The sequence below is a fragment of the Neptunicella sp. genome, from assembly GCF_048268085.1.
In the GTDB taxonomy this organism is placed as follows: Bacteria; Pseudomonadota; Gammaproteobacteria; order Enterobacterales; family Alteromonadaceae; genus Neptunicella.
On record NZ_JBLWWF010000022.1, the window covers coordinates 1 to 57,671 of the forward strand.

The following is a 57,671-nucleotide window of genomic DNA, read 5'->3' on the forward strand; positions in this document are numbered from 1 at the left end:
TGCAATGGTCACTTTATGCAGTATGCGACTACCGGCAAACACCCCAATAAAGGCCGAAATACTGGCACAACTAACCAATTGCCAATCGATCTGCTCCCAACTAGTGTGATGCCAGCCATACACGCCTATTCGAGCTACATCTACTAATATGGCCAACATCACACCGGTCGCAATAAATTGCTGCTTAGTTAAACCGGATTTTAATAAAAACATACTTCTGAAAGCCCCTTGATGTCCAGATAGTCCACCAAAAAAACCACTCAAGGCACCACCAACAGGCAAATAGCGAGAAGGCATTTGGATAGCATTAAAACGTGGAGACAATTCCAGTAGCACAAAGCCAATAATCAAAATACCCACCAATGCTTTTATCGCAACGATCTGCACGGTAGCATCAGCCAATGAATACTCAAACAAAGGGGGCGCGGTGGATAAATATTCCAGAATAAAGGCACCGATAAAGGCAAATAACACTGCTGGGAGGCCAAAAGTGAAAAACACTGTCCAATGAGTCTGGCGGGCAAATAACGCCCCCTTGAATACATTATTGGCCAAATGCACCATAGCAGTGATCGCGATGGCAATATCCAGCGGAAAAAACAGTGCCACAACCGGCATTAGCAAGGTGCCCAAACCAAATCCGGAAAACAGCGTCAATCCAGCAGCACATAATGCAGCAATGGACACAATCAAAATATCCAGACAACGCCTCCAATAGCCAATCTGCCAATATCGTTAATGGCGCGGATACTAAAACGTATGAGTTACATTATGATGACAATCCGGTCAGTGGTTGCTTTTCCGGGATTGTTTTTTGTCATACATTAACTTATCAGCTTCATCCAGCATGGACTGAATAGAGGTATCAGCCTCGGCAGCACAATTGACCAATCCGGACGTGCAGGATAGCTCATATTGATGAGCTGTATTGGCATTATAATCTGCCAATGCCTGATTTAATCTGACTAAGGTTTCTTCAGCTAATGATTGCGACGTATTCACGAGTAACACCACAAATTCATCACCACCGATGCGGCCATAAACATCTGAGTCTCTAAATGTTTCTCGCATGATATGGGCAAATGCTTTTAAGGCTTTATCGCCTTCGGCATGGCCAAACTGGTCATTCACTTGCTTAAAGTTATCCAAATCAAAATAAATTAACGAGACCGACTGCTTTTCACGAATGCACATTTTCAGAGTTTGTTCAGCGAGATTAATAAAGCCTCTGCGATTGGAAATACCGGTTAATTCATCCATGGTCGCAAGCTGAACTGCCATCAATTCCTGCTCGGCCATCGCGGCCAAATCTTCCAGGGCAATAATATCATCGCGACTTAGTATTCGGGGCCGATCATCAATCAGGCACAGCGTACCTAATTTACTACCATCACTATGTTTGAGTGGACAGCCTGCATAGAAACGAATGTAGGGAGGGCCTGTAACCAGAGGATTGTCGGCAAATCGCCCGTCTTGTGATGCATCGTTAATCACAAATACACCGTGGCCTAAAATGGCATGACCACAAAAGGAAATATCCCGCGCTGTTTGATTCACATCCAACCCCACGCAAGACTTAAACCATTGTCGATCTCTATCCACCAGACTAACCAGTGCAATGGGCACATCAAACATGCGTTTAGCCAAGCGAGTCAGGCGATCAAAACGTTCTTCGGGAGGCGTATCCAGTACATTCAGTTCATTTAAACTGTGTAATCTTGCCTCTTCATCTTCGGGTATTTCCGGTGGCTGCATACTGAACATTCCTGCCTTTTAATGGTTTAATCAGTAACTAACTGGTTTCGTCCTTGAGCTTTAGCTTGATATAACAGTTTATCGGCACGCAATAACATATCATCAATACTACCCGTATACTGATCGGTTAAGCCAATACTTATAGTGCATTGTAGCAACTTATTAGCGAAAGGAATGCTCAGTTGTTCAACCTTTTGGCGCAATTTTTCAATAAACAAACTCGCCTCGACAAGTGCCAGATCAGGCATAAAAATGCAAAATTCTTCACCGCCCAACCGAGCAATCTGATATTGCTGACAGTGCTTCAAAAGGGTTTGTGCCAAGGCCTTAAGCACTTCATCTCCCGCATCATGGCCATAACTGTCGTTAATTTTTTTAAAATAATCAATATCCAGTAAAGCGCAAGACATCTCCACAGGGGGAGATTGCAAGATGCTATTCACCTTACTAAAAAAATAACGTCGATTGGGTAAACCGGTTAAATAATCGGTATTGGCTGCGCGCTGAATGGCATCAATATTTTCGATATATTCTACATTCTGAATTACTCGACAGAAAAACTCTTCATGGCAGTAAGGGCGGGTAAGATAGTCGTTTGCACCGCTTTTAATAAATCCGGCAGAGAGACCTGGGCGCCCCTGGTAAGATATGCCAATTATTGCTAAATCTTCTTTGCTATAAGTCTGACGTAAGGTTTCGGCCATTTTAATGCCGCTCATATCGGGCAAGTCATCGTCGGTTATAACCAACTTGATTTGTTTATGCTGCTTGATTTGCGCCAAACCATCTTGAACATTACTGGCGGCATAGGTAACAAAGTTATGCCGCTGCAATAAGGCAATAGTGGCGTTGCGTTCAGCTCTGGAATCTTCAACCACCAAAATACCAATCTGCTTATTGCGCTCCAAACGTGTTAATAAACGACTCAGATACTCATAAAACTGACTGTTACCCTTGGTAAAATAATCCACAATACGTTTGGCAATGATAACACTGCGCGTTTCTTCATCTTCGCGACCCGTGACGACAATGGTAGGAATGTAAGCCTCGATGGTGAAATCAATGGATTCCCCGTTGGGGGCATCGGGCAAATGAAAATCAACAATCGCACACAGAAATTCTTCCGGCATGCTTTGATCAAAAAGATGTTTAGCCTGAAACAAACTACTAGCACAAACCGCGTTATAGCCAGCCTTTTGGATGACTTTTTGCAACACTTTCGTGCTCGTCAAACTATCTTCAATCACCAGAACTTTTTGGGGCATAAGTATCTAATTTTAATAGATTAATTAAATAAGTGTAGTGCAGTCAGATTAAATTGAACTTAAGCGCGCATAGGCAACCACTAACCATTTACTCCCGACACTATCAAAATTTACCTGAACCCGGGCATGCTCGCCACTTCCTTCGTAACTTAAAATGGTGCCTTCATCAAACTTGGGGTGCAATACCCGCTGCCCTAACTGAAAACCGGTCGATTCGAAAGCTGAGTGTGATGTAGCAGGTTGAAAACGGTTTTGCATGGGTCTGCTAACGGTTGTGCGCAACCGGACTTCTTCAATACATTCGGACGGGATTTCTTTCACAAATCGAGACACGGTATGGTATTTATCTTGCCCGTATAAACGACGGCTTTCGGCATAACTAATTGTCAGCTTTTGCATGGCGCGAGTCATACCCACATAACAAAGGCGTCGCTCCTCTTCCATCCGGCCCGGTTCATCATTGGTCATCTGGCTGGGAAACATCCCTTCTTCCACACCGGCCAAAAAGACCTGTGGAAATTCCAGTCCTTTGGCGGTATGAATCGTCATCATTTGCACCGCATCTTGGTGGCTATCGGCTTGATTATCTCCGGCTTCCAAAGAGGCATGTGCTAAAAATGCCGCTAGTGGCGTCATATTTTCCGCTTCTTCGGGCATTTCAAACTGCTGACAGGCGGTGACGAGCTGATCCAGGTTTTCAATGCGGCTTTGGGCTTTTTCGCCTTTTTCAGCCTGGTACATGGCACGTAAACCGGAATACTTGATGGCATGGTCCGCAATCTGTTCCAAATTCATTTCCGCCACATCAGCCTGCATTTTATGTACAAGATCAATAAAACTTTGTAAAGCATTGGCAGCCCGACCGGACAACCGTTTTTCCTGTAATAACTGTATCGAGGTTTGCCATAAGGTTTGGTCGGCGTCGCGCGCCTGTTGGCGAATTTGCAATAAGGTTTTCTCTCCCATTCCCCGGGTTGGCGTGTTGATCACTCGTTCAAATGCGGCATCATCCAGCGGCTGACTGATCATGCGTAAATAGCCTAGCGCATCTTTAACTTCCTGCCGCTCGAAAAATCGGGTGCCGCCATAAATTCGGTACGCCAGAGCTTCGTGGATCAGTGATTCTTCCAGTACTCGTGACTGGGCATTGTTACGATATAAAATGGCACAGTCACTTAACGCACCGCCTTTATCACTCCATTGTTTTATTTGCGCGACAATAAAGCGCGCTTCATCCAGCTCATTAAAACCGGCATACAATGAAATCAACTCACCGTCATTTCCATCAGTCCATAACTCTTTGCCCAGGCGCCCCTGATTATTATCGATCACGGTATTAGCGGCCTTGAGAATCGTACCGGTGGAACGATAATTCTGTTCCAGCCTAACTGTACTGGCGCCTTTAAAATCCCGTAAAAAATGCTGAATATTTTCTACATTGGCACCGCGCCAGCCATAAATAGATTGATCATCATCACCGACAATCATCATATTGTGATTGTCACTGGCCAGCAGCCGTAGCCACGCATATTGAATGTTATTGGTATCCTGAAACTCATCCACCAAAATGGCGCGAAAGCGTTGCTGATAATGCTGTAATACATGAGGGTTATTGACCCATAATTCGTATGCACGTAGCAGCAATTCGGCAAAGTCCACCAAACCGGAGCGATCACAGGTTTGCTGGTAAGCTTGATAAATATCACGCATTTTGGCTTGCTGATAATCACCATGAGTTTCAATATTTTGCGGGCGTAATCCTTCGTCTTTATTGCCGTTGATATACCATTGTACATGCTTGGGTGCCCAATTCTTTTCATCCAGATTAAGGGCTTTTAATACCCGCCTGATCAGGCGATATTGGTCATCGGAATCGAGAATTTGAAAACTCTCAGGTAAATTCACTTCTTGATGATGACGGCGTAATAATTGATGCGCAATCCCATGAAAAGTCCCCATCCACAGTCCTTGTAAACGAGTCCCCATCAAGCTTTCAATACGACCCCGCATTTCACGGGCGGCTTTGTTGGTAAAGGTGACCGCCAAAATACCAAACGGTGATATACCTTCGACTTCCATCAACCACGCAATACGATGTACCAGCACACGGGTTTTACCACTACCGGCACCGGCCAATACCAGCATATCACTGGCGGGCGCCCCCACTGCCGCTCGTTGCTTTTCGTTTAGTTGATCAAGTAAAGCCGATACATCCATCCCACTACCCAATTTTTTTAGGGAAAAATAATAGCGGCAGTATACCAATAATACTGGTTATATCTACAGGGAAGTAGCGTGTGCCGAGCAGCGTCGGCAACAATAAACACGAATTAATCTGAAGCGGGGATAATCTGTCGTTCAATAAACACCTGTTTGGCAACAAACATTCCATTTAAAGCGGCTGGAAATCCGGCATAAACCGCCATCTGTATTATGACTTCGATAATCTCTGATGGCTGACAACCGACATTTAAAGCACCATTGATGTGCACGTTAAGTTGAGGTTGGCAATGACCTAATGCCGTCAGCGCCGCTACAGTGACTAGCTCACGACTTTTCAAATCCAGTCCCGGCCGTTGATAAATATCCCCGAACGGAAACTCTATGGTGTATTTTGCCAAATCAGGGGCAATGCTGGCCAGACTTTCAATAACCTGCTCACCTGCCTTACCATCGATTTCGCGTAATTTGTTCAAACCAGATTGAAAACGTTGATTACTCATTGTTACTCCTGTTGTCGTGGGATATAAAAACATCACTCTACAACCTCGAGTAAACTCTAAGTCAACACCCCATGCTAATCGGTGGTTTGTTGCTTGTAATAGTCAATTTTGTCTTGCAGTTTTTGCAAATGTGCCACATCGGTGGCGATCCGTGCTTGCAAGTTTTTGGTATGTTGCTCCAGCAATTCAAGTCTGGAAAAGTGAGTCGCATCGCCTTGTTCACGCAGATCGGCGTAGGTTTTAATATCTTGCAGTGGCATGCCAGTGTCTTTAAGGCGTTTAATAAATGCGATCCAGTCAAGATCAGCCTGGCTAAAACTGCGATGACCACTGCTATTTCGATGAATATGCTTTAACAAGCCTATTTTCTCGTAATATCTGAGGGTATAAACCGATACCTTACTCAATTGGGAAAAGCGCTGAATATTCATCTACATTGATTCATCCGTATTAGTCATACCTGAAGGACAGAGCTAAAACCCATAATATGGGTTGATATAAAACAAAGTTAAACACCCAATAATGGTAAATGCTTAACCTTATGATATTGAAGCGATAATTGAATACAATGCTGTAACGGTGCGGTGGGGATATGATCATCCAGCCTAAAAATAATGGCTCGGTTCCCCTGATAATTAAACAACTCGCCATAACGCTGTTTAAATGTCTCTACCAATGAACTATTGCAGTTAAAATAAAGGGCGTATTGATCCGGTTGCTTTGCCTTCCAGTCAATCCGGATGGTGCTACCATGTTGAGCAATATAGCTTGGCTCACCCCATTTTAAGGTCTCAACTATTTCGCCTATTTCAAGCTCATTAGCGACAGTGAGAATAAGCTCGCGAAGATTCAACATCAGTGGCCGAATATGCGCAGGATAAGTGGCAAACTTGGTTTTAACCTGCTCATTCATACTCTGGTGCTGACACTTGCTTATCAAGTTAATTCCGATACAACGTTTTAATCAGATGAAAACCAAATTGTGTTTTAATTGGCCCATGTACTTGTAATATGGGCTTTTTAAACACCACATTATCGAACGCTTTTACCATCTTGCCTGGGCCAAATTCACCTAAATCCCCACCCTTTTTACCGGAAGGACAAAGTGAATGTTTTTTAGCTAAATCGTGAAAATTACCGCCTTTATCCAATAGGCTTTTAATTTTCTCCGCTTCTTGTCTGGTTTTAACCAATATATGACAGGCACAGGCTTTCATCGCTATTTCTCTTTTAAATTCAATCTGGCTTGTTTAGCTTATCGCGATCGGGGGCATCTTTGTTTTCATATTCCCCTTCAATAATATCGCCATCCTGCTGTGACGGTGGGGGCGACTGAAAATCAGCATGAAACTGCCCACCAAAACCCGATTGTTGCTGACGGTTAATATTATTCACCATTTGTACTTGCATACGTTGCATGATAGCCCGAGCAATAAATGGACGGGTGACAGGCAGACATAACAAAAAACCGACGGTGTCAGTAATGAAACCGGGCGTCACCAACATCACACCGGCAATGACCAGCAACAATCCTTCAGCCATTTCCTGACCCGGCATCTGACCACTTTGCATTTTAGTTTGAGCCTGAAACAGCGTTGCCAAACCTTGCTGACGTACCAGATATGAACCAATGGCAGCGGTAATAATGACAATAGCCACGGTATTCCAACCGCCTATTTGCTCACCCACATTCACGAGTAAGGCAATTTCTGCGATAGGTAGTATCGCGAATAAAATAAACAATTTTCCCAAAATTGGTTTCCTGCTTTAAAGGTGTATTTAAACGTTATGGCACTAAATAACCCAATACCAAGCCCGCAAATCGTTACAAAATGTTGATCAGTTTCTCAATCCCCGCGGGAATCGCCCGCTGGCTAATATGACCAAAGCCTAACACTAACAGTTTGTGATTATAGTTACCTGTACTAAATTCCTTGGCACTATGCAGTTTGATCCCTACCTGTTTGGCGCGTATCACTATTTCCTTACTGGACCATTGACTCTCTACCGCCACTGCCACATGCACGCCGGCCAAAATAGGCAATGGCCGGGCTTTGCGGTCAGCCAATGCGTTTAGACTAGTCACAATGGCCTCGTAACGCTGTCGATAAACCCGCCGCATTTTGCGAATATGCCGCAACAGCTCACCCTGCACGATAAATTGGGCCAAGGCTTCTTGTGTCACCACCGGATTGTGCCAGTCAGTTTGCTGTTTAGCGGTGGTTAATGCCGATATGGCCCAGTCTGGTGCGACAACAAAACCACAGCGTATATCTGGCAACATACATTTGGAAAAAGTTCCAACATAAAACACGCTGGCATGTCGATCATGAGTTTGCAAAGCATCAATCGGTGGGCCGGTAAGACGAAATTCACTGTCATAATCATCTTCGATAATCACCATATTGTGCTGCGCAGCTAAGGCCAGTAATTGAGCTCGACGCGCAGCAGACATGGCGACACCGGTTGGAAACTGATGCGAAGGTGTGACATAGACAATATTAACCGATGCGGGAATGTCCGACACCACGATCCCTTCATCATCCACCGGAATATGGATTATCTGTGCACCGGCTGCCGAGAAAGCCATGCGTGCCATTGGATAACCGGGATCTTCCATGGCAATGCGAGTATGACCACTTTTAACCAAAATACGTGCAATTAGATCAAAGGCTTGCTGGGCCCCCGTGGTAACCAGTACTTGCCCAACATGGCACGCAACAGCTCGGGAATGGGAGACAAAACCAGCGATAGCCTGACGTAAATTAGCCTGACCTTGTGGATCAGGAGCCGCTAACAGGCCTTTTGACTGCAATCGAATTTGGCGATTAATGTACCGTTGCCAAACACTAAACGGAAATTCACTCAAGTCCGGACTACCGACGGAGAAGTCCCATTGAGATTGTACTCCTGACTCGACATCGAATCTGACAGGGTGGTTCCAATAATCATTAATGCGAGGGTCAATTGACTGAACCGGAGTTGAGCTGACTGCGGGTAGGGAAACATCCGCCACAAAAGTTCCGGCTCCAAGTTGACTGTATAAATAGCCTTCACTAACCAGCATATCGTAAACACCAATCACGGTATTACGGGAAACAGCTAAACTCTGAGCTAATTTGCGAGTTGCCGGCATACGCAAACCCGCTTTTAAACGTCCGTCCATAATGGCAGTCGATAATTGTCGATGCAGTGAATCCAGCAACTCACCACGCTTGAGTTCGGCTAGATTTAATTCCAACTCTAAAATTGGTTCCATACATTTATCTATAATTGGCACTTTTACCAAACCAATTTAACCTGCAGACTATTATTTAGCAACTAACTAGACTATCTGACAATCCGTTATTTAGTGCCATACTGGCCTTTTATAACGGTCGGTGAGGCTTATTATGAAACATGTATTCTTTTCTTTCTTGCTGGTTGTATTGTTCACACCTGCACAGGCCAGCGAATTTGACATTCAACAAGCTCAGATCAGGTTAATGGACGCCAGTCCGCAAACGCTGGCGGATTATGCAGATGGCAAACCACTGTACTTAAAGTTTTGGGCCAGTTGGTGTCAGCCTTGTATGCAGCAGATGCCCCATTTTCAGCATGTGCAGGAACAATATGGCGATCAAATACAGGTCGTTGCAGTCGATATTGATATTAATGAAACTCGTAACGATATACAGCATGTGGTTAAACAATTTGGTTTAACCATGCCTATCGCTCTGGATAGCGATCATTCGCTGGCTCAATCATTAAATTTTGTCGGTACGCCTTATCATATATTGATTAATAAACAAGGTCGGGTAGTGCATAGTGGTCACGAGGCTGATGCTAAGCTGGATCGAAAAATTCAACTACTGGCGGCCGGTTCAGCTAGCCAGTTACCCCCTATCTTACTGACCGATAAAGACGGCCATAACAGCACTATTTCGCTTGATAGTGAACAACCAACACTATTATTTTTTAGCGCTACCTGGTGTGACTGGTATCTGCAAAAAACTCGTCCCGCAATGTCACAAGCGTGTATTGTTGGCCAGCAAAATATTAATCAATTATTTGCCGAGTACCCCAAGTTAAACTTGCGAGGCGTGGTCAACAATATCTGGACCGAAACCAAGGATCTAAACAACTACATCGACAAGTATCATATTCAGCATCCCATTTCGCTGGATGATTCGGGCGATCTGTTTTTCTCTTTTGGTATCACCCAAATACCACAATTAATTGTGATTAAACAAGGTAAGGAACTGTTACGTATCAAAGAGTTAACTGACTTACAGCACGTTAAACAGCAATTGGCAGCCTATTTACCCTAGCGCCTGTTTTTAACCCTAATATGGCGTTAATGGTTATAAAAATGCTACAACGGTGAAATGAATCACTTATGGAGCAGGTCAATGAAGGCGGAGTTTTGTATTGCGCTATGTACATGTCCAGATAAAACCATTGCCACACAAATTGCCCATACCGCTGTTAATCAACGATTAGCAGCTTGTGTGAATATAATTGACAAGGTTGAATCGGTTTATTTATGGCAAAATGAAACTCAACAGGACAATGAGATCCAGCTGGTTTTCAAGACCCGACATCAACTGATAGATGACTTATTTAAGTTAGTCATCAGATTACATCCTTATGATGTCCCGGAATGGCTAATACTGGATGTGGCCAACGGCAGTAATGCTTACCTGGACTGGATCCGTGATTCATTAAAATAATTAGATTAAGAGACTATTTCCGATATGACCTTGTTACGCCTGTTTATTACTAGTTTACTCTTTACCTGTTGCGTTAGTCTGGCTCAGACAAGTGATCCGTTACAGGATATGTTCAGTGAAGAGCCCCAGTTTTTGCCAGTCGATCAGGCATTCCAGTTTGATTTTACTCAACAGGGCGATCAACTTACCCTGAGCTGGCAGATTGCCGATGGCTATTATCTGTATAAAAAACAGTTTAAAACCGTAGTGAAAGACGCCCAACTCGGTGATCCTGTATTTCCTGCCGGGATTAAGCACGAAGACGAATTTTTTGGCGAATCAGAAGTATTTTATCAGCAAGTGGATATTCACTATCCAGTCATTGAGTCCGTACAGGATGGAGTGGTTAAAATACGCTATCAAGGTTGTGCAGATGCTGGCCTGTGTTATCCACCAACAACCAAAGTAGTGTATTTACAAGCGGTGACACCCAGCAAGGGTGACGTAACCACAACCAACACATCAACCACCTCCGCGAATCAATCACAGCAATTTGATTTAGCGGAACAACTCACCCGTGGCGATAATCTGGCTTACACATTATTACTGTTTTTAGGTTTGGGAATATTGTTGGCCTTTACACCTTGTGTGTTTCCAATGTATCCAATTTTATCAGCTATCGTACTGGGGCAAGGTAAACAGATCAGTTCAGCGAAAGCCTTTAGTTTAAGTTTTATTTATGTACAAGGCATGGCCGTAACGTACTCCATATTAGGCCTTATTGTGGCCTCCGCTGGCGTACAGTTCCAAGCCGCTCTGCAACATCCGGCCATTTTAATTGTTCTCATTGTCATTTTTGTCTTACTGGCATTAGTCATGTTCGGTACGTGGGAATTACAGTTACCTTCAAAATGGCAGGAAAAACTGAATAACCTCAGTAATCAGCAAACCGCTGGCAGCATAGTCGGTGTATTTATCATGGGTGCCATTTCCGGTCTGGTTGCTTCCCCCTGTACCACTGCCCCACTCACGGGAATTTTGCTGTTTGTCGCGCAAAGTGGTGATCTCGTGCTCGGCTTTACCGCGCTGTATGTATTGAGTCTAGGCATGGGTATTCCATTGATATTATTCGCATTAACCAGTGGAAAATTACTCCCCAAAGCGGGTAGCTGGATGAATGTGGTGAAAGTCACTTTTGGCTTTATGATGCTATCGGTAGCGATACTTTTTGTTGAGCGAATGGTTAGTAATATCTGGACCGATTTGGCTTGGTCATTATTAGGTCTAGCCCTGTTTAGTTATTGGCAAGTAATGAATCAATCCAGCCAACAAACGTTAATGAAAGGCGTACGAACGTTAGTGATATTTCTGGGATTGTTTGCCAGCGCCCTATACGGCTATCAACGTTTGTTTCCTACAACAATAGCCACCTCAGCCGACACGGCATCGGCTGTTCAGCATGATGTCAGTTTTATGCGGGTCAAAAATTTGCAGGATTTCCAAGCCAAGCTGGCGGCGGCCAATGCAGAAGGAAAATCGGTGATGGTGGATTTATATGCTGACTGGTGTGTGGCCTGTAAGGAATTTGAAAAATATACCTTTCCCAAACCAGTGGTTAAACAAGCCTTGGCGAATACGGTGCTGATGCAAATTGACCTAACCGATAACACGCCTACCAATTTGGGTTTTCAGGAGCATTTTAACGTATTGGGCTTACCGACCATTCTGTTTTTTGACACCAAAGGGAATGAAATCAGCAGCGGGCGCATCACCGGTTTTATGCAAGCCGAACCGTTTGCCAAGCATATCAATAGCATTTTGGCGCCTTAGGGCGCCTCTGCGGTTTTACCTATCTAAGTTAACCGTCCGCAAGGCGCTGGGTGGATTCCCTTACCACCAATTGAGGCTGGAAGTGTTGATGGGCAATTTTGCCAGTGATTCCTTTACCCGTTCGCTGGGCAATAATATGCGCGATTAGCGATGATGAGGCTTTACGTGCGATCACACTGATAGGCTGGGCCGCGGTGGTCAGTTTTGGCCATGTCTGACGAGAGAATGGGCTATCCTCAAAGCCAGCGATGGACAATTGCTCAGGTACCGATACCCCCATTAAACGGCTGGCAAATAACGCACCAGCCGCGATTTCATCGTTACAGGAGAAAATCGCCGTCGGTGGATCATCTAATCCTAGTAAATATTGCGCCCCTTCCACACCGGTTTTAAAAGAATACTGACCGGCGAAAATATATTCTGGATGCGTTTCAATTTGGTGTTTTTGTAATGCGGCAATGTAACCATTTTGTCGTTCGTCGGTAGAACGGTGACCTTTATCCCCGCTAATAAACGCAATCTTTTTATGCCCCAAACTAATAAGATGTTCGGTAATATCCAGCGCTGCTTCATGGTCGTGAATAAAAACACAAGGGGAGGTTTCTTGTTCTTCACAGGAGCCCGATACAACCCGAACAAAATTAACGTCCATCTGCTCCAGCGCTTCCAGCACTTCTGGCATCTCCGACAAAGGCGGAGAAATAATCAGCCCGGCCAATTGCGAACGGATCACCATCATCCGAATTTCATCCACAATAGTTTCGCTGGCCGCATTGCAAGGGTGGATTATTAGCTCATAACCTTTGTCTCGGCATTCACTCAAAATACCGTTTTGCATGTCAATAACGTAATACGCATTGGGATTATCGTAAACATAACCTAGCGCATAAGAACGAGTTCCCGCTAAATTTCGCGCCGCATGATTAGGCTGATAATTCAATGATGCGATCGCTTCGGAGACTTTTTTTAGTGTGTCGGCACGCACTGAACCTTCTTGGTTTATCACGCGTGACACGGTTTTTATCGAGACTCCGGCGAGTTCGGCAACGTCTTTAATGGTTGATTTCATTTTAGTCTTTCCAAATTCAATAGCGCATTGTTAACACAGAGACGCATTTGATTACCAGCAAGAATTATTTGATAGCTGCAAGATCAACAAACCCATATGTTATTTTTTTGTAATTATTATTTGCGTTCTGAAAAACCCTGTTGTAAATTTAACCACAAATGACAACGCTGTCATGTTTTATTTTTTATAAAACAGGCAAGTGGTTGTCATTTTTAAAGACGCCAAATGACAGCGCTGTCAATATAATAAAAGAGGACACTACAGTGAACATGACCCATTCAAGACTGAACAAAGTATCGCAGAGTATTAAACTCGCTCTGTGTATCGGAACCGCCAGTACTGCCGCTTTATTTCCTGCCGCAGTTAACGCACAAGAAGAACAAGCCGCCAAAGCGAGTGATGTAGAAGTCATTCAAGTTAGTGGTATTCGCGCATCACAACGTGAAAACCTTAATAATAAACGATTCTCGGACAGTATTGTTGATTCAATTACCGCCGAAGATATTGGCAAATTTCCAGATAAAAACGTTGCCGAATCTTTATCTCGTGTCACGGGTGTTGCCGTGAGTCGTGAGTTTGGTGAAGGTGAAAAGGTAAGTATCAGAGGTGCCGGCCCTTCCTTAAACCGCACGTTATTAAACGGTCAATCGGTCGCATCTGCGGACTGGTTTATCCTAGATCCTTCAACTCGTTCTTTTAACTATACGCTGTTACCCTCTTCTTTGGTTCGCAGCTTGGACGTATATAAATCTCCACAAGCGAGCATTGATGAAGGCTCAATCGGTGGTACTGTTATTTTGCGTACTCGCCGACCTCTGGAAATGGATGCCAACACCTTATCGCTAAGTATTGAAGGACAGTATTCAGATGCATCTGGAAAAACCGATCCACAATTGTCTGGTACTTATTCTTGGAAAAATGAAAATGAAACCTTTGGAGCATTGATTTCACTGGTTTCTCAAGATCGTACTTTAGAACGTCAGGGATTAGAAATTTTAGGCTGGCGCAAAAATACGGCTGCCAACGGTGACGAGTTCCGCTTGCCAAGTCATATTGGTATTCCTACTTTTGATCAAAAACGTGAACGTCGGACTGGGTTTGTTTCATTACAATATGCGCCTACTGCTGATCTCGATATGACTTTAAATATATTGAAATCTAAGATGGACTCTGACAATAAAAACTCAAACTTGCTGGTCCGTCCTAATGATATGGCTCAAGAAATTTATGATAATGCCACCAGCAAGCCTAACGGCAATATCTTAGCGTCCAGTGCCGAAGATGGCTGGTTGGGTTATAACTTTATCAACCGAGTTTCCCAAACACAGACCCAATCTGTTGATTTAGACGTAAATTACAGCACAGAGACCTATAAAGTTCATGGTCAAATTGGTACTACTAAAGCTGATGGCGGCACACTACGTGAAACATCATGGGAATACACAGCCGTTTCAGACTTTGATTATGATTTAACAGGCACACCAACAATCAATACGGCAGTTGACGGCAGCGATCCAAGTAAATTTGCTGCGGGCTGGATTTGGGGGGGACGTCGCCCAACAGAAGATCAAGAAAGTTATGGCCAATTAGATTTGGAAGTCCCAATTGATGCAGGACCTTTCCAAACCTTTAAAACAGGCGCTAAATATCGTCAATCAGAAAACTCCATCACTAACCGCACAGTTAATAGTTGGCACGGTCCGGACACGATGATTGGTAACGAAGACTTAGCTGCTAACTATTTGAGCTATATTTTTGCGCAATGCCCTACATTGGCAGATTGTGGTCTTACTGATGGTGCCCGCGATGTAGATGTCCTGGCTGACGGGACGCTAGCAAATCAAGTTGTACAAAACCGTGACACAATGGAGAGCATCGCCTTTGATGGCTTAAATAATGTTCCGGCTGATTATGCATATCATCTAGCACTCGCAGAACAGTTTAAAATCAAAGAGAATATACTAGCTCTGTATGCTCAAGGTGATTTCAGTGGTGATAATTACCGTGGTAATATAGGCCTACGTTATGTATCAACTAAACAAACCTCTGGTGGTTGGGAGTTCTCCAACGATAGCAGTGGCTTGCTTACTCTGAACAAAGATTGGTTAACGCCGTCATCCCTTGAATGGGCCGAAGTTGATAACGACTATAACGAATTCCTACCTAGCTTAAACGTTGCCTTCAATCTAGATGAAGATACCATCCTGCGCGTGGGCGCCGCTCGTGTTATGGCTCGTCAAAACTGGCAAGATATTTCTGCTTCAGAAACCTATGGTTCTTTGAATCAAGCTGAACCGACGGGGGTTCGTAATAACCCTATGCTTAAACCGGTTATTGCCAACCAGTTCGATATTTCATACGAATGGTATTATAGCGATTCATCATTATTATCAGCGACTTATTTCTTTAAGGACATAATGTCTCTACGTACATCGTCTATCTTTGTTGAACCTCGTTTTAACCAAGAAACGAACGAATATGTAGACGTAGAATTCACTCAACCGGGTGACGGTTTGGGTGGTTCAATCAATGGTATCGAGCTTAATTGGCAGCATGATTTTGGCGGTTACGGTGTTCAAGCAAACTACACCTATACTGACGCACAAAGCGATCAGTTACGTGATGAAAATGTTGCCGGTTCCGCCTTGTTTGATGGCACCTCCAGAAATATGATGAACTTAACGGGATTTTATGAAGATGACACGTTCAGCGCTCGTCTAATGTATAACTACCGTAGTGAGTGGTATAAAGGGCTTCATTTTAATGGTGACGAACTTTGGAACGATGCCTACGGTCAGTGGGATGCCAGCGCAACCATTAACTTAACTGAAACAATCTCGGTTAATTTGGAAGCGGTCAATATCACTGATGAAGAAGTGCGTGAATACAACACCGATAAAGATCGATTAATGTCATTGTATGACAATGGTCGACGTTTCGTTGTTGGGGTACATTTAAACTTCTAAAAGCAGGTATTCATCTGACAAAAAAGCCGGACAATTGTCCGGCTTTTTACCTTAACTCACCGGCTAACTTAGGTTAAGGTTTATCTTCGCTATTGGAGTCCGTCTAATCGTAGCAAAGTTAATTTATCGAACACAGTAAAGAACACGGAATACAAAGGTTTAATTAAGCCCATTCCCTAACCAGAGAATTACCACTATGGCAGCAAATATTGTCCCCTTAGACAAAAATAGACACAAAAACTTTCGCATCAGGAAAAATACCGATTTCGCCCACGTTGCCAACGACAATATGGTTCCTATCGTTGCCAACGAGTTTATGCATGCAGGCAACAATTTCCCCATTGTATTTGTAAAAGAAGCCGGCACCGCAAAATTTAAATGTGTCGCGTTAATGGGTTTCGAGTCAGGCGAAAATTTGGTTTTTAATCAAGGGCGGGTTCATAGCTCATACATTCCACGCAATATCGCTCGCACTCCTTATTTCGTCGGTGGTGCCAATATTGAGGATCAACATGCCAGTATTTGTATCGATGAAAACAGCCCTTTGGTTTATCAAGGTGGTGATGATAGCGATGGCTACCCTTTGTTTGATGAAAATGGGCAACCTTCTGCGCAACTTAACGAAGCCTCGGAATTTTTATCCGATCTGATAACCAAAGAAATAGCGACTAACCAGTTTGTGCAGTTTTTGGTGGATAATGAATTATTGCAAGAAGCAACCCTAACTCTCAACCTAGGAGATGCTGGTAAGAAAAAGCTCGGTGGAGTGTATAAGGTTAATGAAGAAAAGCTCAATAACCTTGACGATGATGTCGCACTTTCGCTGTATAAAAAGCGTTATTTCGCCGCCATTTATAGTCATCTCAATTCTTTAGGACAGATTCAACGTCTAGTCCGGTTAAAGGCCAAACAAGGTTAATCTCAAATGCACCCAGTCAAGCAATGGCACAATGTCGATAGCACACTGTTTAAAAATGAGATAGTACCCGCACAGCAACCCGTCATTTTAAAAGGACTAATTGCCGACTGGCCGACAGTGAAACTTGCTGGCGCGGGTGATCCACAATTATTGGGCTACCTGAGCAACTGCCATGCCGGGGGGAAGTTGAACATGCTCCGCTTGCCCGCCAGTGAAAATGGCTATTTTGATTACAATAAATCCTACAGCGGATTTAACTTTGAACGTAAAGTGGTCGAGCTTCCTTATTTTCTGGAACATTTGCAGAACAGTTGTCACAATCCTGATTATGCCACTCATGCATTGCAAAGCGCTTATATCGACGAGCATTTTCCTTCATTTACTGAAAATCACAAAATGTCGCTGTTTCCCAAACAGACCCGCCCTCGTATATGGTTGGGTAACGCATCTATTGTTGGGACTCATTGTGACGACAGTGAAAACATTGCCTGCGTAGTTGCCGGTAAGCGTCGTTTTACCCTGTTTCCACCAGAACAGATCAGTAATTTGTATATTGGCCCACTGGAATTAACCCCGGCAGGCGCTCCAATGAGCATGGTAAGACTGAGTGATCCAGACTACCGGCGCTTCCCCAAGTTTAAACAAGCACTGGCACAGGCCATGGTTGCTGAACTGGAGCCTGGGGATGCTATCTACATTCCCACTCTTTGGTGGCACCATGTTGAGGCTTTATCTCCTATTAATATGTTGGTCAACTATTGGCATGGTGGTGCAATAGGCGGAGACGCCAAACCGGTCGGGTTCGATATTCTTCTTTTTGCTTTGTTGACCCTGTCGCAAATGCCGGAAGGGGCTAAAAAAGCCTGGCGTTCATCCATTAATTATTATTTGTGCTCTGACAAATCCGCTTTTGATCATATACCTGAACATCTTAAAGGTATGCTGGGAGATATTTCCCCACAACAACGCAGCTCAATATTAACGTGGTTAAAGCAACAGTTGGAACAACATACTGAACAGAATTAGACAACCATGTCATTCATTTTGTCACGATTAGGTTATGTACCAAATTAGGAAAAAACATGCGCATAAAAATCTCTACGCTACTCGTTAGCCTCGGTGTAACCGGCTGCATCACCTTTAGCAGCTTGGCTGACACTGTTACATTGCAAGCTAAGCCTTTTATCGCTGATGAATTATTTACCAAAGGTATTGAAGGTCCTGCGGTCGATCGTGACGGTAATTTATATGCGGTTAATTTTGCCAAACAAGGCACCATTGGCATTATCGATACTCAAGGGCAGCCCCGCCATTTTATCGATTTACCCGAAGGCAGTACGGGTAACGGGATCCGGTTTGATCAGCAAGGTAATATGTTTGTGGCTGATTACAGCGGCCATAATATCCTGCGCATCGATACGGGCACCAAAGCCATTAAAGTTTATGCCCATGACGATCGTTTGAATCAACCCAATGATATTGCCATCACGGCCAGCGGCGTAATTTATGCCAGTGATCCTAATTGGCAAGACAACACGGGTCAGCTTTGGATGGTAAAGCCGGATCGAAAATTGGTTCGCTTGGAAGCCGAAATGGGCACGACCAACGGCATTGAAGTCAGCACAGACGAAAAACACTTATATGTGAATGAAAGTGCTCAACGCAAAATCTGGATCTACGATATTTTAGCCGACAACCAACTGGCCAATAAACGTCTGTTTTATCAATTTGACGACTTCGGCTTGGACGGCATGCGTTGCGATCTCGACGGCAATCTGTATGTAGCTCGCTATGGTGCCGGACTAATTGCGGTATTCTCCCCTCAGGGCGAGTTGATTAAACAAATTACCTTAAGCGGGCAATTTCCCACTAATGTTGCCTTTGGTGGCGACACTGGTACTACCTTGTTTATCACCTTACAACAAAAACGGTCTATTGATAGCGTAAACGTTCCTGTTGCGGGACGCAGCTGGGCGTTATCAGGCGCAAACAATCAGCCCGAAAAATAGACATAGTGAACAAAAATGTTGCAATTGGGTAAACAGTTGATAACATAAATGACAGCGCTGTCATTTATGCTCAACCTAAATCAAGAAATCAGCATTGGCCTCGCTCATTAATCTTTGCCTAAGATTCACACGCTCAACCTATATAGAGAGACTGTTAAATGAAATCATTGTTGCTAGTTACCCTAAGCTTAAGCTGTCTGTTAGCGGGATGTCAGCAAGCCGAATCAACGACAGAGTCAACCAAGCTAAGCCAGGCCCAACTCAATGATTTAGCAGATAATCTGGTACTTACCGTCGATTTAAAAAGTAATGTGGATGTGGCTAATTGCCCAAGCGGCAATCAAGGCGACTGTTATGTGGCCCAGTTTAACCTGACTTTCCCGGTCGATATAAACAACGACGACTGGACGATTTATTTTAGCCAAACCTCTCCTATCCAGTGGGACGGTAGTGATCAATTTAATATTGAACATATTAATGGGGATCTGCATACCATCACGCCGATCAGTCAACATTATACTGCCGGTCAAACTTATACTATCCCATTTAAGGGGCCAAACTGGCGTACCGCTGAATCTGACTTTACCCCTAATTACTTTATCGTTGCTGAAGGTCTGGAGCCTCGCACTATCCGTTCCACCATGGAAATAAAAGAAGACGATCGTCAGTTAGCCAGAATGCAACATGTCTTGCCATTTACCTCTGCAGAACAAACTCAACGGGGCTCAAAGGACAATACGCCTCTTGCCACGCCAGAATATTTGTACGATGAACATGCCAAAATCAATAGCATGGCGAGCGTCGCACCCGATACCATCCGGGTCATCCCTAAATTACAGCAAGCTAACTGGCAACAACAAAGTGTCAGTCTACAAGATGGTTTACATATCACAGTGGCGGATCAACACCGATTTGCGCCGGCTATCGAGTTACTTAAAGCCCAAGGCATCAAGCTTTCAGATAACGGATTGAGCGTCAATCTGACTCAAGTTCAATCTTCAGAATTAGGCGCACAGGGTTATCAGTTAGTTATTCAACCAGAACAAATTAACATCAGCGCGAATGGCGATGCCGGATTATTTTATGCTTTGGTGTCATTAGCCCAATTAGTTCAAGAACAACAAAGTGACTCAGAGCTGCAATTAACCCTTGGTGATGTGGTTGATGTTCCCCGCTATGACTTCCGGGGTCTACATTTGGATATTTCACGTAATTTTCACAGCAAAGCACTGATTTTAAAATTGCTGGGAGAAATGGCCACCTACAAAATCAATAAATTGCATTTGCATATGGCCGATGATGAAGGGTGGCGTTTGGAAATTCCGGGGCTTCCGGAGTTAACGGAAATTGGCGCCTATCGCTGTTTTGACTTAACCGAACAACACTGTTTGCTGCCTCAATTAGGCAGTGGTCCGAACAAAGACACATCAGTTAACGGCTATCTGACTACCGATGACTATATCGATATCCTAAAGTATGCCCATGCCCGTCACATTGAAGTTATTCCAGCCATCGACATGCCAGGTCACTCTCGTGCAGCAGTTAAAGCCATGCAGGCTCGTTACAATAAGTTCAAGCAAAGTGAACAAACGGATAAAGCCGAGCAGTATCTGCTTTCAGATATCGATGACAAGAGTGAGTACAGCTCAATCCAGCACTACAATGACAACACATTAAACCCGTGTATTCCTTCAACATACCGCTTTATTGAAAAAGTGATTGATGAAGTTGCCAATATGCACCAAAAGGCTGGTGTGCCAATGCGTCGTTATCATATTGGGGCCGACGAAACGGCTGGCGCCTGGAATGATTCTCCGGCATGCCAGAAGTTGATTGCCGAAAATGACGACTTAGATTCTGCTGAACAGTTAACTCCGTATTTTATCGCCAAAGTATCGCAGATTGTCACAGAAAAAGGGTTGATTGCTGGTGCCTGGAGCGACGGTCTTGCTCATGTAAAACAAGATAAACTGCCCGCTAAAATGCAGGCCAATATTTGGGATGCACTTTTTTGGCAAGGCCACAATCGGGCTCAGGAGTTTGCCAATCGTGACTGGGATACGGTTTTATCCCTGCCCGACATGCTGTACTTTGATTTCCCCTATCAGAAAGATCCAAAGGAACCTGGTTATTATTGGGGTTCTCGATATACCGACAGCTTTCAGGTGTTCCAGTTTATGCCAGATAATTTGCCGGCACATGCTGAAATATGGACCGATAGTATGGGACACCCTTATACCGCAAAAGATACCACGCCCCGTGATAACGGCAAATCTTTTACCGGTATGCAAGCGCAATTCTGGAGTGAGACTGTCAGAGCCGATAGCGCAGTTGAATATATGCTGTTTCCACGCTTAATTGCTTTTGCCGAACGCGCCTGGCATAAAGCCGATTGGGCTCTGCCTTATCAGGCAGGACAAACCTACTCCAGTCAAACCCATCATATTGATGAGCAAAGCAAAGCGGCACAATTGCAAGATTGGGCCGGGTTTAGCCAGACAATGGTTAACTATGTTATGCCGGAATTAGCCCGAAATGATGTGCTGTTCCGACTGCCCACGCCGGGTGTGAAGAAAGTCGATGGTATGCTGCACGCCAACAGTTACTTTAACGGTTTAACCATTCAGTACCGACATGCTGATGGTCAATGGCAAAATTACCTCGAACCTATTGCCGCCGATGGCGAGTTAGAGTTTAGAACTGCCTTGCCAGAACTAAAATATTACAGTCGCTATATAAGAATAAATTAGTCTTAAATAAAACAATAATAGTAATAAATAATTTAATGACAGCGCTGTCATTATGCTGTTAAACTAACCAAATAAGAAATGTGCTGGCTCGTTAAAAGCCTACAACACAATAATTGCGGGAGTAACAAGGTGAGTTCGCAAGAACAATATTATATTGGCATTGACGGAGGTGGCACCAAATGCAAGGCCATTCTGCAAAATAGTCAGGGTGAGACACTTGGAGAAGCCACCGCTGGCCCAGCAAATCCGCTACGTGGCATTAGTCTGGCAGAAAACTCCATTATAGAGGCCGCACAACAAGCATTAAGTAATGCGAATTTGCCTATATCATTAGCGCAATTATATGCAGGTATCGGCTTGGCTGGTGTTAACTTGCCCAGTTTTAATGCCAAAATGCAACAATGGCGACATCCGTTTAAGGCCATGCATTTAACCACCGATTTACACATTGCCTGTCTTGGCGCCCACAATGGACAAGATGGCGCGATCATGATTGCCGGCACCGGCTCTTCTGGTGTTTCTGTAGTCAATCAACAATATTTTGAAATTGGCGGCCACGGTTTTAGCGTAGGTGATAAAGGCAGTGGTGCATGGCTAGGTTTAACCGCCATCAGCCAATCATTAGAAGCCTTAGATGGCATTGGTCATCGTCATTCGCTGGTGGATCAAGTACTCGAGTTTTTAAAGGTCAACTCCGCCCATGAATTAGTCGAGCTATTAGTGGGTAAAAACCCGGCGTTTTTCGCAAAACTTTCGCCTATCGTTATTCAAGCCGCCAAGGCGCATGATCCAATGGCGTTAGCCATTGTACAGGATGGAGCCGCCTATTTAAGTAATATGGCAAGACGCCTATTAGCGAATCAGCCACCGCGTTTATCGATGATTGGTGGCTTGGCTAAATATATTGCAGAATGGCTAGATGAAGATGTTAAACAACATTTACAGCCGCCTGTTCATTCACCCGAAATCGGTGCGATATTACTCGCCCGGACATTAACCTCAACAGTGAGAGAAGCATAAAATGTCAACCAGTATTATGGCTAAAGAGGCAGCCGAAGCCCCCTCTATTATCGCTAACCAGTTAGTCGGGAATCTTGATTTGTGCATGGCACTGGGTCAACAAATTCGTGATTTTGATCCGGCTTATGTCTATATGGTGGGTCGTGGTTCTTCCGATCACGCTGGCGTTTTTGCTAAATACCTGATCGAAATAGAAGCGAATTTACCGGTATGTGCTGCTGCACCTTCAGTAAACAGTATTTATGGCCAAACGCTGAACCTCAACAAAGCCCTGGTCATTGCGATTTCACAATCTGGGCGCAGCCCGGATATTCTGGCGCAAACCAAAGCAGCAAAAGACTCTGGTGCTTTTTGTGTGGCATTGGTTAACGATCAAAGCTCCCCTCTGGCTGAATTAGTGGATTTCGTATTACCTATCCGTGCCAATGAAGAAAAAGCGGTTGCCGCAACCAAAAGTTATTTAGCCACCTTAAGCGCTATTTTACAAATGGTAGCCTGCTGGAAACAGGACGATAAACTGTTAACCGCACTTAATGATTTGCCAGCACAAATGCAACAAGCCGCTGAAGACGCCCCTCAGTTGACTCAAGCCTTTGTAGAACCACTGAAACATTGTGTGGTACTGGGTCGTGGTTTTGGTTATGCCATTTCCCGTGAAATAGCCTTAAAACTCAAAGAAGTGTGCAGTGTGCATGCCGAAGCATTTAGTAGTGCAGAGTTTTTACATGGGCCGGTCACCTTGGTTGAGAAAAAACTGGCGATTATTGATATTTCTGTTGAAGATGAATCTTATCCTTCACACCTTGAGCAGATAGAAGAAGTAAAACGTCGTGGCGCCGTGGTCGCTCGTTTAACTCACAACGACAAATCCATTCATCCACGTATTGCTGCGTTGACGATTTTACAGCGCTTCTATTTAGACATTGAGAAAATCGCTGTCGATATGGGGTTGGATCCTGATAGTCCAGCCGGTCTAAAAAAAGTGACTCAAACGGTTTAGGAATAACGCATGTCCACCACCTACTTAGCCGAAACATTATTTAACGGCAACGAAATACTCAACAATGTCAGTATGACTGTTGAAAATGGCATCATTACTGCAATTGAAACCGGAAATAAGGCAACTGACGGAGTGAAGTTAACCGGTTTGGTTAGCCCTGGTTTTGTTGATGTACAAGTCAATGGTGGTGGTGGTGTATTGTTTAATCAGGATCCGTCACTCCAGGCTTTACAAACCATGGTTCAAGGCCATGCGATATATGGCACCACTGCAATGTTGCCAACCTTAATTACCGATGAATTACCGGTCATTGAGCGGGCTGCCGACGCGATGGCCGAAGCCATTAGCCAAGGTACAGCCGGGATCATCGGTATCCATTTTGAAGGCCCACACTTAAGTGAGCCGAAGCGTGGTATTCATTCATCCAGTTTTATTCGCCCCATCAGTGATAAAGAATTAGCTCAATATTGCCGTCAGGATTTAGGCAAAGTCATTGTTACGGTCGCACCGGAAAATGTCCCCGCCGATATTATTGCCGAACTGGTAAAACAGGGTGTACACGTGTGTTTAGGTCATTCCAATGCCACCGCTGATGTAGTTGAAAAAGCCCTTCAGGCGGGTGCCACCGGCTTTACTCATTTATATAACGCCATGTCCCCCCTTACCAGCCGCGAGCCCGGAATGGTGGGCGTCGCCTTAAACGATAACAACAGTTATTGTGGATTAATTGTTGATCATCATCATGTACACGCCACCAGTTGCCAACTGGCGATTAAAGCTAAAGGCTGGCAACGTATTATGTTAGTCACCGATGCGATGGCGCATGTTGGTTCAGATATTACCTCGCTACCTTATTTAGATACCGAAATTATTCGTGAAGGTGATAAGCTCGCTTTGCCCAACGGCACATTAGCGGGCTCGGCACTGGATATGGCAACTGCGGTACGCAATACCCATCGAGATTTAGGGTTGCCCTTAATCGATAGCTTAAATATGGCATCAGCTACCCCAGCGACATTCCTTGGCCTTGAACAACAGTTAGGTAAGCTAGCTGTGGGTTACTCGGCTGACTTTGTCGTATTGGATAAAAGCCAACAGGTTCAATCTACCTGGATAAGTGGTAATAAGGTATTTGATGCTCACCAATAAACCCAATTCCAATAACAACAATTAAGGAATTAATTTATGCAAGCAAGCTCTGTTCAGCCAAATCAAACCAGCCATAGTTTTGTGCCTATAGCCTTGATTGGATTACTGTTTTTTATTTTTGGTTTTATCACTTGGCTTAATGGTGCATTAATTCCATTTTTACAAATAGTCTGTGATTTAAGCCAAACCCAAGCATTACTGATTGCCAGTTCGTTCTATATTGCCTACACCGTTATGGCGCTGCCAATGGCCGCTATATTGGAACGTACCGGGTATAAGAACTCCATATCAATTGGCCTGGTGATGGTGGCCGCTGGCTTCTTGTTATTTATTCCAGCTGCAGAAACCCACTCCTTTGTATTATTCTTGCTTGCCCAGTTTGTGGTAGGCACCAGCCTGACATTACTACAAACCGCGGCTAATCCCTATATTGTTAAGATTGGGCCACAAGAAACCGCCGCCGTCCGTATTTTCATTATGGGTTTGTTGAACAAAGGCGCGGGCGTATTGGCCCCATTATTTTTTGCGGCACTTGTGGTTGGTGATTTACAGCATGTCACTATGGCTTCAGTTAACGCACTACCGGAAGCAGAAAAGCTGGCGCAAATTGATGAGTTGGCTAACGGATTAATCCTGCCATATATCTGCGGAGCAGTAGTTTGGTTGCTTGCTGCGGCGTTTATCAAAAAGTCCAATCTGCCCGAATTAGAGCTGGAACATGAAGTCTCAGAAGACACCGGCACCGAATTAGCCGCAGATAAAACCTCGGTCTTGCAGTTTCCGCATCTGATTTTAGGCGCGATAACGATATTCTTATATGTAGGCGCCGAAGTGATAGCGGGGGATACCATTGGCTTATTCGGCTCGCAATTAGGCGTCCCTAATGCCACTACCCTAACCTCCTTTACCATGGGCTTTATGCTGTTTGGTTATGCATTAGGCTTGGTATTAATTCCCCGCTTATTAAGCCAACAAACCGCTTTACTTTGGTCCGCCGCGTTAGGTGTCGTAATTTCGTTATTAATTGTGACGTCGGATCCAACTTCCACTGTCGTATCGGAAGTATTATGGGGCTGGTCAAGCATACAAATATTGCCTGATTTAGTTACCTATGTCGCGATGTTTGGTTTTGCCAATGCCGTAGTATGGCCTGCAGTATGGCCCTTAGCGCTGGATGGTTTAGGCAAACTGACCCCTAAAGGCTCTGCGCTGTTGATTATGGGTATTTCTGGTGGAGCACTTTTACCACTATTGTTTGGCGTATTGTCCGATCACTTCGGTGGCCAACATGGTTATCTCATGATGATCCCACTGTATCTGTTTATTCTGTTTTATGCTGCTAAAGGCCACAAAATCAAGACGTGGCGTTAAGCCTTTAAACTGATCAAAACCATATCAAATAATCAGGGTAACAATCACCATTGTTGCCCTTTTTTATTGGCCAAATAAAAAATCCATATTTCTCTGGCAACTCGATGTTTTTCTAGGTAATTTAATCATCTAAATAACTATTTTATAAGATTGATCAATGTCATTTGCTGTTCGCTCACACATTATTATTAAACTCTGGCTACTCAATGTATGCAGCCAGATGATGTTGTGATCTGAACACAATCTGGTTGCGGAGTTCCGTGACCAGTGTCTATGAGCTCCGCAAATATTCCCCATTAAGTTGGGTTTGCCAAGGAGCACAATATGTCTGCTGAAAAACAATATTCGTTTGTATCCGGATTATTACTGGCCTTAGCCGGTACATTTCTGTTTTCGATGAAACCGATCCTGATCAAGCAGGTTTATTTACTCGGTGTGGACAGCAGCCAATTGATTGCCCTGCGCATGTTGTTTGCTGCACCGTTTTATTTCCTAGTTGGCCTATTTTTATGGCGCAAACAACTCCACTTGAGACCGGTCTATCGTTCCAGTTTGGTCAACATATTAGGATTGGGCGTACTCGGCTATTACGTTGCCAGTTATCTGGATTTAATGGCGTTACAATATATCAGTGCCCAATTAGAACGGGTGGTACTGTTCTGTTTTCCGACTATTGTGGTGTTGCTGTCCCGCTGGGTATTTAAAACTCCGATGCCACGCAATATCTGGTGGATACTGGGATTATCCTATGCCGGTATTTTACTGATTTTTGGCCACGATATGGCCACCATGGGTGAAGACGTGTTACTCGGCACAATACTGGTGTTTATTGGTGCCATCAGCTTTGCCGTCTATACCCTGTGGAGTAAGCCATTAATTGGCAAAGTGGGTAGTCTGATGTTTACCTGCATCGCCATGTTATCGGCCAGTGTTGTCATTTTTATCCATTTCAGTTTGACTCATCCAATGGACGCATTGTTGGTGCAGCCCCACGCCTTGGTTTTAACCGCTACCATCGCCATTTTTTGTACCGTTATTCCTTCCTTTTTGGTGGCTGAAGCCATCAATCGCATGGGACCGGAACGTACCAGTGTCGTCGGTACCTGTGGGCCGGTCATTACGTCGATAGTGGCAGTATTCTGGTTGGGTGAAGCCTTTACCCTCTTTCACTTTGCCGGATTATCTATGGTAATGCTGGCCGTATGGTTGATGATTAAAAACCGCTAAAACACAGGGAAGTAAAAAGGCGTTGAACAAGAATCTGTGGTTATTGTGGCAAGGTCAGCTTGTTAGCCAATTGGGCATGCAAGCCTATACCATGGCGATGATGTTCTGGTTAATGGATAATATCGGCTCATCAGCATGGATGAGTATTATTATGGCTTTATCCATGCTGCCCGGTTTGATATTGAGCCCTTTGGCTGGCGTTTTGGCTGATAGTTGTAATCGTAAAACCATCATTATCATGGCGGATTTACTACGTGGTGGCGCGGTTTTATTGCTTACTATCTGCGTATTTTTCTATGCAGATAATCATTTACTTGTTGTCAGTGCGTTCGCTGTAACAGGGGTGATTAACAGTAGTTGCAAAGCCTTTTTCCAACCCGCTATCAATGCGTTGATCCCTGATCTAGCGCATAAAATTCAACTAGCCAAAAGCATGGCATTCTTCGAGTCGTCCAATCAGGCCACATTAGTAGTCGGTCAGGTGTTAGGCGGGATACTCTATCACTTGTTAGGTGCGCCACTATTACTGTTAATTGACGCGATCAGTTATTTTTTGTCGGCTCTTAGTCAAAGTTTTATTGCGATTAGGTTTCAACCTCAAACAAAGCGCTCAGGGCAATTAAAACAACGTTATCACCAATTTTTGCAGCAACTGATAGAAGGGTATCAATATATCCAGTCTCAAACTGGCATGTGGCCAACATTAGTCTTTAGCGCCTCGGTGAACTTTTTTATTGCACCAGTGATGCTGATGCTACCATTTTATGTAAAAAATCAGCTTCATCAACAGGCCCAGTGGTATGGAATGTTATTAGCTGCGATGGCCATAGGCAGCATAATAGGTTATGGGTGTGCCGCCCATTTTCCCGTCAAAGCAAAGCACCGTCCTTGGCTGATGTTATTCGCTATTATCGGGTTTGCTTTGATGACCCTACTACTCAGTTCGAGTCATTACGCGTTATTTTCTGCCACCGCATTATTAATCGGTGGTGTCGGGTTAGGTTTGTTTAATCTGAACAGTATGACTCTTTTCCAACTACAAACACCGGCTAAACTGCGGGGACGAGTGATGAGTTTATTGATGACCGCATCCAGTGCCTTCTTGCCGTTGGGATTATTAGTTGGAGGCGGGTTAGGAAAGGCACTCAACAATGATCCCCAACCTATATACGCCTTTTGTGGCATCGGTATTATTTTGACCACTTTAACGGTGATGTTGTGTCGCTCCGCGAGACAATTCATGGCTGGTAAACACTGACAAGTCTATATGGGCCGGAGCCGATATGGTCACCATTGAAAACTATAAGCATGAAAATGATGTAACTTATCTATGGTTACAGGATATTGATAGCGGCAAACCAGTGTCTGAAGTTAAAGCAACCAAGGTATTAAGCAACTTTAACGTCAACGCACAAATCTACGATAGTCAATGTGCCAAAGGTACAGTTTAGTTTGAGAGCCTAAAAGAACCCGCATTTAATTAAGGAATGTTGGTTCTTTATTCTTTAATATGTGCTGCACCTGTTCGCGAATATCGGCATATCTGGCTTTTTCACATAAACCATATCCGGCTAATTGACGTACTTTATAGCGGGTAAAAAACGGTACGCTAATCCCCGCCAGAAAGCGGCAATATAATTCAATGGAGATAGGTTGCCCGGTTTTGCTGGCAACCTGTTTTTGAAACTCGTTAAGTGCCTCACCGATAACCGATTGTTCCGGCCACTGGAAGTGTTGCGAGGTAGATAATTTTGCAATTTGACCACGGCAGACTGAACAATGACCACAATTTTCGGGACTGCGCTGATCATCGAAATACAGCGAGAGGTTGTGGCTTAAACAGCGATCCAGTTCGAAAAAACGCACTAGTGCTGCAATCCGTTTAATTTCCTTTTGTTCTTTTTCAATAAAGTGCTGATAAAGTTTTTCGGTTAAATTCGTTATCGCTAATTGTTCCTCATTAACCTGATAGACATCGGTAATACGTTTGGTTTCCAGCACAATCAAATTTTTTTCCTGTAAATAATCCAGCGCCGCGACCACCCGTTTACGTTCAAACTGATACTGCTCGATTAAACTATCGAAATTAAGCGTTCCCCAGACTTTTTTAAATTGGGTATGGGCAAAAATACAGCTTAAAAAGTCCTGACGATCCTGATCAAATAACGCCAGAATATCCGCCTGCGGTTGTAAAAATTTATATTTAAAATCGGCAAAGTAAGAATATAGTGGTTGAATAACACCGATTATTTCCAATTGCACGAGCAAGGTTTTCAACGGCAATTGGCGTACATTAGTGGTGTTGGATAATCCAACTAATTGGCATTCCCATTGGTTATTTTGGACGGTCTGTTTAATATCACTAATCACCGCAGCAATCCCCTCTTTTTCCGGGGTATCACCGTAAACGAAATTTTCTAATGTGGTTAATCCATCCAGATTTGCCAGTGTGATACAGTTTGATGCCTGACCATCCCGACCTGCCCGACCAATTTCCTGACTGTAATTTTCAATCGACTTGGGTAAGTCATAATGGATCACAAAACGAATATCGGCCTTATCAATCCCCATGCCAAACGCAATCGTCGCCACTACAATCTGACTGCGGCCTTGCATAAAGTCTGCCTGGATCTGCTGTCGCGTAGGATCGTCTAAACCAGCATGATAAGCCACTGCGTTAATGTTGTGCTGTTGTAGATAACGCGCCACTTGTTCAGCAGTTTGTTGCAAAGTGACATACACAATACCACTGCCAGTCTGCTGACTAACTTGTGTTAATAATTGCGTATTCTTCTGACTTGATGGCACAGCAATGACCGACAAATCCAGATTACGACGATAAAATCCGGTTTGTACGATATGTTCTTCAGCAATATCAAACCGTTGTGCCATATCACGCTTGACCATTTTGGTGGCGGTGGCGGTCAGCAATAATACCAGCGGAATGTTTAACGCTTGACGGTAGGCTGGCAACTTTAAATAATCAGGTCGGAAGTTATGCCCCCACTCCGAAATACAATGAGCTTCATCCACGACCAACATGGATACCGGAACGGATTGAATAAATTGTCGAAAACGTTCATTCTTAAATCTTTCCACCGAGACCATCAGCACCTTGAGACTGCCATTACGCACATCTGCCATGATCTGTTGGCTCTGTTCCAAGCTCAAGGTCGAATCGATACTCGCGGCTTTAATGCCTTTTTCAGCCAAAAAACCAAGCTGATCTTGCATCAAGGCCAGTAACGGTGACACCACCAGAGTTAAGTGAGGCAGATGAACCGCTGGAAGCTGATAGCATAAGGATTTTCCTGAGCCAGTGGGAAAAATAGCCAAACAAGAATTATTATTCATTAATTGCTGAATCGTTTGTTCTTGCCCCTCTCGAAACTGCTCAAAGCCAAAATGTTGCTGCAAAGAATTACGCAAATTAAGCGACATAACCGACATCCCTTTCTGTGGCATTATTAATAATGACAGTAACTCATTGTAGACGCCGGAGAGATAAATGGATCGACAAGTTCAGACGGTTCCGGCTTTTGCCGGAACCTAAATACGGCAGGAAATGATTTATTGCTTAAAGCGTAAGTTAAAGGTGACTGGAACCGTTAGCGTGATACTATCCAGACCAGCTAAGGATTTAAGTTTTTCAACACCTTCAGTCAAACCAAAATCGGCACTGCTAATCAATACGGGTTTAATACTAGTCACTTGAATCCCGCCATCAGCGAGGCCAGTAACGGTCACTGGTAATTTAAGGGATTGTTTCATCCCATGTAAATCCAAATCAGCATCCAGGCTGGTCACTTGAGTTTCTCCTGCTGCTAAAGCCAGTAACTCTGCGCTGACGTTAGCTTTTACCGTCGCCATCGGAAATTTATCCGCCGCAAATAAAAATTTAATCATCCGCTGATTACGAATATCAATGCCGGTATCGACCGAACTTAAATCTAACTCAACCACTGCATTACCCGCATCATCCAACTTGCCGGAAAGTGTTTTAATTTGGTGAATCTCTGTCACCTGAGCTTTTTTGGTGGATAAAAAATTCAAGGTGGATTGAGCCGGATCGAGCTGCCAGTCGGCTAATGTAGACGTTGAAACTAATAATGCTGAAACAAGACTAATAATTCTCATAATTCCTTACTCATAATATTGAACAATAGTATTCCAATCCACTTGCTGGTCACCCAGCACAAGAAAATTGGGGTTGGTCAGTACGCTACGCTGATTATAGGTTAACGGATTAAAATCTACCGCGACGATATTACCACCTGCTTCAGTGACGATACATTGTGAAGCCCCGGTATCCCACTCACCTGTGACACCTAAACGCATAAAAATATCCGCTTTTCCTTCGGCAATAAAACAGGCTTTTAATGAGCAACTACCTAACGGTAAAGTATGAAATACGCGTTGGTCGGTCAATCTGGACAATACGTTTTCGCGGGATTGACGGCGACTGATGGCAATAGTCACGACATCATTTTGTGGATCCTCGAATTGTCGAACATGGATCGGACCACTTTCACTCGGACTTTCCTTGTGAGCACCATGCCCTTTGCTGGCAAAATACAAGGCATTCCCAGCCGGCCAATAAATCACTCCGATAATCGGTTGATTGTCTTCAATAAGCGCAATATTAACGGCAAAATCTCCGCTACGGGCAACAAACTCCTGAGTTCCATCAATAGGATCGATCAACCAGTAACGCTGCCAGTGCTTTCGCTCTGATAGTGGCGCATTGGTCTGCTCTTCAGACATGATTGGAATATTAGGAGTCAGCTCACGCAGCATCGAGTCAATGATATCGTGGGCTTTATAATCAGCAGATGTCACCGGAGAGTCATCGGTTTTACTAAAACTCTCATAGTCGCCACTATCATAAATGGCCCATACGGCGGCGCCAGCTTGCAGAGCTGCCTGTTTGGCAATCTCTAATAGTTGTTGTGTTTCAGCATCCGGCATTTATTGATCCCTTAACCAGCGTTCCATCAGCAACAGGGCTGATACGCTGCGTGCTTCGGTAAAGTCTTCCTGAGTCAACAATGAATCAATTTGATCAATCTTCCAGGGAACAATCTCTAATGGTTCAGGCTCATCACCTTGTAACCGTTCTGCAAAAAGATCCTGAGCAATCAATATTGTCATGCTGGCATTAAAAAAGGTTGGTGCCATTTGCACCCGATGTAAGAATTGCAAACGCTTGGCACCGTAGCCCACTTCTTCTTTGAGCTCTCGGTTAGCCGCTTGCTCTGGTGTTTCACCGGGATCAATTAATCCTTTAGGGAACCCCAGTTGATAGGAATGCGTACCGGCAGCATATTCACGAACCAACAAGAATGTTTGTTCATCAATAAATGGCACCATCATCACCGCTCCACGACCACTGCCAGCCATTCTTTCGTATTGGCGATTCACCCCATTACTAAATTCCAACTCCAAACTTTCAATATGGAATATTTTGCTACTCGCCACCGGTTTACGATGATGAATAATTGGAAGAACTTGTTGGGTGACTGTTTTACTCATTAACCTTACACGTTAAAATGGCTCGCCTTGCTACTATAACTTTTCTTATTTCAAATGCCTATGCTCTGTTGGAACCAAATTGACACTGTTTTACTGGATATGGATGGCACTCTGCTCGATTTGCATTTTGATAACCATTTCTGGATGGAGCATATTCCGCAAAAATACGCGCACAATAATAATATTAGCCTGGCTGAAGCCCGCGCTAGACTCGATGTGGAGTTTGTTAAAGTCGCTGGAACACTGGATTGGTACTGTCTGGATTACTGGGCAGATATTTTAAAACTGGATATTGTCGCGGCGAAACGAGAAATTCAGCATCTCATTCGCATGCGTGACGACACCATTCCCTTTTTGGACGCATTAAAGAATAGCGGACGGGAAGTGATAATTGTTACCAACGCGCACCCCAATAGTTTGTCATTAAAAGTGGAACAGACCCAACTTGATCATCATATTGATCATATGATTTCCACTCATCAATTTGGGGTGAGCAAAGAATCACAATTATTGTGGCAGCAGTTACACCATCAACTTAACTTTAATCCCCAACGAACCTTGTTTGTGGATGACAGCTTACCTATATTGGGCGCAGCCAAACAATTTGGAATCGCCCATTTGTTAGCGGTTAGCAATCCCGACAGCAAAATGCCCAGCAGGCAAGTTGATGAATTTGTCGCAACTGACGATTTTCGCGAACTGCTTGTTGATATACAGGCTTCAAGCCAGAACTGAATTTAATCAGCTCGGCTCATTACCTGCTTTCCATTTGATATTGCATCCCATCGAGGGCAACTGTTGAACACTAATGGGCTGATTGGCAAGTAACTGATCGAGTGCCCGTTGCAAGTCTTCACCGGTAGCCTGATTTTTAGAAGAATCATAATTTCCGGATGAAATACGATGGGGGCGGCTACTGTCAAACTGGCCGCGATATACTAACTTCTGATCACGATCAAATAAATACAGATCCGGTGTACAAGCAGCAGAATAAGCTTGTGCGACTTGTTGAGTTTCATCCAATAAGTATGGGAATGAATATTCTCTATTCTGTTTTTCCAGCACCATATTGTGCATATTATCAGCCGGGTATGCTTCAGTGTCATTACTGTTAATTGCAACAAAAGCAATGCCTTTTTGTTGGTACTCTTTCGCCAGTTCAGCCAGCCGAGGTGCAATATGGATAACGTAGGGACAGTGATTACAAATAAATGCCACAACCAATCCTTTGGCTTGTTTAAAGTCATTCAGACTAACCTGTTGTCCTTGCGTAGAGGGCAAGCGAAAATCCGGAGCCGGCGTACCCAGCTGCAACATAGTGGAAGGTGTCATTGACATAATTAACTCTGCTCTTTTCGGTTCAGTTTACTAATCGTTACCTATCTTAACCCGAAGACATTACCATTCCGAACTACAATGCCTTATTGTGGATGTTTAATGCATTTATCCTACAACAAAAACGAATAATGGAGACAATAATGAAATCAACACCTCTTGCCTGCCTGCTCACCGGTGCTCTTGTGCTGGCAAGCTGTTCACAACCGCCGTCAACAGATTCGACGGACCGCCTCAAAACGGACGCAGAACAACCGACGGTCGAATACAGCGCCAAACAGATAGCCAACGAAAGTGACAAAGCCAACGCTTTTTTTGAGCAAGTTTTTAATCAACAAGTCAGTCGCTCACCAGAGTATCAAACCTATCTGGGTATGAAATCGGACAACGATAAATGGGATGATAATTCCGATGAGAATGCCAAACGTGAACTGGAGTTTACCCGCCAGGATCTGGAAACCCTGCAAAATACCATTAATTATGATGCACTGGATGCCCAAACCCAACTCAGCTACGACTTGTTTGTTGAGCAAGCTGAACGTCAAATTCGCGACTTTAAATGGCGCTTTCACAATTACCCGGTTAACCAGATGTTTGGCATGCAATCCGGCACACCGTCATTCTTGATTAACTTTCATCGAGTTGACAGTGTAGAGGATGCCAAAGGCTATATTACTAGACTTGTTAAGGTTGAGCCACGGTTTGATAATCTGCTCACTGGCTTAAAAGTGCGCGAGGATATGAACATTATTCCGCCAAAATTTGTATTCGAGCATGTGATACGCGACTCGAACAACATTATTGAAGACACCACCATCATAGACGACTTCCGTAAAAAAGTAGACGACTTGACCGATGTGGATGATAGCCAGCGTGACGAATTAGTCAGTCAGGCGCAAACAGCAATCAATGAGCATGTGGTGCCTGCTTATCAAAAGCTGGTCGCCTATCTGGTAGAGCTGGAGAAAAAAGCCGATGATCGTGATGGAGCCTGGAAATTTCGTGATGGAGCGGCTTTTTATAATAATGCGCTTAAAAACTACACCACTACCGATCTAACCGCGCAACAAATTCATCAAATTGGGCTGGATGAAGTCGCGAGAATTCACAACGAAATGCGCGAAATTATGCAGCAAGTCGGATTTGAAGGTGACTTACAGGCGTTCTTCCAGTTTATGCGCGAAGACGAGCAATTCTACTACCCCAATACCGATGAAGGGCGCCAGCAATATCTGGATGAGGCCAAGGCCTTGATCGATGTGGTTAAAGGCCGTCTGGATGAGCTTTTTCTGACCTTGCCCAAAGCTGATATGATTGTGAAGCGGGTAGAACCTTTCCGCGAGAAATCAGCCGGTAAAGCTTTTTACAACAGACCTGCACCTGACGGTTCCCGTCCGGGAATCTACTACGCTAACCTCTACAATATGCAGGATATGCCTACCTATCAAATGCGCGCTCTGGCCTACCATGAAGGCATCCCGGGCCATCATATGCAGTTGGCTATATCCCAGGAGCTGGAGGGTATTCCCAAATTCCGCAAATATGGAAGCTACACAGCCTATACCGAAGGCTGGGGGCTATATTCCGAATTCACCCCCAAAGAAATGGGCCTGTACGATAACCCCTATGACGATTTTGGCCGGCTGGCGATGGAATTATGGCGCGCCTGTCGATTAGTGGTGGATACCGGTATCCATTATAAACAGTGGACTCGTCAGCAAGGCATTGATTATTACGTACAAAACACTCCTAACCCGCTGGGTGATGCAGTCAAAATGGTAGAGCGCCATATTGTCATGCCCGGCCAGGCAACGGCATACAAAATCGGCATGCTGAAAATTCTGCAATTACGTGAGAAAGCCAAAAAAGCCTTGGGTGATCAATTTGATATTCGCGAGTATCACGATGTGGTACTTAAAAACGGGCCATTACCGCTAAGTGTACTGGAAGCTCAAGTGGATAAATGGATTGCCTCTAAACAGGCTTGATATCAACTCGATTAAACATGCAAACAAAAAGCACGGAGCCGTGGAAAAAAGCAAACAATGCTTTTCTACAACTCCGTGCTTTGCTGTAACAAGGTACGTTGATGTACCACCGCTATATTTTATAGTTACAAGAATATTAATTCTTTATTTTAAATGAGCTTTTGTTTATACAAGTCTACTGCAATGTTAGCGGCTCGGGCGCTCAGCGCCATATAAGTCAGTGACGGGTTAACGTGACCTGAAGATGACATACAAGCCCCGTCAGTGATAAACAGATTCGGAATATCATGGCATTGGTTGTTGCCGTTTAAGACCGAGGTATTTGGATCCCGTCCCATTCTGGCGGTTCCCATTTCATGAATGGCTAATCCTGGCGGCGCATCGCTGATACGTCTTTTAATGTTTTTGGCGCCGATGGCCTCAAGCATTTCAACACAATCGTCAGCCATTTTTTCCATCATCAGCTTGTCGTTCTCGCCCCATTTACAATCAATCAGCAGTTGCGGCATGCCCCACTTATCCACTTTCTCTGTATGCAAAGTCACCTTGTTATCATATTGGGGTAACATCTCACCCGAGCCGCTCCAGCCAAAATGCCAAGGCCCCGGTTGCTGCATTTTTTGTTTCAGACTGGCACCAAATTCATCACTACCCATTGCGTGGAATACACCAGAGCGTGATGCACCTCCCCGTAAAAAGTAGCCGCGTGAGAATTTATCGGTTTGTTTTTGCAAGTTGTTGAAGCGCGGAATAATCGGCCCGGTAGGACGGCGCCCTTTATAATAATCGTCGTCAAAACCTTCTATTTCACCGCTGGCGCTGGGGTTGTATATATGATCCATCAGATAGCGTCCCAGTACACCTGATGAGTTAGCAATACCGGTAGGAAAATGCTCAGAAGTTGAGTTCAACATGATCTGTGCAGTGCCAATGGTTGAAGCGCACATAAATACCATATTGGCATGATATTCACGGGTTTCCATTGTCTGTTCATCTATAACATTAACACCCGTTACCCGATTCGTTTTGTCGTCATAAATTAAACTATGCACCACACTATTACAGGCAATATTCAGATTATTAGTTTTGATTGCGGCAGGTAAGGTAGAACTCAAGGTCGAAAAATAAGCACCAAAGGAACAACCGCGCTGACATTCGTTGCGTGCCATACATTTATAGCGCCCTTGATCGAGGAAAAACTGGGTCGGTTCACTTAAATGTGCACAACGCCCCTGAATCATTTTACGATCAGAGTATTTTTTCTCGATTTGCTGTTTGGCATATTTTTCCACTGCATTAAGCTCGAACGGTGGCAAAAATTCGCTGTCAGGCAAGGTGGCGATGTTCTCAACGCTACCGGAAATCCCCACAAACTTTTCCACATGAGAATACCAGGGCGCCAGATCCTGATAACGAATCGGCCAGTCAGTACCATGCCCGTCACGCAGATTTTCTTCGAAATCGATTTCACTCCAGCGAAATGACTGACGATGCCATAAAAGCGAGCGTCCTCCCAACTGGTTAGCGCGGATCCAGTCAAAATGGGTACCTTCGGCAGTTTGGTAGGGATAGTCACGGTCATTACCGAAAAACTGTTTGGTCATATCGTTAAACGCATAACATTTACGTTGAACATGAAACTGATCTTCAATCAAATTATGTTCGACAAATCCGTCATGAGGCATTTCCCAGGAGGCTTTCCCTTCACCGATATAATCTTTCTGATGGTGAACGGCTCGCCCCCGCTCAACCATCAATACTTTTAAGCCTTTCTCGCACAGCTCTTTTGCTACCCAGCCACCAGAGATCCCGGAACCCACCACGATAGCGTCATATTTTTTATTGGTTTTTGTTACTAAAAAAGGGTCAATCATTACTACCTACCAAAAAGTTATCGAGATGATTAATTGGAATAAAAGGCTGCGGAGAACGCTTTACCGTTATTGTCGGAAACTTTGAAGTCGGCCCGATAGCCACCGGGTACAGGATCGTAAACCAGCTCCTGACTGGCCCCCACCTCTGACAGGTAATAGCCCATAACGGTGAGCGCTTTTAGTTGATGGAACCAGCCAATATGCGCTGGCGAAAAGGGTTTTGCACCCTTGGCCAAGGCCGTCATCGCCGCGATTTTTTCACTATTAGGTAAAAGCCCAAAATCCTTGCCCCAATGGGTTTTAACTAACGGAGCAAACTTGTCCAATCCGGCAATAAACTCCTTACCTTCCTGTGGATCGCGACAATGCGCCAACTGGTCATCAATAAAACCGTGGGTATCAGTACCCGCCGCTCCTAGCGTATCGGTAGCGGGAATAATCACCTCAACCAACTCGCGCAATAATTGCATTTGTCGCTTAGTTAGAATCTGCCCTGAACGAATAGGCCCTCCCGCCAGGCGCTGAGTGCCGCTTTGGCTTAACGCCAATACATCATTGGCTAATAATCCCAGACATAAAAAACTGGCACTACGTAACAAATCTCGACGAGATAATTCAGGCAGGTTGGACATAAAACCTCAGCAGCTTGCAAATAACAGTGCCTTTTATGCCTGTATATAAAATATGTTTCAAGTGTTAACGGCTTGTTGCGCTTTTAATGTGATAAGAATCGCTGATTGTCTGATAAAGGTAACGATATGAACGGGGCATTTCTAAAATAGTCTTACACCGACCTATGCGGCTATTGCTTAATTAATTCACCCTTACCTATACTCCATCACACTATTATTTGACATCAAAGTGATGTGTTCGCCATGCTATATTTTATATCCCCAGCAGCCAGCGTTTTTTCTGGTTCGGCAATAAACTGACGGACTAGGTCCGCATTCCCTCTAGCGATCGTTGTTGTAACACCAATGCTTTTATTTCGACCCTGATTTTTGGCGCTGTATAGCGCACTATCGGCCAGTTGTAAGGTTGTATGTAAATCCACAGCTTCCGGCTCACCGGGCGCAAACGGGAACGCACAAAAACCGATTGAACAGGTTTTGCGCAGGCGTACATCGTCAGAAATATGAAAGACATGATTACTTATTAGGGTGCGAATTTTCTCGGCTAATAACATGCCGTCTTGACGATCCGACAATCTGGCAACAAGTAAAAACTCCTCACCTCCCCAGCGCACACAATAATCGGCCGTTCGTAAACATTGTTTGAGCAATAACGCGACCTGCTTGAGTACTTTGTCTCCTGCTACATGACCGTACTGATCATTTACCTGTTTGAAATAATCAATATCTAATAGCATAAAGATCAGATCTGATTGAGGTGGTACCTGACTACTATTATGGTAACGACGCAGCACCAGTTCTATATCCGCCTCAATACTTTGTTCGAAAAATCGTCTGTTATGCAGACCGGTCAGGGGATCAGTCAAACTCGCTTGTTCAATGCGCTGATAAGCCTGTTGTAAATCAGCTGTGCGTTGCTCGACCAGCCTTTCCAATTGAATACTGCGCTGTTTCACCCGTCTAACTTGCCAACGATAAAATTCAACAATCAGTAATATAACCAGCACCACCGTTAGTGCCTGAAAATACCAGGTCTGATAAAAAGCGGGCATGACTGAAATAGTCAATTGCCATTGTTTAGGACTCCATTGCCCTACTCGATTTGTTCCTTGTATATATAACTGATAGTTTCCCGGCGGTATATGTTGGTAACTTGCCAGTCGATGGGTAGCATCAGCTGAAATCCAATCAGTATCATAGGGTGATAAACGATAACGATATTGCAGTTTTTCTGGGGCACTGAATGCCAGAGAGGTAAATTCAACTTGTAAACTATTTTGATCGGATGGAATTTTTAGCGCTGGCATGGTTGTAGCAACAGGTCGCTCTTTACCATTCACAGTCAGTCTGCTTGCCATTACTTGCGGTGTATAGTTCCATTGCTGTATTTTTTGTGGTTCAACAATCAGTAACCCTTGTGGGGATCCAAATAGCAGTTGTCCCTGTTGAGTAAGATTACGACTGGCAATAAAAAAATTACGGAAGCTTATACCATCAACGGAACCAAATTCTTGCCATGTCCAATTCGAAGGGTTGAGTCGTATATGAGCCCCTAGCCATACATGTCCATCCTTTTCCTGTATCAGAGACTCTATCGGCCATGGGGGTAACGAAAATCGTTGTTGCAGAACATCAAATGTAGCTCTCTTTCCATCCCAGCTTTTTAATATCGCGGCACCGTTGCGGGTAGCCACCCATAGACGTCCGTCTTCTGCCACCATTAAATCGGGCACCCAATTTCCAGGTAAACTATCCTGCCGTTTTGCATCGTGGAAAATTCGAGTGGCAACTTCGGTTTCGACATTAAAAGCATTCAGCCCATTATCGGTTCCCACCCAAAGTTGTTTATCTGCGGTAAAGGCCAGTGATTCGACGGCTCGGCCTGATAACGACTGATGATCGTTGACATCATGGCGATAAGAATGAGCTTGGTCATTGTGCGCATCGATCCTCGCCATACCATTCGACGAGCCTATCCATAGGTTACCTTGCTGATCGAATATCATGGTACGGATAATACCGCCAGGCATGCCCTTATTCTGATCAAAACGTTCAAATTGTTCTAATCCATCAGCACGCATACGGTGTAATCCACCGTCCAAAGTAGCGACCCAAATAGTACCGTCTGACGCTTGAGCCAGGCAGGTTATTGCCCCATCAGACAGATGCCCGGGTAATTTGCTATCGGGACGATAACTTTTTATGAAGTGGCCTTTGTGATCCAGTACATCAATGCCATTACCATTGGTTCCCAGCCAGATTGTCCCATCTGACATTTGCATGGGTCTAACAATCGCTGTGTAACTTGGGCCATCCGGATTAGTCGGACTATGTTGTAACTGACGAAATGCACGAGTAGAAGGATCATGGCGAGTCAGCCCACCTCCCCATGAACCAACCCAAACCAGGCCGGCATCATCCACGGTTAATGCTCCCACCCGATCAGCACCTATACTGCTAGTTAATGTGGCGTCATGACGCAACCTGTCGCGAATCGCTAAGGTTTTCAAGTCGACAATATCGATACCACCACCGAAAGTGGCAATCCACAGTTCGTCGTTCCCCACCTGAGCAAAATCATATACCCAGAAGTGACTCAAGTTTTGCGGCGCCATACTTTTTGGAGAAAGATGAATTAACTGGTTAGTAGTTAAATCCAGTACTGCAGCGCCATGTTCCACCGTTCCAATCCATAGACGACCTTGGCTATCTTCAAATATGTTTGTCACATAATTATTAAATAAAGAATCCGCGTCGGCAGGATCCGATGCAATTGATTCAAATCCTTTTTTTTCACCCAACCAACGTTGTAATCCCTTATGACTGCCAACCCAGAGCTGATTTTGACTATCAATAAGCAGACCACGAACCTGATTGGCAGCCAAGCTGCTAGCTTCACCAGGCTGATGTAAATAATGAGTAAACTGTCCCGAATTCGGATTGAGTCGATCTAATCCTCCATCAGTGGCTAACCATAGTTCTCCCTTACTATCTTCTACAATCCCCTCAACACGATCATGCAAAAGCGAATTTGGATCCTCGGCAGCATGACGATAATGACGAAATGTTCCGTCGTCCGGATTAAAAACCGACAACCCGCCACTGAATGTTCCAATCCAAATTCGCCCATCCCGGGACACCAGCAATGAACGAACATAACTGCCACTTAATCCTGGCTGTTTATTGGTTGCGGCGCGAAAAACCTTATAACGATATCCATCGAAGCGAACAAGGCCATCCTGCGTGCCAATCCACAAAAAACCTCGTGAATCCTGTGCCAGTGCAGTAACCAGATGGGCAGGCACGTCATCTGGGATTAATAGCGGGTTAAACGAAATACTACCGGGAAGATCTTGCCATGCTTTAGCATGGCAACAGGAAAAGAAGGTCGTTAACAGAATGAGTACTAAGGTATTAAATACACTAACAAGATGGCTGTTTTTATTAGAATTATATTGCTTCATCGTATCTCGAAATGGCCTGACAAAGGGGACAACTGACCAAATTTAGTTAGTGCAGCAGCTAAGACTCGAATATTAACGATTTACTCCCTGCCAAACCAGTTTAAATCTGCTTCAAATTATCTACACCGGAATTCATAAATAAAATACTGCCTAAGGCCCAAAATCTATTACCTATAGGCTTTTCCAAGTTATAAAAAGTAAAGACAAGTAAATAACAAATGCTTTTGTGTAATTTAATTACATAAAACTTGTTAAATACTTATTAAAAACCAGCAAAACGACTTATTTTTTCCGATTTTTATGTAATTAAATTACATTTTGAGTATATTTTTTGTTCTTATCGCTTATAATGCATCCAGCTTTTAAAAATCATCCACTTAATTTTTGTTGTAGAGGCCAATATGAAAACCACACTTATCGCATTAACTACTTTCGCTATATCGATGAACGCTATGGCATCACAAGCTAGCTATTCTTTTGTTCCTGTTGACCAAAGTGTTTACAGCAACTTATGTGTTGTTGCAGCACAACAAGGTATTGAAACTGCCAAAACTAAATTCGCAGATTTCAGCCACAATACTTTGTGTAATGGAATGAAAATTGGAAAGTTTGCCCGCAAATACAACACTATTGCACAAGAAGTTGCACCTGCAGCAATAAAAATGGTTGCGGCCGACGAGAAGCCTGAATCACAGCTTTGTGTTAAGGCTGCGGAGCAAGGTATTGAAACCTTAGGTCTGAGCCGTTGGAAAATGAATGACTTGTACTGTAACGGTCAATCAATCAAAAAATTCGTTAAGTCTTATTCCATTAAATAAGGACTAAGATGCTAAAAAAGCCCCGTTGATATAACTATCACGGGGCTTTTTTGTTGATTACGAAATAGTAACGAGATCTAAATAACCCCAGCTCAAAAAACTAGCGGAATGACAAACACTACTGAAAAAACTGTATAACTTGTTTTTCTTTGCGCCCCCTGCGCCTTTACTGAGCGTAGCTTTAGCTCGTCGCTCGAAGCTCGCTACTCACTGCTGATTTTATTATCCAATCCCCAAGATCGCCCGTAACTCATTACCCAATAGCCCAGGCATCAACCCCAATACTAATAATGATGCGGCAATAACACCTAACCAAATCTTACTCACTAACGCCTTGGATACCTGAGGTAATTCCGGGTTGGCCGGTGCAAACAAATTAAAAATCACCCTCAAGTAATAATACAACCCCACTGCACTGCCAATTATCATTGCTGCCACAAGCCACCAGGCCGATAATTTAATCGCCAAGGTGAGCAAATAAAACTTACCGATAAAACCAATGGTAATTGGCATACCGGCTAAGGAGAAAAACGCTAGCGCCATAATCATAGCCAGCCAAGGATGCTGCCAAAACAGTCCCTGTAGTTGTGACAGTGTATCCACATCCTGTTGATCATCCAGACGGGACAACATAGTTAATACCGAGAAAATCAGAATGGATGCCACCAGATAAGCTAATAAATAATAGCTGGCACCTTCGAGTACCAAACTGTGATCAATATCCATGGCGATAATACCCGCCACTAACACGTACCCCATGTGGGCAATTGCAGAATAAGCCATCAAGCGTTTAACACTTTGCTGCTGTAAGGCTAACCAGTTGCCTAACAACATACTGGCAATCGCCATCCAACTGAGCATCCGAATCAAGTCAGCCTCAAATTCGGGCGGAATAATTAATATTAATTTAATCAACAGCGCAAATACTGCCGTTTTAGATAAGCTGGTCAGTAAAAGAGTTGAGTTAACCGGTGCACCTTGGTACACATCTGGTGTCCAAAAATGTAAGGGCACCAATGATAACTTAAACGCGAGTCCGGCAATGAGTAATACAAAACCGCTTTTTGCCAATAGCGACATCGGCGATTGCATAATGTCGGCAAGCAATAATGAGCCACTGGTGGCATATAAAAAAGCTAACCCCAACAATAACAAACTGGTGGCGGCTCCGGATAACAACAAATACTTGATCGCCCCTTCCAATGCCAGTTTGCGCTCGCGGTTATATGCCAGCATGGCCAACATCGACAAGCTCATTAGCTCCAGACCTAATACCACCGACGCGGCATGGCGAGCCATTACCAGTAACATCGCGCCCAAACAGGACAGTAATAACAGCAGGTAAAATTCTTCAGCAACTTCTTTGCAATCTGCCCCCATATAAGCACCTTGCAACAACGCCACCGATAAACTGACCATAAGTAATAAAATTGAAAAGAATCCCCCCACCGGCTCATATTCGAACAAAATGGTAATCTCTTGATGACCTGAAGGAAATTGCCAAATCAACGCGGTAAAACTGGCTACCAGTGTGATAATAGTCAACCCTTGTGCCAAGTCTCTATTACGTTGCCATGCGGTTTGTAGCATCAATAAAATAATACCCAAGCTCAAAATCAATATCGGCAACATTAACCACAACGCATCAAGACTCATGACCGCACTCCTTGACCTATTTGCAGTAAATGCTGCATAAACGCCTCAGGCATTTGCAATAACAAGTGGGGTTGCAGACCAAAATAAATTAGCGCCACCACCAACAATCCGCTATAGAGCAATTCACGCTTATTAAGATCGGGTAGCGTTTGATTTACTGGACCTTGAAACGCCTTTTGAAATAGGTGCAGTCCGTACACAGCGGATAACACAATACCTAACGTGGCGATAATGCTTAGCGTAGGAAATACCTGAAAGCTACCCAATAACGACAATAATTCACCGTTGAAATTAGCCAAACCTGGCATCCCGATGCCGGCCATCACAAAAATAATCATCACCGTAGCCATTTTGGGAGCACTGGCCCACATGCCGCCCATATCCGCCAATTCACGGCTATGAATTCGATGTTGTACCATGCCCGCCATACTAAATAGTGCGGCACTGGAAATGCCATGCGCCACAATGGTGAGTATGGCGCCTTGGAATGCCACTTCATGCCAGCTAAATAATGCCACTAACACAAAGCCCATATGGCTAATACTGGAATAGGCGACTAATCGCTTAAAATCACTTTGGCTGTATGCCATCAACGCGCCATACACAATACTGACAACGCCCAATGAAACCGCAATGGGGGCAAAATCCATAGTCGCAGCAGGAAATAACGGTAATACAATACGGATCAAGCCATAAGCCCCTGTTTTAAGCAAAATACCCGCTAACAGCACACTACCTGCTGTGGGCGCTTGAGTATGAGCATCGGGTAACCATGAATGTAACGGTACCGAGGGTAATTTCACCGCAAAGGCAATAAAGAATCCCAACATTAACCATAACTGGCTTTGTAACGGTATTTCCAAATGTTGCAATACGGCCAGATTAAAACTCAATTCGCCGGTCGCCTGTTGATTGAATAAAGCTAAGGCGATAATCGCAATTAACATTAATAAACTACTGGCCTGCGTAAAAATAAAAAATTTAATCGCGGCATAGCGGCGCTTTTCATGCCCCCAAATCAAAATAAGTGCCGTCATCGGCAACAGCATCACTTCCCAAAACAGAAAGAACAGGAATAAATCATCAGCCAAAAAGACACCAACAATGCCAGCCATACTGAACAGCAAATTAAAATGGAAAAATCCCCGGTGCTGACTAATTTCATGCCATGACACAGCCACCGCTAACAATCCTAACAATAAGGTAAGTATCACCATCAGTGCGGCCAAGCCGTCATACAGCAGTGCGAAATGAATATTAAAACGGGCGAACCAATCCCAGCTCATTTGACTATCGCCCTGTAAGGCCAAATAGACGCTGAATAGCAGCAGCCCTGCCAGAGTGAATAAACTGATCCAGTTTCCGCTATGGGGATATTTGTTCTCACTCAGCCACGCCAGTCCACCGGCAATCAGAGGTAACCAAACCAGATAACTTAACGCCACCATAGTAAGCCCCCTAACATCAGCGCTGCCCCAACCAGCGTAGCGCAAAGATACCAGCGTAGTTTACCGTTTTGGCTTAATACCAGTACCTCGTTCAGGCTCAAGTTAAACCAGCCCACAAATTGATAAAAATGATCCACCAGATCAGATTTATTCCAGCGGGCGAACAACTGTAGCGGACGGGTAAAAAGTTGTTGATACAACCAGTCAAAGCCTAAGCCACCGAGTAAAAATTGATTCAACCTGCCTTGTGCGGGTTGGGCTTTGGTGCGCGGAAAATAGATCAACCATGCCACCAGCAAACCCAATAACATCGAACCAACGGGAATCAGTTCTAGCCATAGGGACAAATGAACTTGTTCTTTTGGACTAAATACCTGACTGAAATCCAGACTAATAAAACCACCAACAATGGCCAATGTCACCAGCGGGATTAACGGTACGACAAACTGGCTGGAGAATGCAAAATCGCCACCTTTTGGTGAATACGAGGCTGACCCGAAACACACAATAAACAATAAACGAAAACTATAAACACTGGTTAAAAACGCGCCAAATACGGCCATCCACCATAATAATGAGCTGGTGGTATCGGCCTGCCATACTGCCGCCAAAATGGCCTCTTTACTAAAAAATCCGGAGAAACCGGGCACCGCCACCAACGCTAATAAACCGATCAACAAAAAAGTCGAAGTCAGTGGTAAAGATTTGTATAAACCACCCATTTTGAAAATATTCTGCTCGTGGTGCATTTTGACAATAATGCTACCGGCAGTCAGAAATAACAGCGCTTTAAAAAATGCATGGGTCATTAAATGGAAAATCGCGCTGTCATAGGCCATCGCCCCTAAACCCAGAAACATATAACCAATCTGGCTCATGGTGGAATACGCCAATATGCGCTTAATATCGGTTTGCACTAATGCAGCGAAACCGGCCAATAGCAAGGTTAAAGTGCCAATCCAGGCGACAATTTCCAGCATCTGCGGCACTTGCATAAACAAAGGCTGCATACGGGCAATCAGATACACGCCAGCCGTCACCATTGTTGCCGCATGGATAAGGGCGCTGACCGGTGTAGGCCCCGCCATCGCATCAGGTAACCAGGTTTGCAAAGGTAACTGCGCCGATTTACCTACCGCGCCACCGACTAACATCAAACAAGCCCACCACAGCAGAGGCTCGCTCACCCGATCGGCCTGCACTAAAATATTGGGAATATATAACGTATCGAAATACTGAAATAACATCAGCAAACCGATCATCATCGCGGTATCGCCTACCCGAGTGACAATAAAGGCTTTTTTGGCGGCTTTAACGTTATCTGCGTCGTATTGCCAAAAACCAATTAATAAAAAGCTGCATAGACCGACACCTTCCCAACCTAAAAACAACAAGATTAAATTGTCACCCAGCACCAGCATTAACATGGCGAATACAAACAGGTTCATATACACAAAAAAGCGCTGCACTTGTTTATCGTCGAACATATAGGCGGCGGCGTACCAATGAATTAACCAGCCCACCCCAACGATCACGCAGGTCATCACTAAGGACAGTTGATCCAGATACAAACCCAGATTAATTGGCGCGTTATTTATTGGGAGCCAGTTGAATAACACTTGTTGATAAGCCGCACTGCCAGCCTGAATAAACTCCCAGCCCACTAACGCGGTTAACAATGCCGCAATCCCCATGGAGCCCACACCCAGTATCGCCACTTGCATTGAAGATAAACGCCCCGCTAATAGCAATAACAATACCGACGAAGCCAGAGGTAATAAGGGAATAACAAACAATAGATCCAGCATGTTAGCCCTCCATTTCGTCGAGGTTATCGATATTCAAATCGGTGGTTTGATGGCGCAAACGGATCAACAGCGCCAAACCTAATCCCACTTCAGCAGCGGCAATACTGAGAATTAGAATGTACATGACCTGTCCATCGGCCTGTTGCCACAAACTACCGGCTAAGATAAAAGCTAACGCCGCAGCATTAAGCATGATTTCCAGCGACATCAGCATAAACAAGGTGTTTTTACGACTGAGTAAGCCGATTAATCCCACGGCCCATAAAATGGCAACTAGCATAAATCCGTGTTCGGCCGGGATCATTACTGCACCATCCATCAGCGATTCCCTCCATCATCAGAGCCGGTAGTACCAACCAGATTTTTGGCCAGATGATAGCCACCAACTAATCCGGCCAATAACAGAAAGGAAGCAATCTCTACCGCCAATAAATACGGACCGAATAGCAGACTCCCCACGGTTCTGGCATCCACCAATTGCACCGCTTGAGCCGGCCAGGACGATTGCATTTGAATAACCAGCACAATTTCGGCCAATAACACGAGCGCTAACAATACCGGTCCGATCCAAATCGAGCCTTTTAACCACTGCTTTTCCCGTTCTATATCGCGCTGGCTAATATTGAACATCATCACCGCAAACACAAACAGCACCATAATCGCCCCGGCGTAAACAATAATTTGTAACGCCGCGGCAAATGGAGCGCCCAACAAGTAAAAACACATGGCCAGTGATAAAAGACTCACGACCAGATACAAGAGTGCATGCACCGCATTTTTATTAGTAACCACTAACAAACTGGCAAAAACCGCTATTGCGCCACTTAAATAAAAAAATAGTTGAGCAGTCATGGCATTAAGCTCCGCACATCAATAGGCGGCTTCTCGTTATCCGCTTGGCCTTTATCCTTGCCTTTAATGCTAATGCCAGCCTTTCGATAAAAGCTGTAACCGGGATATTTACCCTGCCCATCAATGGTTAAATGCTCTTTTTCATATACCATATTGCTACGTTGGTATTCAGCCATCTCTACGTCGGGGGTCAGCTGGATGGCGTAAGTCGGACAGGCTTCTTCACATAAACCACAGAGAATGCAGCGAGAAAAATTGATTCGGAAAAATTCCGGACGCCAACGACCATCTTCATCTTCGGTTTTTTGCAAGGCAATGCAATCCACCGGACAAGCAGCGGCACATAAGTTACAGGCCACACAACGTTCATCCCCATCAGGATCACGGGTTAATACAATACGCCCACGATAGCGAGGGGCCAGATAAGGCTTTTGCTCAGGATATTCACGGGTATCGGTGCGATCAAACAGATGCAAAAATACTCGCCACAAGGTAACAATCTGACTCCACATCGCTATTTACCTCCCCAAAGCACCACCGCCGCGGTAATGACTAAATTAAGCAGAGCCAGCGGCAGCATCCACTTCCAGCCAAATTGCAACAGTTGATCAAAACGGGGACGAGGCAATGCTGCGCGCAATAAAATAAAGAAGCAGATGAGCAATAAGGTTTTGATGATGAACCAGACAATTGGCGGCAACCAGGGTCCTAGCCAACCACCTAAAAACAAGGTAGTGATCATCATCGAAATCAGCATCATGCCCAGATATTCACCGAGGAAAAATAACGCGAATTTAATCCCCGAATATTCAGTATGGAATCCGGCCGTCAGTTCAGTTTCCGCTTCCGGTAAGTCAAACGGCAACCGATGGCTTTCGGCGATACCGGCAATCATAAAAATGACAAAACCGACAAACTGCGGCACCACATACCACAGACCGGTTTGGGCATGCACAATCGCAGACAGGTTAAAACTGCCACTGAGCATCACCACACCTAACAAGGACACTCCCATAAACACTTCATAACTGATAGTTTGAGCCGCAGCACGCATGCCGCCGAGCATGGCGTATTTGTTATTCGACGACCAGCCCGCCAAAATCACCGAATACACCGCCATCGAGGTCATCGCCAGAAAAAACAGCACGCCGATATTAGTATCTGACACCACTAAATCTGGCGTCATCGGCACCACCGCAAAACTCATTAAAATCGACACCGCACCAATTAGTGGCGCCAATACAAACACGGGTTTATCGGCAAATGGCGGGATCCAGTCATGTTTAAACAAAATTTTGATTAAGTCCGCGAGCGACTGCAAAATACCGAAAGGCCCAACCCGATTGGGGCCGTAGCGTTGTTGCCAGAAACCCAATAAACGTCGTTCAAACCAAACCAGCATCGCAGCGATAGGAATAAGAATCGCCACCATCAGGGTAATCATGATCAGCAAGTCCACATTTTGCATTATCATCTCGAGCAACGAGTTCAGCATTAGACTATCCCCTCAATAAATTGAATCGGAATGGTCTGATCTTGTGCCATCAATCGTGACTTTAATGCCGCTTTTTGCGCCTGTTGCTGTTGGCGCTGATCAGCTAAACGTTTTTTATGGGCAGTCACTTTTTGGCTACTGGCCGGAATAAGTACCTCGCATTCGGTTAAATTAAAGGGTTGATCGGCAGGTACATAAACCAACGCACAATTGGCTGGTACCTTGTCGCTAATGCTCACCTGCAGTAAGGTTTTATCATCATCACAACTGACCCATTGCTCATTTTTAAGCTCCACCTCGTCGGCCTGTTTAGGCGATATGATGATTTGTGCCTGTGGTGTCAGCTGCTGAATTGGTAGCGCCTGCAAACTCAAACTATCGCTGCCAAATACTTTTAACAGTGGTAGTAATTTCCAGTTGGCTTTGCTTAGTGACGACCAACTTGCCTGCCACTTGAACCAGTAACTTTCACTGTGTTGATTGACACAGAATACGCCTTGCTGCGCTGGTAACTCGGGCCCCCGATATTCATCACGAAACTTGTGATTAGACTGATTGGAATTCCAACCTGGTGACCAGCTATAGGCCATTGGGATAGTATTCTGCGCTGGGTTTATTTCCTCTGCGGATATTTTTTCTCCCGACACACGTTCCCCGGGTAACAGCCCTTCCATACTATGTTTATAAGGTGCATTCAGTTCAACAAAGGGTTTGGGCTCATGCACTGTCTGGTTGGCTAACATCGCAGTACGACCACTATAACGAGGCGATTGCATGGCAATCTGTTGTTGAGCAATTTGTTGCCAGTGCGAATCAAAATGTAAATAGGTGGCGCTGATCAAACTACGTAACTGACTGAGATCCTTAATTTCACCTAACTGGTGGTCCTGCACTTTTGCCAGATTCACCAGCCACTGCCAAGCTGGTAAACAAGGGGCTGAAGGGCTACTGGCCGGCCACCACGATTGCACCAATCCCTGATAATTTAAGCTACTGCCACTCGATTCACTGAAACTGGCAAGAGGCAGATTAATTTCATTTTTTACCGGCTCAGATAATTGGCTTAATCGCAGTAATTGATTGGCATTTTTGCTCCATTCTGCAACTTGTTGCTGACGGACTGGAGAGGTGTGATCCAATACAATCAAATTTACATTTTTGGCTTCGATGCGACTAGCCAAATCAGTGGCATTGAGATGTGGCCCGTGAGTGAGCAATCCCAACCCCAGCGTATTGCCTTCCGGTGGCACAATACACATCATTGCCTGCGGATTATTGATTGCCTTACGAATATTCGCGGCAGCGGCTAAAATCGCACTATGATTGGCCGACCAACCACTGATAATCAGTGGCCGTTTGGCCTGTTTCAAGGTTTCTGCCAACTGTTCAATCCCCGTCTCGACTTTCTGCACTCGGGGTGTGGGGGCATGTTCATTAAGTAAATTGGCCAGCAGAAAACCCTGCTCGGCAATTTGTTTCTGATCACCCACAAAATGTAACGTGGCCTGTTCCGTTAAGGCATTATCACCATAGCCAAGTATCGCCAACGGCACTTTGTTGTGGGGTAATATCTGTCGCACTGCAGCATCCTGCCAGGTGGGAACACGCAGTTTTTGTGCCTGTTGTTTGGCCTTATTTAACAACGCCTGACGCACCGACAGGGCAATACGCGGCGCACTGTTATTAATATCTTCACCGACAATAACAATCGCGTCGGCTTGTTCAATTTGCGCCAGACTGGCCTGCGGCCATTGCTGTAAAATGGCCATATGCAGTGCCAGCAATTGTTCTTGTTGTGGATCAGACATGGCACAGAAATTTTCCGCTCCGACTAACTGCTGCAAAGCAAAATTGTCTTCCAGGCTCGCCTGGGTACTTCCTACCCCCAACCACTGGGCTTTATCTTTAAGGCGACTTTGTAACGTTGGGTCGGCCCAAGCAGTGTCCTGCCCATCCATACTGATGACGTGGCGGCGCTGTTCACTGTTGACAAAACCAAAGCCAAAACGGCCTCGGTCACACAAAAAATAGCCATTCAAATGATCGTTAAATCGGTTAGTGACACGGCGGATGGAACCGTAGCGTTCACTCAACGTAATATTGCATCCCACCGAACAATGCTGACACACCGATGGAGCTGCCTGAATATCCCATTTACGCGCGTAGTGATCGCCAAAGGGCTTGTCGGTAAACACCCCAGTGGGGCAAACCTCCACCAAATTCCCGGCAAATTCGCTTTCCAGCGTACCGTCGCACTGACGTCCAAAGTAGACATGATTTTTGGATGCCTGTGCCGCTAAATCCTTACCACCGGCATAATCTTTATAAAAGCGTTCGCACCGATAACAGGTAATACAACGGTTCATTTCATGTTTGATTAGCGGGCCTAAATCCTGATTAGGAAATGTGGTCTTTTTGCCTTTGTATTGGCGCGAATAGTGACCGCTCATCACCGTCATATCCTGTAAATGACATTCCCCCCCTTCTGCACATACCGGACAATCATGGGGATGATGAGTCATTTGTGCGGCAATCACTTCAGCCCGAAATTCCTTTTCAGCCGGTTTTTGCATACTCACGCGCATGCCCTCAGTAACGGACGTCATACAGGCGACAATCATCCGTCCACGACTGTCATTTTCGTCCTGATACTGAGTCATGGCACACAATCGACAGGCTCCTACCGAGCCCATAGCCGGATGCCAACAAAAATAAGGCAGATCTTTTTTTAGCGACAAACAGGCCTGTAACAGATTTTGCCCTTCTGCCACCTCGTATTGCTGATTATCAATAAATATCTTGGTCATCATTTAATGTCCGTAAGGACAGCCCTTGTGATCAATATGCTGCTGAAATTCATCAGCGAAATATTTCATGCCACTACGCAACGGCTCCACTGCCCCCGGAGCCAGTGCGCAGAAGGTTTTTCCAATCCACATAAAACCGCACAGTTTTTGTAATTCATCAATATCGTCTTGAGAACCTTGACCGCTTTCAATTCGACTGAGTATTTCCACCGCCCAAGGCAAACCATCGCGGCAGGGTGTGCACCAACCACAAGATTCTTGAGCGAAAAATTGCATTAAATTCAAAATCATGCCCACTGGACAGTGGTGATCATCCAACGCAATAATTCCACCCGTGCCTAAACGACTCCCGGCCTTGGCAATCACGTCGTATTCCATTTTCAAATCCAAATGTTCCGGCAGCAGAAAATCGGTCGATGCGCCACCGGGTAACCAGCCTTTCAGTTTTAATCCATCCTGCATGCCTCCGCCCAAATCAAAGATTTGTTGTGCGGTAGCACCCATAGGCAGTTCCCATAAACCAGCCTGTTTTACCCGACCGCTGATACCGTAAATTTTGGTTCCCTTATCCGGACTGTCGGCGAGTTCGGTGTACCATTTGGCGCCGTTTTTCAAAATACACGGCAAGTTGCACAGCGTTTCGCAATTATTGACGATGGTGGGCCGCCCAAATAATCCCACCACCTGCGGAAATGGGGGTTTAGCCCGAGGATTGGCACGCTTGCCTTCCAGCGCATTAATTAATGCTGTTTCCTCACCACAAATATAGCGCCCTGCGCTGGTATGAAGATGTATCGTAAGTGAATAGTTACTTCCTTTAATGTTTTTTCCTAACAGTTTAGCCTTAGTCGCCTCATCAATGGCCTGCTGTAAACGCTTGGCACAAAGTCGATATTCACCACGCAAGAAGATAAACGCTACATTGGCACCGATGGCATAAGCCGCGATCATCATGCCTTCAATCAGCAGATGCGGCGCGCCTTCCATCAACATGCGATCCTTAAAGGTACCCGGCTCCATTTCATCCGCATTACATACCAGATATTTCTGTTCTGGTGCGTCATCGCCCATAGGTACAAAGCTCCATTTAGTACCGGTTTGAAATCCAGCACCACCACGACCTTTTAACTCTGAGTCAGTGACTTGTTGTTGCACCTCTTTCGCAGTCATGGCCAACGCATTAGTAAAACCCTGATAGCCGCCCGTGTTTTGGTAAGCAGCCAAATCCTGTGGATTAACTCTGTCCAGGTATTGCGTTAGGGGTTTATGCACATTTGACATTTATGCCTTTCCCCCTGATTTAGCGGTTTTAACGCCGATGTCAGCCAATAATTGATCGATTGATTCAATGGTCAGATTTTCCACCAAGTCACCGTTATGCATTAACGCCGGCGCTTTATCACAACAACCGAGACAGACATTAGTTAATAGCGTCACTTTGCCATCCGCGCTGGTTTGGCCAAATTCGATGCCAAGTTGCTGTTTAAGATGGGCGCCAATCAATGGAAAATCGTGCAGCCAACAGCTAATACTGTCGCACAAATGAATAATATGCTCGCCCACCGGCTGGCGGTAAATATGGTTATAAAAAGTCGCGACCCCTTCCAGTTGCACGACTGGCATTTGCAATAAATCAGCAATCGCATACAAACATTCATCGCTGATCCAGCGCCGCTCACGCTGTACAATCTGCATTGCATCAATACCGGCGGCGGCACGCTCTTCATACAATGCACATTCATGCTCAATAGCATCAATTTCGGTCTTGCTGAGTACCGTACGGTAATCAATCTGCTGAATCACAATAGGATCGGTTAAGCTGAAATCACTCATCGGTCTACATCCGCCATCACAAAATCAATACTGCCAATAGTGGCAATCAAATCAGCAATCATCTGCCCTCTGGCCATTACCGGAATCATTTGCAGATGAGGGAAAGACGGCGTGCGTATTCGAGTACGGTAACTCATGGTGCTGTGATCACTGGTAATGTAATAGGCATTGCTGCCTTTAGTGGCTTCCACTTCCATCATCACTTCACCTGCCGGCATAACAGGTCCCCAGCTCATACTTAAAAAATGCGGGATTAAACTGTCGATATCCGTCATGGTGCGATCTTTACGTGGTGGTGTGGTCAACGGATGTTCAGCTTTATAATCACCGGCGGGCATATTTTGTACGCATTGACGAATTATCCGCATACTCTGGCGAATTTCTTCCACCCGCACGGCACAACGGTCATAACAATCGCCGTTATTGCCTAACGGCACTTCAAATTCAAAATTGTCATAACCGCTATAGGGGCGTTTTTTACGCAGATCAAAATCCAATCCGGTGGCTCGCAAACCGGCCCCTGTCACTCCCCAATCAATGGCTGTCTCGGTGTCATAGGCGCCAATACCAATAGTTCGCGCCTTAAGAATGCTATTATTCATCACCATTTTGTCGTAGTCGGCCATGCGTTTGGGCATATAGTCGAGCCATTCGGTGATCATTTTGTCCCAACCATTTGGTAAATCACTGGCGGTACCACCAATCCGGAACCAGCTTGGATGCATACGCGCACCGGTAATCGCTTCAACGATGCCAAATAATTTTTCCCGATCGACAAACATATAAAAAATCGGTGATAGCGCACCGATATCCTGAGCAAACGTGCCGTAAAACAACAAATGACTAAGAATGCGAAAAATTTCCGCCATCATGACCCGAATCACTTTGGCTCGCTCCGGCACAGCAATACCCGCCAATTTTTCCAGCGCCATCACATAAGGCAGGTTATTCATTACCCCACCCAGATAATCTATTCGGTCAGTGTAGGGAATGTAGGAGTGCCAACTCTGACGTTCAGCCATTTTCTCCGCGCCCCGGTGGTGGTAGCCAATATCCGGAATCGCATCAATAATTTCTTCTCCATCCAGTTGCAACATGATGCGGAAAACACCATGCACACTAGGATGGTTAGGACCTAAATTCAGCCACATAAATTCATCAGGGTTGCCTTGAGGTTTCAGTCCCCACGCTTCGGGTTTGAATTTAAGTGCTTCTTGTTCCACATCACGAATATCATCCGGCAGGCTAAATTTGCCCATTTCGGTGGCTCGGGCCGGATGCTTTTTGAGTAACGGGTGACCTTGCCACGTCGTAGGCATCATAATTCGGCGCAGACAGGGATGGCCCTTAAAATCAATACCAAACAGATCCCAGACTTCCCTTTCATACCAGTTCGCATTCGGCCAGATATGACTGATACTAGGTGCCACTTTATGACTGATTGGCAACGGCACTTTAATCCGAACATCCTGATTGCGCTGGTAGGAACGAAATACATACACCAAGGTAAACTCACGGCGCTGCTCCAAAAAGCAATGCTGCCGATGGGTTTCATCCAGAGCGGTTAAATCGAACAAAAAATCGAAGGGTTTAGCCAGTTTACGACGCAAAATATCGCACAACTCAAGTAAATGCTGAGGTTCTACCCATATCGTCTGTACTTGATCAGCAGTGGTTTCAACCAGCAAATCCGCTTCCAACAGTGGTTGGATTTCACTGTGCAGCATGGATTTAACGGAGTCGCTTTGAATGGATTCAGCCACCGGCATACTCAGATCCTGTCCGGTGGGGTTAAATCGCGGGTTTTCATCCGTTCGGCATGTTTAATATCCCGCTGACTGGGTTTGGCAATTTGCGTCACTCCTTGTTCACCCACCACCCAACTCAGTGGCCGCTGTTCTTTGCCAATAGAGTCGCGTAACAATAACAAACCTTCCATCAGGGCTTCAGGGCGCGGTGGACAACCCGGTACATACACATCTACCGGTAAAAATTTATCGACCCCTTGCACCACCGAGTAAATATCGTACATGCCACCCGAGTTCGCACAAGAGCCCATAGATATAACCCATTTGGGCTCTAGCAACTGATCATAAAGATGCTTAACTACCGGAGCCATTTTGCGAAATACCGTGCCAGAAATCACAATCAAATCGGCTTCACGAGGTGTCGCACGGATCACCTCCGCGCCAAACCGGGCAATATCATGACGAGCGGTAAAGCTGGTCGCCATTTCCACGTAACAGCAAGATAAACCAAAATTAAATGGCCAAATGGAGTTTTTACGCCCCCAGTTGATCATGTTATTCAAACTACTAAACAACACATTACGTTTTACTTCTTGCCTTATTTGCGGATCATCAACGGCGATCTGCTCAGAAGACT

General features: G+C 44.8%; 49 protein-coding genes (1 of these 49 running past the window's edge). 18 read left to right on the top strand and 31 right to left on the bottom strand.

Going from position 1 to position 57,671, the window contains the following annotated elements:
* The 10 genes from ACTD55_RS15945 to ACTD55_RS15990 form a co-directional block, all read right to left on the bottom strand.
* Positions 1-687 (bottom strand): TSUP family transporter (locus tag ACTD55_RS15945; protein ID WP_438865327.1); only part of this gene is annotated, 687 nt, incomplete at its 3' end.
* A 99-nt stretch (positions 688-786) separates the two neighbouring features.
* Complete coding sequence (locus tag ACTD55_RS15950) at positions 787-1,755, bottom strand: sensor domain-containing diguanylate cyclase (RefSeq protein WP_438865328.1); 969 nt, start codon at positions 1,753-1,755, stop codon at positions 787-789.
* 26 nt (positions 1,756-1,781) lie between these two features.
* Positions 1,782-3,020 (bottom strand): GGDEF domain-containing response regulator, encoded by a 1,239-nt coding sequence (locus ACTD55_RS15955; RefSeq protein ID WP_438865329.1) that lies wholly within the window; start codon positions 3,018-3,020, stop codon positions 1,782-1,784.
* Between the two features lie 48 nt (positions 3,021-3,068).
* Complete coding sequence (gene uvrD / locus ACTD55_RS15960; protein ID WP_438865330.1) at positions 3,069-5,237, bottom strand: DNA helicase II; 2,169 nt, start codon at positions 5,235-5,237, stop codon at positions 3,069-3,071.
* Positions 5,238-5,350: 113 nt separating this feature from the next.
* Positions 5,351-5,743 carry a carboxymuconolactone decarboxylase family protein gene (locus tag ACTD55_RS15965; protein ID WP_438865331.1) on the bottom strand — a complete coding sequence of 131 codons (393 nt, stop codon included), beginning with the start codon at positions 5,741-5,743 and terminating at the stop codon, positions 5,351-5,353.
* Positions 5,744-5,817: 74 nt separating this feature from the next.
* Positions 5,818-6,174 carry a MerR family transcriptional regulator gene (locus tag ACTD55_RS15970; RefSeq protein WP_438865332.1) on the bottom strand — a complete coding sequence of 119 codons (357 nt, stop codon included), beginning with the start codon at positions 6,172-6,174 and terminating at the stop codon, positions 5,818-5,820.
* Positions 6,175-6,251: 77 nt separating this feature from the next.
* The gene (locus ACTD55_RS15975) at positions 6,252-6,656 is read right to left on the bottom strand and encodes a DUF1801 domain-containing protein (protein WP_438865333.1); all 405 of its coding nucleotides are present in this window, start codon (positions 6,654-6,656) and stop codon (positions 6,252-6,254) included.
* A 28-nt stretch (positions 6,657-6,684) separates the two neighbouring features.
* The gene (locus tag ACTD55_RS15980; protein WP_438865334.1) at positions 6,685-6,960 is read right to left on the bottom strand and encodes a peptidylprolyl isomerase; all 276 of its coding nucleotides are present in this window, start codon (positions 6,958-6,960) and stop codon (positions 6,685-6,687) included.
* 19 nt (positions 6,961-6,979) lie between these two features.
* A complete protein-coding gene (locus tag ACTD55_RS15985; protein ID WP_438865335.1) occupies positions 6,980-7,495 on the bottom strand; it encodes an FxsA family protein in 516 nt (171 codons plus the stop codon).
* A gap of 73 nt (positions 7,496-7,568) precedes the next feature.
* Positions 7,569-9,002: a PLP-dependent aminotransferase family protein gene (locus ACTD55_RS15990; protein ID WP_438865336.1), complete on the bottom strand. Its 1,434-nt coding sequence runs from the start codon at positions 9,000-9,002 to the stop codon at positions 7,569-7,571.
* 133 nt (positions 9,003-9,135) lie between these two features.
* Here ACTD55_RS15990 and ACTD55_RS15995 point away from each other — a divergent pair, with 133 nt between their 5' ends.
* From ACTD55_RS15995 to ACTD55_RS16005, 3 genes are all read left to right on the top strand, one after another.
* A complete protein-coding gene (locus ACTD55_RS15995) occupies positions 9,136-10,053 on the top strand; it encodes a TlpA family protein disulfide reductase (protein WP_438865337.1) in 918 nt (305 codons plus the stop codon).
* Positions 10,054-10,134: 81 nt separating this feature from the next.
* Complete coding sequence (cutA, locus tag ACTD55_RS16000; protein WP_438865338.1) at positions 10,135-10,455, top strand: divalent-cation tolerance protein CutA; 321 nt, start codon at positions 10,135-10,137, stop codon at positions 10,453-10,455.
* Between the two features lie 24 nt (positions 10,456-10,479).
* Complete coding sequence (locus ACTD55_RS16005) at positions 10,480-12,264, top strand: protein-disulfide reductase DsbD (protein ID WP_438865339.1); 1,785 nt, start codon at positions 10,480-10,482, stop codon at positions 12,262-12,264.
* Positions 12,265-12,292: 28 nt separating this feature from the next.
* Here the strand turns inward: ACTD55_RS16005 and ACTD55_RS16010 are convergent, their stop codons facing one another.
* Positions 12,293-13,333: a LacI family DNA-binding transcriptional regulator gene (locus ACTD55_RS16010; protein ID WP_438865340.1), complete on the bottom strand. Its 1,041-nt coding sequence runs from the start codon at positions 13,331-13,333 to the stop codon at positions 12,293-12,295.
* A gap of 269 nt (positions 13,334-13,602) precedes the next feature.
* Between ACTD55_RS16010 and ACTD55_RS16015 the strand changes: the two genes are divergently transcribed.
* From ACTD55_RS16015 to ACTD55_RS16070, 12 genes are all read left to right on the top strand, one after another.
* Complete coding sequence (locus ACTD55_RS16015; protein ID WP_438865387.1) at positions 13,603-16,299, top strand: TonB-dependent receptor; 2,697 nt, start codon at positions 13,603-13,605, stop codon at positions 16,297-16,299.
* Between the two features lie 196 nt (positions 16,300-16,495).
* Entirely contained in the window at positions 16,496-17,218 is a 723-nt protein-coding gene (locus ACTD55_RS16020) for a SapC family protein (RefSeq protein ID WP_438865341.1), read from the top strand.
* Positions 17,219-17,224: 6 nt separating this feature from the next.
* Positions 17,225-18,244, top strand: a complete 1,020-nt coding sequence (locus ACTD55_RS16025; protein ID WP_438865342.1) for a cupin-like domain-containing protein — start codon at positions 17,225-17,227, stop codon at positions 18,242-18,244.
* Between the two features lie 56 nt (positions 18,245-18,300).
* Positions 18,301-19,227: an SMP-30/gluconolactonase/LRE family protein gene (locus ACTD55_RS16030; RefSeq protein WP_438865343.1), complete on the top strand. Its 927-nt coding sequence runs from the start codon at positions 18,301-18,303 to the stop codon at positions 19,225-19,227.
* Between the two features lie 158 nt (positions 19,228-19,385).
* On the top strand, positions 19,386-21,977 hold the full coding sequence (locus ACTD55_RS16035; protein WP_438865344.1) for a family 20 glycosylhydrolase: 2,592 nt from the start codon (positions 19,386-19,388) through the stop codon (positions 21,975-21,977).
* A 129-nt stretch (positions 21,978-22,106) separates the two neighbouring features.
* Positions 22,107-22,997 (top strand): N-acetylglucosamine kinase, encoded by an 891-nt coding sequence (gene nagK, locus ACTD55_RS16040; RefSeq protein WP_438865345.1) that lies wholly within the window; start codon positions 22,107-22,109, stop codon positions 22,995-22,997.
* Position 22,998: 1 nt separating this feature from the next.
* The gene (gene nagB-II, locus ACTD55_RS16045; RefSeq protein ID WP_438865346.1) at positions 22,999-23,997 is read left to right on the top strand and encodes a glucosamine-6-phosphate deaminase NagB-II; all 999 of its coding nucleotides are present in this window, start codon (positions 22,999-23,001) and stop codon (positions 23,995-23,997) included.
* A gap of 9 nt (positions 23,998-24,006) precedes the next feature.
* Positions 24,007-25,146, top strand: a complete 1,140-nt coding sequence (nagA, locus tag ACTD55_RS16050; RefSeq protein ID WP_438865347.1) for an N-acetylglucosamine-6-phosphate deacetylase — start codon at positions 24,007-24,009, stop codon at positions 25,144-25,146.
* Positions 25,147-25,182: 36 nt separating this feature from the next.
* The gene (locus tag ACTD55_RS16055; protein WP_438865348.1) at positions 25,183-26,517 is read left to right on the top strand and encodes a sugar MFS transporter; all 1,335 of its coding nucleotides are present in this window, start codon (positions 25,183-25,185) and stop codon (positions 26,515-26,517) included.
* Between the two features lie 324 nt (positions 26,518-26,841).
* On the top strand, positions 26,842-27,744 hold the full coding sequence (locus tag ACTD55_RS16060) for a DMT family transporter (protein WP_438865349.1): 903 nt from the start codon (positions 26,842-26,844) through the stop codon (positions 27,742-27,744).
* 22 nt (positions 27,745-27,766) lie between these two features.
* Complete coding sequence (locus ACTD55_RS16065; protein ID WP_438865350.1) at positions 27,767-29,002, top strand: MFS transporter; 1,236 nt, start codon at positions 27,767-27,769, stop codon at positions 29,000-29,002.
* Between the two features lie 25 nt (positions 29,003-29,027).
* Positions 29,028-29,195 carry a hypothetical protein gene (locus tag ACTD55_RS16070; RefSeq protein ID WP_438865351.1) on the top strand — a complete coding sequence of 56 codons (168 nt, stop codon included), beginning with the start codon at positions 29,028-29,030 and terminating at the stop codon, positions 29,193-29,195.
* 25 nt (positions 29,196-29,220) lie between these two features.
* Here the strand turns inward: ACTD55_RS16070 and ACTD55_RS16075 are convergent, their stop codons facing one another.
* The 4 genes from ACTD55_RS16075 to nudE all read right to left on the bottom strand — a co-directional run bounded on the left by ACTD55_RS16075 (position 29,221) and on the right by nudE (position 33,276).
* Entirely contained in the window at positions 29,221-31,185 is a 1,965-nt protein-coding gene (locus ACTD55_RS16075) for a RecQ family ATP-dependent DNA helicase (protein WP_438865352.1), read from the bottom strand.
* 129 nt (positions 31,186-31,314) lie between these two features.
* Positions 31,315-31,881: a YceI family protein gene (locus ACTD55_RS16080; RefSeq protein ID WP_438865353.1), complete on the bottom strand. Its 567-nt coding sequence runs from the start codon at positions 31,879-31,881 to the stop codon at positions 31,315-31,317.
* Between the two features lie 6 nt (positions 31,882-31,887).
* Positions 31,888-32,712, bottom strand: a complete 825-nt coding sequence (gene cysQ / locus ACTD55_RS16085; protein WP_438865354.1) for a 3'(2'),5'-bisphosphate nucleotidase CysQ — start codon at positions 32,710-32,712, stop codon at positions 31,888-31,890.
* Positions 32,713-33,276, bottom strand: a complete 564-nt coding sequence (nudE, locus tag ACTD55_RS16090; RefSeq protein ID WP_438865355.1) for an ADP compounds hydrolase NudE — start codon at positions 33,274-33,276, stop codon at positions 32,713-32,715.
* A gap of 54 nt (positions 33,277-33,330) precedes the next feature.
* Here nudE and yrfG point away from each other — a divergent pair, with 54 nt between their 5' ends.
* The gene (gene yrfG / locus ACTD55_RS16095) at positions 33,331-34,011 is read left to right on the top strand and encodes a GMP/IMP nucleotidase (protein ID WP_438865356.1); all 681 of its coding nucleotides are present in this window, start codon (positions 33,331-33,333) and stop codon (positions 34,009-34,011) included.
* A 6-nt stretch (positions 34,012-34,017) separates the two neighbouring features.
* Here the strand turns inward: yrfG and ACTD55_RS16100 are convergent, their stop codons facing one another.
* Complete coding sequence (locus ACTD55_RS16100) at positions 34,018-34,614, bottom strand: thioredoxin family protein (RefSeq protein ID WP_438865357.1); 597 nt, start codon at positions 34,612-34,614, stop codon at positions 34,018-34,020.
* A gap of 140 nt (positions 34,615-34,754) precedes the next feature.
* On the opposite strand from ACTD55_RS16100, the gene ACTD55_RS16105 reads away from it, so the two are divergent.
* Complete coding sequence (locus ACTD55_RS16105) at positions 34,755-36,599, top strand: DUF885 domain-containing protein (protein ID WP_438865358.1); 1,845 nt, start codon at positions 34,755-34,757, stop codon at positions 36,597-36,599.
* Between the two features lie 149 nt (positions 36,600-36,748).
* Here ACTD55_RS16105 and ACTD55_RS16110 read toward each other — a convergent pair whose 3' ends face one another.
* The 3 genes from ACTD55_RS16110 to ACTD55_RS16120 all read right to left on the bottom strand — a co-directional run bounded on the left by ACTD55_RS16110 (position 36,749) and on the right by ACTD55_RS16120 (position 42,569).
* Positions 36,749-38,473, bottom strand: a complete 1,725-nt coding sequence (locus ACTD55_RS16110; protein ID WP_438865359.1) for a GMC oxidoreductase — start codon at positions 38,471-38,473, stop codon at positions 36,749-36,751.
* A gap of 29 nt (positions 38,474-38,502) precedes the next feature.
* Positions 38,503-39,105 (bottom strand): gluconate 2-dehydrogenase subunit 3 family protein, encoded by a 603-nt coding sequence (locus ACTD55_RS16115; protein WP_438865360.1) that lies wholly within the window; start codon positions 39,103-39,105, stop codon positions 38,503-38,505.
* 224 nt (positions 39,106-39,329) lie between these two features.
* A complete protein-coding gene (locus ACTD55_RS16120) occupies positions 39,330-42,569 on the bottom strand; it encodes a two-component regulator propeller domain-containing protein (RefSeq protein ID WP_438865361.1) in 3,240 nt (1,079 codons plus the stop codon).
* A gap of 401 nt (positions 42,570-42,970) precedes the next feature.
* Here ACTD55_RS16120 and ACTD55_RS16125 point away from each other — a divergent pair, with 401 nt between their 5' ends.
* Complete coding sequence (locus ACTD55_RS16125; RefSeq protein ID WP_438865362.1) at positions 42,971-43,387, top strand: hypothetical protein; 417 nt, start codon at positions 42,971-42,973, stop codon at positions 43,385-43,387.
* A 222-nt stretch (positions 43,388-43,609) separates the two neighbouring features.
* On the opposite strand, the gene ACTD55_RS16130 is transcribed toward ACTD55_RS16125, so the two are convergent.
* The 12 genes in view from ACTD55_RS16130 to ACTD55_RS16185 are tightly spaced (at most 44 nt apart) and all read right to left on the bottom strand, a layout consistent with a single transcriptional unit that may run on beyond the window.
* Positions 43,610-45,043 carry an NADH-quinone oxidoreductase subunit N gene (locus tag ACTD55_RS16130; RefSeq protein ID WP_438865363.1) on the bottom strand — a complete coding sequence of 478 codons (1,434 nt, stop codon included), beginning with the start codon at positions 45,041-45,043 and terminating at the stop codon, positions 43,610-43,612.
* Complete coding sequence (locus ACTD55_RS16135) at positions 45,040-46,491, bottom strand: complex I subunit 4 family protein (protein WP_438865364.1); 1,452 nt, start codon at positions 46,489-46,491, stop codon at positions 45,040-45,042. The genes ACTD55_RS16130 and ACTD55_RS16135 overlap by 4 nt, the downstream gene beginning before the upstream one ends.
* Positions 46,479-48,299: an NADH-quinone oxidoreductase subunit L gene (gene nuoL / locus ACTD55_RS16140; protein ID WP_438865365.1), complete on the bottom strand. Its 1,821-nt coding sequence runs from the start codon at positions 48,297-48,299 to the stop codon at positions 46,479-46,481. Before nuoL ends, ACTD55_RS16135 begins: the two co-directional genes overlap by 13 nt.
* Before the next feature lies 1 nt (position 48,300).
* Positions 48,301-48,618 carry an NADH-quinone oxidoreductase subunit NuoK gene (gene nuoK, locus ACTD55_RS16145; protein ID WP_438865366.1) on the bottom strand — a complete coding sequence of 106 codons (318 nt, stop codon included), beginning with the start codon at positions 48,616-48,618 and terminating at the stop codon, positions 48,301-48,303.
* Positions 48,618-49,151: an NADH-quinone oxidoreductase subunit J gene (nuoJ, locus tag ACTD55_RS16150; RefSeq protein ID WP_438865367.1), complete on the bottom strand. Its 534-nt coding sequence runs from the start codon at positions 49,149-49,151 to the stop codon at positions 48,618-48,620. The genes nuoK and nuoJ overlap by 1 nt, the downstream gene beginning before the upstream one ends.
* Positions 49,148-49,663: an NADH-quinone oxidoreductase subunit NuoI gene (gene nuoI, locus ACTD55_RS16155; RefSeq protein WP_438865368.1), complete on the bottom strand. Its 516-nt coding sequence runs from the start codon at positions 49,661-49,663 to the stop codon at positions 49,148-49,150. Before nuoI ends, nuoJ begins: the two co-directional genes overlap by 4 nt.
* A gap of 2 nt (positions 49,664-49,665) precedes the next feature.
* Positions 49,666-50,646 carry an NADH-quinone oxidoreductase subunit NuoH gene (gene nuoH, locus ACTD55_RS16160; RefSeq protein WP_438865369.1) on the bottom strand — a complete coding sequence of 327 codons (981 nt, stop codon included), beginning with the start codon at positions 50,644-50,646 and terminating at the stop codon, positions 49,666-49,668.
* Positions 50,646-53,456, bottom strand: coding sequence for an NADH-quinone oxidoreductase subunit NuoG (gene nuoG / locus ACTD55_RS16165; RefSeq protein WP_438865370.1), 2,811 nt, complete (start codon positions 53,454-53,456; stop codon positions 50,646-50,648). The genes nuoH and nuoG overlap by 1 nt, the downstream gene beginning before the upstream one ends.
* The gene (gene nuoF, locus ACTD55_RS16170; RefSeq protein WP_438865371.1) at positions 53,457-54,734 is read right to left on the bottom strand and encodes an NADH-quinone oxidoreductase subunit NuoF; all 1,278 of its coding nucleotides are present in this window, start codon (positions 54,732-54,734) and stop codon (positions 53,457-53,459) included.
* A complete protein-coding gene (gene nuoE / locus ACTD55_RS16175; RefSeq protein WP_438865372.1) occupies positions 54,735-55,286 on the bottom strand; it encodes an NADH-quinone oxidoreductase subunit NuoE in 552 nt (183 codons plus the stop codon).
* Positions 55,283-57,013, bottom strand: coding sequence for an NADH-quinone oxidoreductase subunit C/D (nuoC, locus tag ACTD55_RS16180; RefSeq protein WP_438865388.1), 1,731 nt, complete (start codon positions 57,011-57,013; stop codon positions 55,283-55,285). Before nuoC ends, nuoE begins: the two co-directional genes overlap by 4 nt.
* A 44-nt stretch (positions 57,014-57,057) precedes the next feature.
* Positions 57,058-57,671: the 3' portion of a NuoB/complex I 20 kDa subunit family protein gene (locus tag ACTD55_RS16185; protein ID WP_438865373.1), read on the bottom strand. Its footprint extends 40 nt past the window's final position; 614 of the gene's 654 nt are visible here — the last part of the coding sequence; the start codon falls outside the window, past its right edge; its stop codon occupies positions 57,058-57,060.

Coding starts and splice junctions, on each gene's coding strand:
- ACTD55_RS15950 (WP_438865328.1), bottom strand. CDS start 1,755: ATGCAGCCACCGGAAATACCCGAAGATGAAGAGGCAAGATTACACAGT.
- ACTD55_RS15955 (WP_438865329.1), bottom strand. CDS start 3,020: ATGCCCCAAAAAGTTCTGGTGATTGAAGATAGTTTGACGAGCACGAAA.
- uvrD (WP_438865330.1), bottom strand. CDS start 5,237: ATGGATGTATCGGCTTTACTTGATCAACTAAACGAAAAGCAACGAGCG.
- ACTD55_RS15965 (WP_438865331.1), bottom strand. CDS start 5,743: ATGAGTAATCAACGTTTTCAATCTGGTTTGAACAAATTACGCGAAATC.
- ACTD55_RS15970 (WP_438865332.1), bottom strand. CDS start 6,174: ATGAATATTCAGCGCTTTTCCCAATTGAGTAAGGTATCGGTTTATACC.
- ACTD55_RS15975 (WP_438865333.1), bottom strand. CDS start 6,656: ATGAATGAGCAGGTTAAAACCAAGTTTGCCACTTATCCTGCGCATATT.
- ACTD55_RS15980 (WP_438865334.1), bottom strand. CDS start 6,960: ATGAAAGCCTGTGCCTGTCATATATTGGTTAAAACCAGACAAGAAGCG.
- ACTD55_RS15990 (WP_438865336.1), bottom strand. CDS start 9,002: ATGGAACCAATTTTAGAGTTGGAATTAAATCTAGCCGAACTCAAGCGT.
- ACTD55_RS15995 (WP_438865337.1), top strand. CDS start 9,136: ATGAAACATGTATTCTTTTCTTTCTTGCTGGTTGTATTGTTCACACCT.
- cutA (WP_438865338.1), top strand. CDS start 10,135: ATGAAGGCGGAGTTTTGTATTGCGCTATGTACATGTCCAGATAAAACC.
- ACTD55_RS16005 (WP_438865339.1), top strand. CDS start 10,480: ATGACCTTGTTACGCCTGTTTATTACTAGTTTACTCTTTACCTGTTGC.
- ACTD55_RS16010 (WP_438865340.1), bottom strand. CDS start 13,333: ATGAAATCAACCATTAAAGACGTTGCCGAACTCGCCGGAGTCTCGATA.
- ACTD55_RS16015 (WP_438865387.1), top strand. CDS start 13,603: ATGACCCATTCAAGACTGAACAAAGTATCGCAGAGTATTAAACTCGCT.
- ACTD55_RS16020 (WP_438865341.1), top strand. CDS start 16,496: ATGGCAGCAAATATTGTCCCCTTAGACAAAAATAGACACAAAAACTTT.
- ACTD55_RS16025 (WP_438865342.1), top strand. CDS start 17,225: ATGCACCCAGTCAAGCAATGGCACAATGTCGATAGCACACTGTTTAAA.
- ACTD55_RS16030 (WP_438865343.1), top strand. CDS start 18,301: ATGCGCATAAAAATCTCTACGCTACTCGTTAGCCTCGGTGTAACCGGC.
- ACTD55_RS16035 (WP_438865344.1), top strand. CDS start 19,386: ATGAAATCATTGTTGCTAGTTACCCTAAGCTTAAGCTGTCTGTTAGCG.
- nagB-II (WP_438865346.1), top strand. CDS start 22,999: ATGTCAACCAGTATTATGGCTAAAGAGGCAGCCGAAGCCCCCTCTATT.
- nagA (WP_438865347.1), top strand. CDS start 24,007: ATGTCCACCACCTACTTAGCCGAAACATTATTTAACGGCAACGAAATA.
- ACTD55_RS16055 (WP_438865348.1), top strand. CDS start 25,183: ATGCAAGCAAGCTCTGTTCAGCCAAATCAAACCAGCCATAGTTTTGTG.
- ACTD55_RS16060 (WP_438865349.1), top strand. CDS start 26,842: ATGTCTGCTGAAAAACAATATTCGTTTGTATCCGGATTATTACTGGCC.
- ACTD55_RS16070 (WP_438865351.1), top strand. CDS start 29,028: ATGGTCACCATTGAAAACTATAAGCATGAAAATGATGTAACTTATCTA.
- ACTD55_RS16075 (WP_438865352.1), bottom strand. CDS start 31,185: ATGTCGCTTAATTTGCGTAATTCTTTGCAGCAACATTTTGGCTTTGAG.
- ACTD55_RS16080 (WP_438865353.1), bottom strand. CDS start 31,881: ATGAGAATTATTAGTCTTGTTTCAGCATTATTAGTTTCAACGTCTACA.
- cysQ (WP_438865354.1), bottom strand. CDS start 32,712: ATGCCGGATGCTGAAACACAACAACTATTAGAGATTGCCAAACAGGCA.
- nudE (WP_438865355.1), bottom strand. CDS start 33,276: ATGAGTAAAACAGTCACCCAACAAGTTCTTCCAATTATTCATCATCGT.
- yrfG (WP_438865356.1), top strand. CDS start 33,331: ATGCCTATGCTCTGTTGGAACCAAATTGACACTGTTTTACTGGATATG.
- ACTD55_RS16100 (WP_438865357.1), bottom strand. CDS start 34,614: ATGTCAATGACACCTTCCACTATGTTGCAGCTGGGTACGCCGGCTCCG.
- ACTD55_RS16105 (WP_438865358.1), top strand. CDS start 34,755: ATGAAATCAACACCTCTTGCCTGCCTGCTCACCGGTGCTCTTGTGCTG.
- ACTD55_RS16110 (WP_438865359.1), bottom strand. CDS start 38,473: ATGATTGACCCTTTTTTAGTAACAAAAACCAATAAAAAATATGACGCT.
- ACTD55_RS16115 (WP_438865360.1), bottom strand. CDS start 39,105: ATGTCCAACCTGCCTGAATTATCTCGTCGAGATTTGTTACGTAGTGCC.
- ACTD55_RS16120 (WP_438865361.1), bottom strand. CDS start 42,569: ATGAAGCAATATAATTCTAATAAAAACAGCCATCTTGTTAGTGTATTT.
- ACTD55_RS16125 (WP_438865362.1), top strand. CDS start 42,971: ATGAAAACCACACTTATCGCATTAACTACTTTCGCTATATCGATGAAC.
- ACTD55_RS16130 (WP_438865363.1), bottom strand. CDS start 45,043: ATGAGTCTTGATGCGTTGTGGTTAATGTTGCCGATATTGATTTTGAGC.
- ACTD55_RS16135 (WP_438865364.1), bottom strand. CDS start 46,491: ATGGTGGCGTTAAGTTATCTGGTTTGGTTACCTCTGATTGCCGGTGGA.
- nuoL (WP_438865365.1), bottom strand. CDS start 48,299: ATGCTGGATCTATTGTTTGTTATTCCCTTATTACCTCTGGCTTCGTCG.
- nuoK (WP_438865366.1), bottom strand. CDS start 48,618: ATGGATGGTGCAGTAATGATCCCGGCCGAACACGGATTTATGCTAGTT.
- nuoJ (WP_438865367.1), bottom strand. CDS start 49,151: ATGACTGCTCAACTATTTTTTTATTTAAGTGGCGCAATAGCGGTTTTT.
- nuoI (WP_438865368.1), bottom strand. CDS start 49,663: ATGTGGAGTCAGATTGTTACCTTGTGGCGAGTATTTTTGCATCTGTTT.
- nuoH (WP_438865369.1), bottom strand. CDS start 50,646: ATGCTGAACTCGTTGCTCGAGATGATAATGCAAAATGTGGACTTGCTG.
- nuoG (WP_438865370.1), bottom strand. CDS start 53,456: ATGATGACCAAGATATTTATTGATAATCAGCAATACGAGGTGGCAGAA.
- nuoF (WP_438865371.1), bottom strand. CDS start 54,734: ATGTCAAATGTGCATAAACCCCTAACGCAATACCTGGACAGAGTTAAT.
- nuoE (WP_438865372.1), bottom strand. CDS start 55,286: ATGAGTGATTTCAGCTTAACCGATCCTATTGTGATTCAGCAGATTGAT.
- nuoC (WP_438865388.1), bottom strand. CDS start 57,013: ATGCTGCACAGTGAAATCCAACCACTGTTGGAAGCGGATTTGCTGGTT.